At 63.5% G+C, this 57,224-nt stretch carries 53 protein-coding genes, 2 tRNA genes and 1 pseudogene (1 of these 56 running past the window's edge); 27 read left to right on the forward strand and 29 right to left on the reverse strand.

Annotated features, from left to right (window positions below; all coding sequences use genetic code 11):
- Together HYR72_18585 and HYR72_18590 are read left to right on the forward strand one after the other, a co-directional pair.
- Positions 1–553: the final stretch of a nucleotide sugar dehydrogenase gene (locus tag HYR72_18585; GenBank protein ID MBI1816991.1), read on the forward strand. Its footprint begins 686 nt before the window's first position; only the last 553 of its 1,239 coding nucleotides appear in the window; its start codon lies beyond the left edge, outside the window; the stop codon is at positions 551–553.
- 4 nt (positions 554–557) lie between these two features.
- Complete coding sequence (locus HYR72_18590) at positions 558–1,274, forward strand: glycosyltransferase family 2 protein (protein ID MBI1816992.1); 717 nt, start codon at positions 558–560, stop codon at positions 1,272–1,274.
- Positions 1,275–1,278: 4 nt separating this feature from the next.
- Here the strand turns inward: HYR72_18590 and HYR72_18595 are convergent, their stop codons facing one another.
- A complete protein-coding gene (locus tag HYR72_18595; protein MBI1816993.1) occupies positions 1,279–3,084 on the reverse strand; it encodes a GAF domain-containing sensor histidine kinase in 1,806 nt (601 codons plus the stop codon).
- A gap of 145 nt (positions 3,085–3,229) precedes the next feature.
- On the opposite strand from HYR72_18595, the gene HYR72_18600 reads away from it, so the two are divergent.
- The 5 genes from HYR72_18600 (at position 3,230) to HYR72_18620 (ending at position 6,993) form a co-directional block, all read left to right on the forward strand.
- A complete protein-coding gene (locus HYR72_18600; GenBank protein MBI1816994.1) occupies positions 3,230–4,153 on the forward strand; it encodes a DsbA family protein in 924 nt (307 codons plus the stop codon).
- Positions 4,154–4,227: 74 nt separating this feature from the next.
- Entirely contained in the window at positions 4,228–4,806 is a 579-nt protein-coding gene (locus HYR72_18605; protein MBI1816995.1) for an RNA polymerase sigma factor, read from the forward strand.
- On the forward strand, positions 4,806–5,348 hold the full coding sequence (locus HYR72_18610) for a zf-HC2 domain-containing protein (protein ID MBI1816996.1): 543 nt from the start codon (positions 4,806–4,808) through the stop codon (positions 5,346–5,348). The genes HYR72_18605 and HYR72_18610 overlap by 1 nt, the downstream gene beginning before the upstream one ends.
- 3 nt (positions 5,349–5,351) lie before the next feature.
- On the forward strand, positions 5,352–5,732 hold the full coding sequence (locus HYR72_18615; GenBank protein ID MBI1816997.1) for a DUF3106 domain-containing protein: 381 nt from the start codon (positions 5,352–5,354) through the stop codon (positions 5,730–5,732).
- 28 nt (positions 5,733–5,760) lie between these two features.
- Positions 5,761–6,993 carry a DNA polymerase IV gene (locus HYR72_18620; protein MBI1816998.1) on the forward strand — a complete coding sequence of 411 codons (1,233 nt, stop codon included), beginning with the start codon at positions 5,761–5,763 and terminating at the stop codon, positions 6,991–6,993.
- 568 nt (positions 6,994–7,561) lie between these two features.
- Here HYR72_18620 and HYR72_18625 read toward each other — a convergent pair.
- The 3 genes from HYR72_18625 to HYR72_18635 form a co-directional block, all read right to left on the reverse strand.
- Positions 7,562–9,085: a sensor domain-containing diguanylate cyclase gene (locus HYR72_18625; GenBank protein MBI1816999.1), complete on the reverse strand. Its 1,524-nt coding sequence runs from the start codon at positions 9,083–9,085 to the stop codon at positions 7,562–7,564.
- A 143-nt stretch (positions 9,086–9,228) separates the two neighbouring features.
- Positions 9,229–10,440, reverse strand: a complete 1,212-nt coding sequence (locus HYR72_18630; protein ID MBI1817000.1) for a CoA transferase — start codon at positions 10,438–10,440, stop codon at positions 9,229–9,231.
- 12 nt (positions 10,441–10,452) lie between these two features.
- Positions 10,453–10,932, reverse strand: coding sequence for an SRPBCC family protein (locus tag HYR72_18635; protein ID MBI1817001.1), 480 nt, complete (start codon positions 10,930–10,932; stop codon positions 10,453–10,455).
- A 397-nt stretch (positions 10,933–11,329) separates the two neighbouring features.
- On the opposite strand from HYR72_18635, the gene HYR72_18640 reads away from it, so the two are divergent.
- Genes HYR72_18640 through HYR72_18650 form a run of 3 tightly spaced genes read left to right on the forward strand, consistent with a single transcriptional unit; the run spans position 11,330 to position 13,687 of the window.
- A complete protein-coding gene (locus HYR72_18640) occupies positions 11,330–12,205 on the forward strand; it encodes a sensor histidine kinase (GenBank protein ID MBI1817002.1) in 876 nt (291 codons plus the stop codon).
- A 4-nt stretch (positions 12,206–12,209) separates the two neighbouring features.
- A complete protein-coding gene (locus tag HYR72_18645; protein ID MBI1817003.1) occupies positions 12,210–12,917 on the forward strand; it encodes a response regulator transcription factor in 708 nt (235 codons plus the stop codon).
- Positions 12,918–12,967: 50 nt separating this feature from the next.
- Positions 12,968–13,687: an SDR family NAD(P)-dependent oxidoreductase gene (locus HYR72_18650; protein ID MBI1817004.1), complete on the forward strand. Its 720-nt coding sequence runs from the start codon at positions 12,968–12,970 to the stop codon at positions 13,685–13,687.
- Positions 13,688–13,851: 164 nt separating this feature from the next.
- Here HYR72_18650 and HYR72_18655 read toward each other — a convergent pair whose 3' ends face one another.
- Positions 13,852–15,060 (reverse strand): CoA transferase, encoded by a 1,209-nt coding sequence (locus HYR72_18655; GenBank protein ID MBI1817005.1) that lies wholly within the window; start codon positions 15,058–15,060, stop codon positions 13,852–13,854.
- Between the two features lie 152 nt (positions 15,061–15,212).
- Here HYR72_18655 and HYR72_18660 point away from each other — a divergent pair, with 152 nt between their 5' ends.
- Positions 15,213–16,292 carry a GNAT family N-acetyltransferase gene (locus tag HYR72_18660; GenBank protein MBI1817006.1) on the forward strand — a complete coding sequence of 360 codons (1,080 nt, stop codon included), beginning with the start codon at positions 15,213–15,215 and terminating at the stop codon, positions 16,290–16,292.
- A 31-nt stretch (positions 16,293–16,323) separates the two neighbouring features.
- Here HYR72_18660 and HYR72_18665 read toward each other — a convergent pair whose 3' ends face one another.
- From HYR72_18665 to HYR72_18695, 7 genes are all read right to left on the reverse strand, one after another.
- Entirely contained in the window at positions 16,324–17,472 is a 1,149-nt protein-coding gene (locus HYR72_18665) for a beta-lactamase family protein (GenBank protein MBI1817007.1), read from the reverse strand.
- A gap of 26 nt (positions 17,473–17,498) precedes the next feature.
- Positions 17,499–17,759, reverse strand: a complete 261-nt coding sequence (locus tag HYR72_18670) for a MoaD/ThiS family protein (protein MBI1817008.1) — start codon at positions 17,757–17,759, stop codon at positions 17,499–17,501.
- Positions 17,756–18,937: a glycosyl hydrolase gene (locus HYR72_18675; protein MBI1817009.1), complete on the reverse strand. Its 1,182-nt coding sequence runs from the start codon at positions 18,935–18,937 to the stop codon at positions 17,756–17,758. The genes HYR72_18670 and HYR72_18675 overlap by 4 nt, the downstream gene beginning before the upstream one ends.
- Positions 18,938–19,011: 74 nt before the next feature.
- Positions 19,012–20,040: an RNA polymerase sigma factor gene (locus tag HYR72_18680; protein MBI1817010.1), complete on the reverse strand. Its 1,029-nt coding sequence runs from the start codon at positions 20,038–20,040 to the stop codon at positions 19,012–19,014.
- A gap of 60 nt (positions 20,041–20,100) precedes the next feature.
- Positions 20,101–20,835, reverse strand: a complete 735-nt coding sequence (locus HYR72_18685; protein MBI1817011.1) for an SRPBCC domain-containing protein — start codon at positions 20,833–20,835, stop codon at positions 20,101–20,103.
- Between the two features lie 314 nt (positions 20,836–21,149).
- On the reverse strand, positions 21,150–22,721 hold the full coding sequence (locus tag HYR72_18690; protein ID MBI1817012.1) for an aldo/keto reductase: 1,572 nt from the start codon (positions 22,719–22,721) through the stop codon (positions 21,150–21,152).
- A gap of 99 nt (positions 22,722–22,820) precedes the next feature.
- A complete protein-coding gene (locus HYR72_18695) occupies positions 22,821–24,182 on the reverse strand; it encodes a hypothetical protein (GenBank protein ID MBI1817013.1) in 1,362 nt (453 codons plus the stop codon).
- 996 nt (positions 24,183–25,178) lie between these two features.
- On the opposite strand from HYR72_18695, the pseudogene HYR72_18700 reads away from it, so the two are divergent.
- From HYR72_18700 to HYR72_18710, 3 genes and pseudogenes are all read left to right on the forward strand, one after another.
- Positions 25,179–27,578 (forward strand): annotated as a pseudogene (locus HYR72_18700) (thrombospondin type 3 repeat-containing protein).
- Positions 27,579–27,827: 249 nt separating this feature from the next.
- A complete protein-coding gene (locus HYR72_18705) occupies positions 27,828–29,765 on the forward strand; it encodes a thrombospondin type 3 repeat-containing protein (GenBank protein MBI1817014.1) in 1,938 nt (645 codons plus the stop codon).
- Between the two features lie 18 nt (positions 29,766–29,783).
- Positions 29,784–30,248: a hypothetical protein gene (locus HYR72_18710; GenBank protein ID MBI1817015.1), complete on the forward strand. Its 465-nt coding sequence runs from the start codon at positions 29,784–29,786 to the stop codon at positions 30,246–30,248.
- Positions 30,249–30,335: 87 nt separating this feature from the next.
- On the opposite strand, the gene HYR72_18715 is transcribed toward HYR72_18710, so the two are convergent.
- From HYR72_18715 to HYR72_18735, 5 genes are read right to left on the reverse strand one after another with little or no spacing between them, the layout of a single operon-like run.
- Positions 30,336–30,773, reverse strand: a complete 438-nt coding sequence (locus HYR72_18715) for a cytochrome c (protein ID MBI1817016.1) — start codon at positions 30,771–30,773, stop codon at positions 30,336–30,338.
- Between the two features lie 14 nt (positions 30,774–30,787).
- Positions 30,788–31,324, reverse strand: a complete 537-nt coding sequence (locus HYR72_18720; GenBank protein MBI1817017.1) for a methylamine dehydrogenase (amicyanin) light chain — start codon at positions 31,322–31,324, stop codon at positions 30,788–30,790.
- Between the two features lie 17 nt (positions 31,325–31,341).
- Entirely contained in the window at positions 31,342–31,953 is a 612-nt protein-coding gene (gene mauD, locus HYR72_18725) for a methylamine dehydrogenase accessory protein MauD (GenBank protein MBI1817018.1), read from the reverse strand.
- A 2-nt stretch (positions 31,954–31,955) separates the two neighbouring features.
- Positions 31,956–32,543, reverse strand: coding sequence for a methylamine utilization protein MauE (locus HYR72_18730; GenBank protein MBI1817019.1), 588 nt, complete (start codon positions 32,541–32,543; stop codon positions 31,956–31,958).
- Entirely contained in the window at positions 32,540–33,781 is a 1,242-nt protein-coding gene (locus HYR72_18735; protein MBI1817020.1) for a hypothetical protein, read from the reverse strand. Before HYR72_18735 ends, HYR72_18730 begins: the two co-directional genes overlap by 4 nt.
- A 38-nt stretch (positions 33,782–33,819) precedes the next feature.
- Here HYR72_18735 and HYR72_18740 point away from each other — a divergent pair, with 38 nt between their 5' ends.
- Positions 33,820–34,806 (forward strand): alpha/beta hydrolase, encoded by a 987-nt coding sequence (locus HYR72_18740; GenBank protein MBI1817021.1) that lies wholly within the window; start codon positions 33,820–33,822, stop codon positions 34,804–34,806.
- Between the two features lie 174 nt (positions 34,807–34,980).
- On the opposite strand, the gene HYR72_18745 is transcribed toward HYR72_18740, so the two are convergent.
- The 8 genes from HYR72_18745 to HYR72_18780 all read right to left on the reverse strand — a co-directional run bounded on the left by HYR72_18745 (position 34,981) and on the right by HYR72_18780 (position 40,576).
- Complete coding sequence (locus HYR72_18745) at positions 34,981–35,448, reverse strand: VOC family protein (protein ID MBI1817022.1); 468 nt, start codon at positions 35,446–35,448, stop codon at positions 34,981–34,983.
- A 228-nt stretch (positions 35,449–35,676) separates the two neighbouring features.
- Positions 35,677–36,126 (reverse strand): VOC family protein, encoded by a 450-nt coding sequence (locus tag HYR72_18750; GenBank protein MBI1817023.1) that lies wholly within the window; start codon positions 36,124–36,126, stop codon positions 35,677–35,679.
- 71 nt (positions 36,127–36,197) lie between these two features.
- Positions 36,198–38,078 (reverse strand): VOC family protein, encoded by a 1,881-nt coding sequence (locus HYR72_18755; GenBank protein MBI1817024.1) that lies wholly within the window; start codon positions 38,076–38,078, stop codon positions 36,198–36,200.
- Complete coding sequence (locus tag HYR72_18760; GenBank protein ID MBI1817025.1) at positions 38,071–38,631, reverse strand: sigma-70 family RNA polymerase sigma factor; 561 nt, start codon at positions 38,629–38,631, stop codon at positions 38,071–38,073. The genes HYR72_18755 and HYR72_18760 overlap by 8 nt, the downstream gene beginning before the upstream one ends.
- 275 nt (positions 38,632–38,906) lie before the next feature.
- Positions 38,907–39,275 carry a VOC family protein gene (locus HYR72_18765; protein ID MBI1817026.1) on the reverse strand — a complete coding sequence of 123 codons (369 nt, stop codon included), beginning with the start codon at positions 39,273–39,275 and terminating at the stop codon, positions 38,907–38,909.
- A 42-nt stretch (positions 39,276–39,317) separates the two neighbouring features.
- Positions 39,318–39,629 carry a DUF2442 domain-containing protein gene (locus tag HYR72_18770; GenBank protein MBI1817027.1) on the reverse strand — a complete coding sequence of 104 codons (312 nt, stop codon included), beginning with the start codon at positions 39,627–39,629 and terminating at the stop codon, positions 39,318–39,320.
- A complete protein-coding gene (locus HYR72_18775; protein MBI1817028.1) occupies positions 39,604–39,846 on the reverse strand; it encodes a DUF4160 domain-containing protein in 243 nt (80 codons plus the stop codon). Before HYR72_18775 ends, HYR72_18770 begins: the two co-directional genes overlap by 26 nt.
- 49 nt (positions 39,847–39,895) lie before the next feature.
- Complete coding sequence (locus HYR72_18780; protein ID MBI1817029.1) at positions 39,896–40,576, reverse strand: hypothetical protein; 681 nt, start codon at positions 40,574–40,576, stop codon at positions 39,896–39,898.
- Between the two features lie 1,153 nt (positions 40,577–41,729).
- Between HYR72_18780 and HYR72_18785 the strand changes: the two genes are divergently transcribed.
- The 12 genes from HYR72_18785 to HYR72_18840 all read left to right on the forward strand — a co-directional run bounded on the left by HYR72_18785 (position 41,730) and on the right by HYR72_18840 (position 53,272).
- Positions 41,730–41,801, forward strand: a tRNA-Val gene (locus tag HYR72_18785).
- Between the two features lie 129 nt (positions 41,802–41,930).
- Complete coding sequence (gene thrS / locus HYR72_18790; GenBank protein ID MBI1817030.1) at positions 41,931–43,880, forward strand: threonine--tRNA ligase; 1,950 nt, start codon at positions 41,931–41,933, stop codon at positions 43,878–43,880.
- A gap of 1 nt (position 43,881) precedes the next feature.
- Complete coding sequence (gene rpmI, locus HYR72_18795; protein MBI1817031.1) at positions 43,882–44,079, forward strand: 50S ribosomal protein L35; 198 nt, start codon at positions 43,882–43,884, stop codon at positions 44,077–44,079.
- Positions 44,080–44,148: 69 nt separating this feature from the next.
- Entirely contained in the window at positions 44,149–44,508 is a 360-nt protein-coding gene (gene rplT / locus HYR72_18800) for a 50S ribosomal protein L20 (GenBank protein ID MBI1817032.1), read from the forward strand.
- Positions 44,509–44,585: 77 nt separating this feature from the next.
- Positions 44,586–45,608: a phenylalanine--tRNA ligase subunit alpha gene (pheS, locus tag HYR72_18805; protein ID MBI1817033.1), complete on the forward strand. Its 1,023-nt coding sequence runs from the start codon at positions 44,586–44,588 to the stop codon at positions 45,606–45,608.
- A 9-nt stretch (positions 45,609–45,617) separates the two neighbouring features.
- The gene (locus tag HYR72_18810) at positions 45,618–48,023 is read left to right on the forward strand and encodes a phenylalanine--tRNA ligase subunit beta (GenBank protein ID MBI1817034.1); all 2,406 of its coding nucleotides are present in this window, start codon (positions 45,618–45,620) and stop codon (positions 48,021–48,023) included.
- Between the two features lie 39 nt (positions 48,024–48,062).
- Positions 48,063–48,341, forward strand: coding sequence for an integration host factor subunit alpha (locus tag HYR72_18815; protein ID MBI1817035.1), 279 nt, complete (start codon positions 48,063–48,065; stop codon positions 48,339–48,341).
- Between the two features lie 7 nt (positions 48,342–48,348).
- On the forward strand, positions 48,349–48,726 hold the full coding sequence (locus tag HYR72_18820) for a MerR family transcriptional regulator (GenBank protein ID MBI1817036.1): 378 nt from the start codon (positions 48,349–48,351) through the stop codon (positions 48,724–48,726).
- 125 nt (positions 48,727–48,851) lie between these two features.
- Positions 48,852–49,127, forward strand: a complete 276-nt coding sequence (locus HYR72_18825; protein ID MBI1817037.1) for a hypothetical protein — start codon at positions 48,852–48,854, stop codon at positions 49,125–49,127.
- Positions 49,128–49,164: 37 nt separating this feature from the next.
- Positions 49,165–49,238, forward strand: a tRNA-Pro gene (locus HYR72_18830).
- A 150-nt stretch (positions 49,239–49,388) separates the two neighbouring features.
- A complete protein-coding gene (locus tag HYR72_18835; GenBank protein MBI1817038.1) occupies positions 49,389–52,442 on the forward strand; it encodes a hypothetical protein in 3,054 nt (1,017 codons plus the stop codon).
- Positions 52,442–53,272 carry a diaminopimelate epimerase gene (locus HYR72_18840; protein MBI1817039.1) on the forward strand — a complete coding sequence of 277 codons (831 nt, stop codon included), beginning with the start codon at positions 52,442–52,444 and terminating at the stop codon, positions 53,270–53,272. Before HYR72_18835 ends, HYR72_18840 begins: the two co-directional genes overlap by 1 nt.
- A gap of 162 nt (positions 53,273–53,434) precedes the next feature.
- Here HYR72_18840 and HYR72_18845 read toward each other — a convergent pair whose 3' ends face one another.
- The 4 genes from HYR72_18845 to HYR72_18860 form a co-directional block, all read right to left on the reverse strand.
- Positions 53,435–53,878 carry a PaaI family thioesterase gene (locus HYR72_18845; GenBank protein MBI1817040.1) on the reverse strand — a complete coding sequence of 148 codons (444 nt, stop codon included), beginning with the start codon at positions 53,876–53,878 and terminating at the stop codon, positions 53,435–53,437.
- Positions 53,879–54,004: 126 nt separating this feature from the next.
- Positions 54,005–55,699: an amidohydrolase family protein gene (locus HYR72_18850; protein MBI1817041.1), complete on the reverse strand. Its 1,695-nt coding sequence runs from the start codon at positions 55,697–55,699 to the stop codon at positions 54,005–54,007.
- Positions 55,700–55,744: 45 nt separating this feature from the next.
- Positions 55,745–56,137, reverse strand: a complete 393-nt coding sequence (locus tag HYR72_18855) for a GxxExxY protein (protein ID MBI1817042.1) — start codon at positions 56,135–56,137, stop codon at positions 55,745–55,747.
- A complete protein-coding gene (locus HYR72_18860; GenBank protein MBI1817043.1) occupies positions 56,130–57,221 on the reverse strand; it encodes an amidohydrolase family protein in 1,092 nt (363 codons plus the stop codon). The genes HYR72_18855 and HYR72_18860 overlap by 8 nt, the downstream gene beginning before the upstream one ends.
- Between the last annotated feature and the right edge of the window lie 3 nt (positions 57,222–57,224).

Consider the following 57,224-nt stretch of genomic DNA (forward strand, 5'->3'; position numbering starts at 1 on the left):
GCAGCACAACGCGAACATCTACGACATCGTCGATTTGGTGAACCGTGATTACAAGCGCGCCGGGCTCAAACTCCCAGGTCTCACCGGTGGCCCGTGTCTGTACAAGGACGGGTTCTTCCTGGTCGACCGCGTGCCGTTCGCCGATCTGATCTCGACGGCGTGGAAGATCAACGAGACTGTTCCGGGCTTCCTCATCGAGCGCATCAAGCGCGAACGCGATCTGCCGGGGCTGACCGCCGTGATTCTCGGCCTCGCCTTCAAACGCAACATCGACGACAACCGCAACTCGTTGGCTTACAAGGCCCGCAAGATCTTCGCCGCCGAAGGCTGCCGCACGGTGCTGCACGATCCGCATCTGGCGCCGGGTGACGTCGAGGCGGTGATCCGTGCCGGCGACATCGTGTTCGTCGCGATGAACCACGACGTCTACCGCGATCTCGGCCGCGCGCGCTTTCGCGCCTTGCTCAAGGACGACGCGATCGTGTGCGACATCTGGAACCTCTTCGGGCGCGGTGACATCATCTACGCCAAGCGAGATCTGCCGCTTGAATGAGTCGCTGGTCCCCGACCTCGCTATTCTGATTCCCGTCTACAACGAGGGCGCGAACATCCGCGCCACGTTGGAGCATCTCTACTCGCAGGTGACGATCCCGAAGCGCGTCTGCATCGTCTATGACTTCGACGAAGACGATACGGTTCCTGTCGTGCGTGAGCTTCAGGCGCGACTCCCGGGACTGGAACTGGTGCGCAACCAGCTTGGCCGCGGCGCCCTCAATGCCATCCGCACTGGTCTGCGACAAGTCGAGCGCGGCGTCGCCGTGGTCATGATGGCCGATCAGTCCGATGATCTGACAGTGCTGCCGCAGATGTATGAGAAGGCTCGTGCCGGCGCGATGGTGGTGTGTGCGTCGCGCTACAGCCGCGGCGGTCGCCAAGTCGGCGGTCCGTGGCTCAAAGGGCGGCTGTCGTGGTTTGCCGGGTGGAGCTTGCACGTGTTTGCAGGGGTGCCAACCCGCGACGTGACAAACTCCTTCAAGGCGTATCGCAAGGAACTTTTCGACGCGGTGACCATCGAGAGCGACGGCGGGTTCGAGATCGGATTAGAACTCACCGTGAAAGCGTTCGCGCTCGGCTACCGCATCGAAGAGGTCCCGTGCGTCTCCAACGCCGACCGCCCGGCGGGGACGTCGCGCTTTCGCTTGTGGAAGTGGTTGCCGAAGTATCTCCGCTGGTACCGCTATGCGCTGACACACCGGCCTGGCCGGGCGCGCTGAGCGCCTAGGCGGCGCGGCGCTCGGAGTCGGACAGCGGTAGACGCACGCGGAACGTGCTCCCGCTCCCCGCGCCGCTCTGGACGTCGATGTGGCCGCCGAGCTGTTCGACGTAACGCCGGACGATGTACAGACCTAGGCCGACACCGCTCGTGGGCCGGCCGTTCACGCTGGCTCCCTGCTGGAACATCTCGAAGATTTGCGGCACTTCGGATGCGGCGATGCCAATGCCGGTGTCGGCGACGGCCACTTCCAGTTCGTGCGGCTCGGCCTGATGATGGATCGAGACCGTGACGTGCCCCTGATCGGTGAATTTCAACGCGTTGTTGACCAGGTTCTTGATGATGATCTTGAGCTTGCCGCGATCGCTGCGGACCATTGGTGGGCCACCGTTGAGACTCCAGCGCAGCTCGACGCCCGGCTTGCGCGGCAGGCGCGTGACCTCGGCGGCCAGATCCTCGACCAGCACGTTAAGTTGCACATCCTCGATCCGCACCGGCGACTGACCGGCCTCGAGCCGGTTGACGTTCAACGTGGCGTTGATCAGCTCCAACAGATCGGACGAACTCGCTTGACTGCGTTCCACCGTCCGCCGCTGCTCGGCACTGAGCGGACCGAACGCTTCGTCGAGCAGGAGTTCGTTGTATCCAAGGATGACGTTGAGCGGCGTGCGCAGCTCGTGCGACATCGTGGCGACGAAATCGGACTTCATGCGATCGGCCTGGCGCAGATCGCTGACGAGGCGCACGTTGTCGAGCGCAATCGCGGCTTGGTGAGCGATGCCCCGCAATAACCGCGGCGCGTTGGGAGCGAACGCGTCGGGCCGCCGCCCAGTGATGAGCACCCCGATCAAACGGTCGCCACGACTGAGCCTGGTCAGCAGCATCACGGCTGTGCGATAGCGTTGCAGGAACACTGCTGTCACTTGGTCCAGGTCGTCGTCCGCAGTGACGCAGACGGTGTCTTCGCGCAGGGCTCGCTCGATGAGTGGAAACGCGCCCGGCACATATTCGATACTCGCCAACGCGCCGGTTTGTGCGTTGGGCGGATCGGTCCCGGCCAAGCGGAAGACGCGCCGCCGCTCGTCCCACAGCAGGATGATGGTCCAACTGGCGCCCAGCGTTGTCGTGGTGCTGCGCGCGATACGTTCGATCACCGCGCTGGTGTCGAGGGAGGTATTGAGATCATCGGCAATCTGTAGCAGCGCCCGGGTAACGGTGGCCTCATCGTCCTTGAGTGAGGCTTCGCGGAAGATCGCCCAGCGGTGCAAGTCGAGGTAATGCGCGCCGATCACCGAGGTGAACGCGCCGATCGCGAAGACGAACAGCACGTATGGCCACGGAACCGCGGCGGTCGGAATGATCGCCAGCGCGCCGATGAAACCGATGACGGCGGCGACGGCGACCGTCAGTTGGCCCCAGACCCCCCAGGGAAACAGCAGCGGCAGCCCGCTCATCACGCACACCAAGCCGACCGCGCTCATCTCGGGAGCGCCACGGACGATGACCACGTAGGTATTCAGTGCCAACGCCACGTTTGAACTCAGCGCGACGCAGGCGCGGGTGACCAGGCCGTAACGCAGCAGGCGCTCGCGCAGGAGGAACACGGCACTTCCTCCCAGCAACTCCGGTGCAAACACCACGACAAACCAGGGCCACCGGTCCCGGTAGTAGATCACTTCGAAGACCGCCGCGATCCCCACGACGCCCAAGAAGATGGCGGCTGCCAGCCCAAAATGGCGCGCGGTCAATTCATCAGCATCGCGTCGATATGCTGCGTGGATCGTCGCCGAGGTTGCCGTGCTGTCGAGCATGATTCAGCGGCGAGTGTACCAGTCGAGTTGCGCGCACACCAACTCGCGATGTACTGCGCCCGCGGCGCGTTGACACCCCTGAGGGCCTGCGACAAGATGCCCCGCCGGTTGAGGCGGTCGGAGTTGTGCGGAAAGGGAGCAAGGCATGCGCGGAAGTTGCGGCGGTCGGGCGGGCGGTGTGCGGGTCATCGCGCTGACTGCGGCGCTGACCGCGATGCTGTGCGCGGGGTGTCCATCGCAGCGGCACGGTAACGGGTCGGGCTTGGGCAGCGCTGGCGTGACGGATCGCGCCGCGACCGAGGCGCGAGTGATCGAATACTTCCGCAAGACTGCCGCGGTGCCTGCGGGTGCAACCTTGGAAATCACCGACTGGAGTGCAGCCGGGGTTCCGGGATGGAGCAAGGCCAATCTCCAGGTCAACTCCGGCTTCCGATCGGAAGACCTGCCGTTCGTTGTCAGCGACGACGGGCGCTACTTGGTGCGCGGCGAGCCGGTCGATCTGACCGTCGATCCCGCCCTCGCCATACGCAGCCAGATTGATCTCAAAGGGCAGCCAGTGCGTGGTCCGGCCGACGCGCCGGTCACCATCGTCGAGTTCTCCGATTTCCAATGCCCATTCTGCGCCAAGTCTGCGCAAACCGTCGAGCACGATTTGTTCGCAGCCTTCCCCGGCAAGCTGCGCTTGGTCCACAAGAACTTCCCGCTTCCGCAGATTCATCCGTGGGCGCAGAACGCCGCGATCGCCGCCGAGTGTGCGCTGCAGCAGAGCAACGACGGCTATTGGCGCTTTTACGAAATGTTGTTCGAGCAGCAGAAAACCATCACGCCGGCAAACCTGCGCGAGAAGGTGTTGGACGGATCCGCGGCGGCGGGGCTCGACCGCACCAAGCTGACGCAATGTTACGATAACAAGGCGACCGCCGCCCAGGTACAGGCCGACATCAGCGAGGGCCACGCGCTCGGCGTGACTTCGACCCCCACGTTCTTTGTGAACGGCCGCCGGCTGGCCGGGGCCGTCCCCCTCGATAACTTCCGTGCGGCGGTTGAACAGGAACTCAGCTCGCGCTGAGTCGGGCCTGCGCCCGACGCCGGAGTTTCGCGCAACTTCTGGGCCAGTCGCGAGTTTGTAGAAAGGCGCGCAGCGTGACCCCGACAGACGACCCCGATGTGCAGCTCATGTTGGCGGTGCAGCGCGATGATCGCGGGGCGTTCGAAGCGCTGTTTCGCAAGTACAGCCGCCAACTCGTCGGCTTTGCCCGGCAGTTTGTCGGCAGCCACGCGCGCGCGGAGGAATTGGTGCAAGATATCTTCTTGAAGATCTACCACACTCGTCGGCGCTACGTCCCGCGTGCGCGCTTTGCGACGTGGCTGTATCGGATCGCCACCAACCAGTGTCTGAGCGAAGTGCGGCGCGGTGAGTATCACGGCCGCATGATCTCGCTCGATCCGCCCGACGACGAGGACGAGGCGCCGCTCCAGTTCGCCGATCCCGAGGCGCGCAGCAGCGAAGATCTCCTGTTGGGAAAAGAGGCCGCCGCTAAGATTCGTGGCGTGCTCGAATCGCTACCGCCACAACAGCGGGCCGCACTCCTGCTGGCTCGTGCCGAGGGGTTTTCGTACGACGAGGTCGCCGAGACCCTTGGCTGCTCTGTGTCTGCCGTGAAGAGCTTGGTCCACCGCGCGACCGTGACCCTGCGCGACCGCATCGGAGAGCCCCAGTGATGTCGATCTTCGGAAATGTGCGCTGTGCCGCCGTCCGACGCGACCTGATCGCGTGGATCGACGGCGCGCTCGGTGCGCGACATGCCCGGCGCATCGCGCACCATCTGGAGACCTGCGCCGCGTGTGCGGCAGAAGCGGAGTCAGTGCGCGTGAGTGTGCGCGCGCAAGCGACCGCGCTGCGCGCTACGGTTGCGGCCGAGTCCGTCGATCTCGATCAGCTCTGGCGGCGGCTGGGCCCACGGTTGGTCGATGTCGAGCCGGACTCGATTGGATGGCGCGCGGCGCTGCGTCCGCTGCTGCGGCCAGCGTTGGCGATCGGGGTCGCCGCAATTGCTTTGTTGGTCGGCGTCTCCTCGATCGACGGACCCGATACCGTGCTGATCACGGTCGGGGTGAAGACCCCGCCGGCCGCGCTGCAAACCAAGCCCGAGCTCTTCAAGGACTACGCGATCATTCAACAACTCGACGTCCTGGAGCGCTTCGACACGGCCGACGTCGAACCGATCATGGACGCGGTGACCCCGGCGGAGAACGAGGGGTAGACCATGCGTCTGCGCGATGGGTTCATCGCCATCTTGGTCGCCTGCGTGATCGCCGGCAGCACCGTTGCGCAACAACCCCAGCGTAGCGAACCTCCAAAGGTCACCGAACATCCGAGAGGCCCCGGAGATGCGAAAGGCGGAAATGCGAAAGGATGGAACGAGCTCGGGCCGCGCGAGCGCTATCGCGCCTTGAAGAACTACCACCACCATCAGCAACTTCCGCAAGAGCATCGCGAGACGGTCGAGCGCAACTACGAGCGCTGGCAAGCGATGCCGGAGCATGAACGCAATCGCATTCGCAAGAACTACGAAAAGTTCCGCCGACTCCCGCCCGCGCAACGTGAGCGGCTTCGCCAACAGCCGCCGCCCCCGCCCGCGAAGTAGCGCGGGCGACCGTGCGCGCGAGTGACGCATGGTGCCAGTCATTCTCCACGCCGACATGGACGCCTTCTACGCGTCGGTGGAGCAGCGCGATCGCCCGGAGCTGCGCGGCAAGCCGGTAATAGTCGGCGGCACTGGTGTGCGTGGCGTTGTCAACGCCGCGTCGTATGAAGCGCGCGTCTTCGGTGTGCACTCGGCGATGCCGACGGTCGAGGCGCGCCGTCTGTGTGCGGACGCGGTTTTCCTGCCCGGACGCATGAATCACTACGTCGCCGTCTCGCGCGAGATTCAAGCGATCTTCGAAGAGTTCACACCACAGGTCGAGCCGCTGTCGCTCGACGAAGCATTTCTTGACGTCACCGCTTCACTGCGCTTGCTCGGGTCGCCCGTCGAGATTGCGCGTGCGCTGAAGGCCCGGGTGAAGGAGCGCACGCATCTGGTCGTGTCGGTCGGCATTGGTCCGACCAAGATGATCGCCAAGATCGCCAGCGGTCTGTCGAAGCCGGATGGTCTCGTGGAAGTGCGCCCGGAGCAGGCGAAGTCGTTTCTCGCGCCGCTGTCCGTCGATCAGTTGTGGGGTGTCGGACCGGTGACTTGCGACCGGCTGCGTCGCGCCGGCCTGACGACGGTCGGCCAACTGGCCGCGGCTGATCCGGTGGTGCTCCAGCGCGTGCTTGGGGATCACGGCGTCGCGTTGTGGGAACTCGCCAACGGCCGTGACGCCCGCAGCGTCGACCCCGACCGCGAGCGCAAATCGTACGGCGAAGAGAACACCTTCGAGCGCGACATGCGCGACGGCGACGAGGTCCGCCGCAGCATCATCGCGCATGCGGAAGCCATCGCGCAGCGGCTGCGCCACGACGGGTGCGCGGGTCTGACGGTGACCCTGAAGGTGAAGCTGGCGCAGCGACTCGCGCCGGGCCGCTATCCGCTACTCACACGCCGTACAACGCTGGCCGCGCCGACCGACGACGGCAAGCTGATCAGCGACACGGCGCTGCGGCTGTGGCGAGAGTGGGCGCTGCGCCCGCGCATCCGATTGGTGGGCGTGTCCATGAGCGGCATCAAGCCGGCGTCGTCGCTGCAGCTCTCGCTGTTTGACAACGCGTCGACTTCCACGCACAAGCGCCGGGCTTTGAATCGCGCCGTCGACGCGATCGCTGCCCGCTTCGGGGACGAAACCATCTCGCGCGGCCTGGCGCGTGCGCCGAAGGCCGCCCCCACGCTGTCAATCAAGGAACGGCGGCCGAAGCCGGTGGGCTGACTCGACCGAGAATCGATAGTGAAGGACACTTGGCCCGGCGATGGTCACGGAGGGTTGCGCTCGACAACCACCACAGGGAAGGCATCAGAAGTCGCGTTAAAGATTCGATCAGTGCATGCCGGTCCCGGTAAGTCGGAAATGTAGAATGCAGAGACGACCAAGTGGGCGGTTCCGGCCGCTCGTGCGATTGCTGCAATCGCAAACCGTCCGGTTCTATCGTTGAGTTCTACAGAGGTCGGGCCTTGCGCCTCAAGCACGGGAGCCAGTCCTTCGACCCGCGCATTCAAATAACTGGATACGATCGTCTGAATGGTAATCGTTACGAAGTCTCCGACCTCGGGGCGTTGGGGCTTGATGGAAAAGTTGAAGAACGGCGTCGGAACGCTAAAGCACGTCGGTGTCGGCGATGCGGTCGGCGAGGCCGTCGGCGTCGGGGTCGATGTTGGGCGAAGGCTGGTGCTGCTATCGCCGCAACCGAGCACTGTTGCGGCGGTCACCAACGCACACATACATCCTCTTCGTGCGGAGAGAACGGCGCCTACCAAGAATTGCCCTCGGCGGGACTGCATCACCGCACGGCGGGCGCGACGGCGATGGCGTTCTTGCTGGTGTGCTTGACGCTGTACATGGCGGTGTCGGCGGCGCGGAACAGGGCATCGCCGCTGATCGCGTGCTCGGGATAGGTCGCCACGCCGACGCTGGCGGTCACCGTGGAAATATCGATGCCGTTGCCGTCGAGCGTGCTGACGGCCGCGATCGCTTCGCGGATGCCGGTGGCGATGCGAGTCGCCGTGTCGGTATCGGTGGCAGGCAGCAGCACGACGAATTCGTCGCCGCCGAAGCGAGCGGCGACATCGCCGGGGCGGATCATGTGGCCGATGATGCGGCCGATCGCCGCGATGGTGCGGCTGCCCACAAGGTGGCCGTGCGTATCCACGACGATCTTGAAGTTGTCGAGATCGAGCACGAGCAGGGAGACCGGCTCGCCGCTCGCGCGCGCGTGCTCCGTCATATCGGTCAACGCGCGGTTGAAATGGCGCGTGTTGCCCAAGCCGGTGAGGTCGTCGGTGATCGCAGCAACATGGGCTTGGCGGTACAACGACGCATTCTCGATCGCGATCGCGGCGTGGTCGGCGAGCGTTTGCACCAAGCGCTGCTCCTCCGCGCTGAACCCGGCCCCCTCGACCTTGTTGATGACCTCGATGACGCCGAGTAGCGTCTCTTTGGAAATCACCGGTACGCAGAGCAGGCTGCGCGTCTTCAAGTGCGACTTGTTCTCGAAGCCACGGTAGTGGCGTGGGTCGCGTGCGACATCGTCCACTCGGGCCGGTTCGCGATGCTGCACCACCCAGCCGGCAATGCCTTGATCGGCACGCATGCGCACCCCGTCGATGATCCCCGCTTGCAGCGTGCGCGAGGCGGTGAAGACGAGGTCGCGGCCGGCGCCGTCACGCATCAAGATCGAGCAGGCTTCGCTCGGCACTGCGGCGCTGACGCGGGCGAGAATCTGGTGAGTAATCGACGGATCGCTCGCTAGCACGTCGGCACTCATGGTGGCACCGACATCGTTTGCGATCGCTTCGATGCTGGCCTGATCCGTATCGGTAAAGGCGCCGCCGGTAGCAGAGTTGACGACTTCGATGACGCCGACGACGTTGGCACCTTGCGTAACCGGCACCGCCAGCACCGCTTCGGTCGAAAACTGCGCGGCCTGGTCGATGCCGGGATAGAAGCGCGGGTCGTGCGGTGCCCGATCGACGCGCGCGCTATGACCCGAACGAGCCACCCAGGTCGCGATCCCCTTGTTTGCCGGAACCCGCAGCCCGACGATCGCATTCTCCCGCAATGTTTCGGTGGCGGCGAACACCAGCTCGTTGCGCTCGCTGTCGTACAGCAACAACGACAGCGCTTCGGCCTGGGTGACCAGCTTGATGCGGTGCAAAATGATGCGCAGAATCTCCGAGAGGTCCAGCGTCGAGGTCAGCGCCTTGATCAGTTCGTTGAGCGCCGAGAGCTCAGCGAGTTGCCGTTCCAAAACCCGCGCGGGCGACTCGTCCGACATCGAGGCGGCCTTACCATAGGCCCACAGCACGCGCTACCTTCTTTGTGAGGCGTGATTCGTGAGTCGTGACCCGTGAGATCGTAAGGCGTGAATGGTGACTCGTGAGTGGCGGTCTCGATCATTGGACGATTCACGCTTCACGAGTCACGCGTCACGGATCACGACTCACGCTTTCAGATGACATTCGCGTTCTTCAATCGCGCGATGTCGTCCCAACTGTAGCCGAGCAGATCGGTGAGGATCTCCTCGGTGTGTTGGCCGAACTCCGGTGCGGGGGTGCGGATCGTGCCGGGAGTCTCGCTCAACCGCACTGGCACCCCGACGACCTGCGTGGGGCCGAAACTAGGATGATCGAAGTCTTGGACGTAGTGGTTGATGAGCACTTGCGGATCGTTGGGCAAGTCGTCGACGCTGTTGACGACCGTATAGATGAAGTCACCGCCGCTGCTGAGTGCTTGCAGCCAGTGCGCGCGCGGCTGGCTGGCGAAGATCGCATCGAGGAGTGCGATGCACTCGCCGGCGTTGCCGGCGCGCACGCGCATGTTCTCGAAGCGCGGATCGCTACCCAACTCGGGACGACCTAGCGCCCGGCAGAGGTCGACCCAGTAGCGGTCGGGTTGAATCATGCCGAGGGCGATCCATTGATTGTCGGCGCACCGGTAGTGATTCCACAGCGGATTGACGGTGAGCGCGCGCGATTGCCGTGGAATCGCAAACCCCATCATCAGACGGGCGGCGACGCTGAGGCCCTGCAACCACGTCATGCTGCCGAGGTGCGACGCGTCGACGTCTTGCGCGATACCGTAGCGGTCACGCGCGATGATCGCGGCGAGCACCCCGTAGGCGAGCATGATCGCGCCCATCTGATCGGCGATGCCGCCGGCGATGGCCAGCGGTGGCATATCGGGCTCGCCGGCCGCCAGCATGATCCCCGAACGCGCCTGCGCCATATAGTCGAACGAGGGCTCGCCGCTCTCCGGACCGTCCGGTCCATAGCCCGACGCGCTGGCGTAGATCAGTTTCGGATTGTGTTTACGAAGGGTCGCGGCATCGAGTCCGAGCCGAGCCGCGACACCCTGGCGAAAGTTCTGCACGAAGACATCCGACTTCGCCGCCAGTTGATGGATGATCGCGCGACCTTCGGGTTGCTTAAGATCGAGCGCAAGACTCTTCTTGTTGCGGTTGTTTGCCTCGAAATAAAAGTTCGGTCGATCCTTGAGATCGACGCCGCTCAGCTTGAGCATGCCGCGACCGGGATCGCCGCCGACGCGTTCTTCGATCTTGATCACGTCGGCGCCCAGGTCGCCAAGCATGACCGAGGCGACCGGACCTTGTTGCCAAATGGTCCAATCGATGACGCGAACTCCTTCCAAGGGCAGGGGCATGGTGACTCTCTCTCAGCCGCGTTTCTTCGCTGGCTTTTTCTTTGCGGTGGCGATGCGCGCTTCAGCGGCTTGTTTGAACTCATCCACCGACTGCTGCAGTGCGGTGCGCTCCATGGCTCGACGGACGAGGCCTGGTAACCAGAAGCCGATCACGACCACCTGGCGACACGTGACCCGCGTCTTGTTCGCCGCGAGCTTCTCGAACGTGTACTTTCCTTCGATGGATTCAACATCGCCATCCACGCTCCGCCACGTGAGACGGCCGGGCGGGTCGTATTCGTATTCGAGCACGTAGCGGATGGTCTTCAGGGTGATGTCGACGTGGAATTCGACGCGGTGCGCGAGACCATCGGGATGGCGATCGAGGACGCGAATCTCGCGCACGGAAGATGACCACGACGGGTATCGTTCGAAGTCGATGATTGTCGCAAAGCAGTCCTTCACCGACGCGGCAACTTCAGTCGTGTACTCGTGCGCACCATGCTGCGACATGTGGCGCAAACTAGTCCCGATGGGCGGGCGTTTGCAACGACCCGCGAGCGCGGGTGTCTGAGTCCGTAGGGTGGGCATTGCCCACCATGCATCGACGGGAATCTGACGGGACGGTGGGCAATGCCCACCCTACATCAGCAGCGACACTCAGTTTGAAGTCTTTCCAGCGCCCTAGTCATTGCGAGCCCCGAAAAGGGGCGGAGCAATCTCGATGATCGAGGTATCGCCGTCGGGAGTAGGGCTGCACTCCACGCAACGAGATTGCTTCGTCACTCCGATCCTCGCAATGACGACTCCCCCGCGTACGAATTGGGACACTGCATCAGCGGTGCTGCGCCGGACCCTTGACTCATAGCGGCGCTGTGGTCACAGTCGCTACGTGCGGTTTCCGCGACTGATGTTTTTGTCGTCGATGTTTCTGCTCACGCCGGCGGTGGCGTTGATCGTGGTCGGCGTGCTGGTGCTGGTGTTCAGTCGCGCGGTGGTTGATGTCACGCTCGGCGTGCTCATCTTGTCGTTCTGCGCGTTGCTGCTGGCGGGTACGACCTGGCTGGTTGTGTCGTTCAAGCGCGCGTCCGACCTGTCGCAGTTGCAGCTCGATTTTCTTTCGAAGGTGTCGCACGACTTCAAGACGCCGATGACCAGCATTCGCATGTTCGCCGACACGTTGGCGGACGGGCGATTGACCTCCGAGGCGCAGCGCGTCCGTTGCGTCACGCTGCTGCGCCAAGAGGCGGGTCGCCTCAATGCCCTGATCGATCGCCTGCTCGACTTCGGCCGCATGGAAGCGGGCAAAATGGTCTATCATCGGCAACCGGAGTCGGTGAGTGCGGTGATCGAGGCTGCGGTACAAGCCTTCGAACCGCTGCGCATGCAGGAGAACATCGAGTTCAAAACCGAGGTGCCGGCCGACCTGCCGATGATTCTGGCCGATCGCGACGCTGTCAGTGGCGCGCTCCTCAACCTGTTGCACAACGCCTACAAGTACACCGGCGAATCGAAGCGGATTCGTTTGGAGTGTCATCGCGAAGACGGTCGCGTCGCGCTCTCGGTGATCGACAACGGCCCGGGTGTGCCGCGGCGTGAGCATCGGCGGATCTTCGATGGCTTCTATCGCATCGACGATCGGCTCAATCGTCAGGTCGGCGGCAGCGGACTGGGTCTCGCCATCGTGCGCCATGTGGCGCAAGCCCACGGCGGCCGCGTGCGAGTGACCAACCGCAGCGACGGCGGGGCGGAGTTCTCGATCCTCTTGCCGGCGCTGAAGGCGTGACCGCATGGCGCATGAACGCGTACTGGTGATCGAAGACGACCCGGCGATCGTAGCCGGGCTAGAGATGAACCTGGCGCTCGATGGCTACGAGGTGCTCTCTGCGCGCGACGGTGAGAGCGGGCTGAAACGGGCGCGCGAAGGCAATCCCGATGTCATCATCCTCGACATCATGTTGCCGAAGCGCAACGGCCTAGAGGTGTTGCGACGCATTCGCGAAGAGAACGCCGAGGTGCCGGTGCTGATCGTCAGCGCGCGCGGCGACGAGACCGACAAGGTCATCGGTCTCGAGCTGGGTGCCGACGATTACCTGAGCAAGCCTTTCAGCATCAGCGAGCTGCGCGCCCGCATCAACGCCAGCTTGCGACGCAAGCGGCGCGAGAGCGTGGAGCGTATCAGCGACGCCTTCGGCGATGTCCGCATCGATTTTGATCGCCACGAAGTGACCCGCGCGGGCAAGCTCGTACCGATGACCGCGCGCGAGTTCCAGGTGCTGGCGTACTTCCTGCGCCATCCCGATCGGGTGATCACGCGCGACATGTTGCTGCATGCGGTGTGGAAGCTGGAGTTCACTACGATGCGGACGGTGGATAATTTTATTGCCCGCCTTCGAGCGAAGCTCGAACCCGATGCGGAGAATCCTCGCTACCTGCTCACCGTGCGCGGCGTCGGCTATCGCCTTGACACGGGCAGCGGGAACGGTGGTGGTGGATGATGAAACGACAATCTTCTGGAGATCACTCGGACTCGGATTGGTAGGGAGCCATGGACCAAACGGACACACGTGTCGCAGTTGTCGTGGGAGTCGGCGCCGGGTTGGGCGCGGCGTTGGTCAGCCGATTCGCGCAGGGCTATCGCGTCGCGCTCGTGGCCCGGAGCAAAGACGTCACTGGCCCGCTGGCTGATGAGATCCGATCCGCCGGGGGCGTTGCGCTGCCGGTTCAGAGCGACGCGACCGTCGCAGAACAAGTGTCGTCCGCGCACGAGCGGATACGCAACGAACTCGGCTCTGTCGACGTGCTCATCTACAACGGCGGCCGGCGGCCATTCGGAACGTTGGTGGACACCACGCCCGAGGTGTTCGAGGAAACCTGGCGCGTGCATGCGTTGGGTGCGTTCCTGTGGGCGCGTCAGGTCGCGCCCGAGATGCTGGCGCGCCGTAGCGGAGCGATCTTGATCACGGGGGCGACGGCAGGCGTCAAGCCGGGGGCATCGTCGGCCGCATTTGCGCCGGCCAAATTTGCCGTGCGCGGTCTCGTGCAAGTGATGGCGCGCGATCTTCATCCGCAGGGCGTTCACGTCGCCTACGTCAACGTCGACGGTGCGATCGACATGCCGGTGGTCAGGGAGTTTCTGCCGCACCTCAAGGACGAAGATCTCCTCAAGCCGTCCGCCATCGCCGACGCCTTTTGGTATCTGGCGCACCAGGATCCGAGCGCGTGGAGCTTCGAACTCGATGTGCGGCCGTTCAAGGAGCGATTCTAGGCTGATTCCGAAGAAAAGAACTCAACGCAAAGTCGCCAAGGCGCAGAGCCGCAAAATGAATGAGCGCGACGAAAACGACTCCCGGAGAGGTTGGCTCGCTTCGTAGAACGCTCGCTTTGCGGCTTAGCGCCCTTGCGACCTTGCGTTTGGTTCCGTTCTTGGCGCTACGAAATGACGCCAGCGTCTTTCAGCTTGCCCATCTCCTCCCAATCGTAGCCGAGGTCGAGCAGCACTTCTTCGGTGTGCGCGCCGACGTCACTGGCGGCGGCGCGCACTGTCGGCGGCTCACCGTTGAATTGCACGGGGCTCGCCGCGACGCGGAACGGTCCGAAGTTGGGATGTTCGAAGTTCATGATGTAACCGTTCGCCTTCACTTGGCGATCTTCGACCACTTCGGCCGGTGATTGCACCGGCGCCCAAATACACTCCGATGCGTCGAGGATCTCGGCCCACTCGGCCCGCGTCTTGGTCGCGAACATCGCCTTCAGCAGTTCGACCAGCACCGAACCGTTGAGCTGACGCTGCGGCGGCGGATTGAAGCGCGGGTCGTCGAGCAGGTCGTCGCGATGCACCGTCTTACAGAAGATCGGCCAGAAGCGATCGCCCTGCAGCATCATCAGCACGATGCCTTTGCCGTCGCTGCTCCAGTAGGTGTTGACCAGCGGATTGGGTGCGCCCATCAAACCGGATTGCGGCAGCTCGAAGCCGTAGGCCATCGACGCGACGATGTCGGGCGACATGATCCACACCGCGTTGCCGAGCAGCGAGACGTCGACTTCGATCCCTTGTCCGCTGCGCTCGCGATGGAAGAGCGCGCCGGCAATGCCGCCGGCGATGAACATGCCGCCGATGAAGTCGCCGAACGCGGGGCGCTGTCCGACCAGCGGCTGGCCCGGAGTGGACAGGCGATCCGCAACTCCACCGCGCGCCCAGAACGATGCGGCGTCGTAGCCGCCGCGATTGGCGTCGGGGCCCTTCTGTCCCTGACCGTGCCCCTTGGCGTAGATCAGACGCGGGTTGATCGGCTTGAGGTCTTCGTAGGTGATCTTCAAGCGCGTGCGCGCTTCGCCGAGGTAGTTGGTGAGAAAGACGTCGGCCTTCGCGACCATCTTGTAGAGGATCTCGCGTCCGGCATCGGTGGCGAGGTCGATGCCGACGCTGCGCTTGTTGCGGCCGAGTTGTTCGGTGAAGAAGTTCACGCCCTTGGCGCCGGGCACGATACCGGAGGTGATGAGGCCGCGAATCGGATCGCCGCGCACGGGATGCTCGACCTTGACGACATCGGCGCCCCAGTCGCCGAGCACCGTGGCCGCCGATGGGACGAAGCCCCAGTCGGCTACTTCAATCAAACGGACCCCTTCGAGAATATGCATGCTTCAACCTGCCGCAATGAGATGCGGTCTAATGGACCGGGCTGCGCGCGCGTGTCAAGCGCCGTGGCAAGCGCGCGGTGCACCGTGCTAGAGACCGTGGGCCGCGGTGCGATGAGCGACGAGCCCCGTGCGAGTTGCGAGAGCACTGACCGATGGACGACCAACTCAAATTTCTTCTTTACCGCAAGGACGACCGCGATGCGGTCTTTGCGTTCCTGCACTCGGTCTACCCGCCCGACTATGCGGAGCGCGTCATCCGCCAATGGGATTGGAAGTATGACGCGAACCCATTCAAGCAGACACCGGAGCCGCACGTCACGTTGCTCAAGGATGGCGCGCGCGTTGTCGGCTTGTACGGGACGTTCCCGCTGCCTTTCTACATCGAGGGTCACGAGCGGTGGGGGAGTCTGGGTGGCGATTGGATCGTCCATCCCGAGTACCGCGATCGCAGGCTGTCACGCCGGCTGTGGGAAGCCTACAACCAGCCGCAGATCACGCTGCATTTCTCGTGGCAGAACGAGGCGTCGGTTCGCCGACGCGGTCGCCATGAGGACGTGAACCGCGTGCAACTTGCCCCACTCGTGAAGCCGATCGACTTCGGACACTTCGCGCACCAACTCAGTGGACGCGCGTGGACGCGTGGTCCGGTGAATGTGGCGGCGGCTGGGTTGCGGGCGATCGCGCGGCCGCTGCGTCGCCGCGTGGCCGTTGACGGCGTGACGATCAGTCGCATCGAACGATTCGATGAGCGCTTCGACGCGCTGGCGTGGCGCGCACGCGGCGACTACCCGGTGATGGTGGCACGTGGCGAACGCTACTTGAACTGGCGCTTCGTCGAGCGGCCCGGCGCCCGTTACACCGTGCTCGCTGCGACCAGCCGCAACGAGTTGCTCGGCTACGTGGTCCTACGATCGGCCGAGAAGGGGGACGAGCGCTGGGGATACTTGGTGGACTTTCTCGTCGCGGATCACTCCGCGCCGATCATTGCGCAGTTGATGGACGCCGGCGTCGAACATCTGCGCCGCGACGGTGTGAAAGCGATCAGTTGCCGTGCCGCCGTACCACCCTATCGGCAAGAACTGTATCGTTGCGGCTTCTACGTCGTGCAGTGGGGCCCGCGTGGCTACCTTTCCGCGTGGCCCAAGGAAGGCGATCCCGACTACGCTGCTTTCCGCGACGTCCGAAAATGGTTCATCACCATGGGCGACGGCGATCTGGAACTGGATTTCTAACTGAGTGCGCAAGCGCGCGCGGACGATGCAACTACAGCGATGCGTACAGCGCGGCTATCGGTCCAGCCGCGCGCGTGTCGCCGGTCGTGCCCGGCGACATCTTGTTCATGACGTACGCCCAGCTCACTCGTGCGTCCATGTCGGCAAAGCCCAATGAGCCGCCCCAACCGCCGTGGCCGAAGGTGCGTGGATTGGGGCTGAGCGGAAGATCCGCGCTCGCTAGCATGAATCCCAAGCCCCACCGAAGCGGAAACCCGAGGACGAGATCGCGGCCATAGCACTGCTCTTCGATCGCCCGCTCGATGGTTTCCGTGCGCAGCAGACGCACGCCGTCGAGCGTGCCGCCGCAGGCGAGCGCGGCCAACACCTTCGCGACTGAGCGGGCGTTGCCGTGACCGTTGGCCGCCGGAATCTCGGCGGCGCGCCAGGCGCGCGTGTTCGCCAACTCGGGAGACAGACGCGGGTTGCCCATGACCTTGCCCAGCATCGACTCGGGGTCGACCGCCGCCGCGGTGCCCGCAGCCGCTGTCTCTTCCGCGGAGGGCGGAATCATTTCCGCCACCCGCGCGTCCTCCGCGGCAGCCAAGCCGATGTGAAAGTCCGCGCCGAGCGGTACCGCGACTTCGTCGCGAAAAAATGCTCCGGGGGTCTTGCCGCTGATGCGCCGGATGACTTCCCCGACGAGATAACCGAAGGTCATCGCGTGATAGCCGCTGGCACTGCCAGGCTCCCACCATGGCGTTTCGTCGGCGAGCGCCTGTACCATCCGCGGCCACTCGTACAACGTCTCCGAAGACAGTGGCTGTCGAATCGCAGCGAGACCGGCGGTGTGGCTCAACAGATAGCGGATCGGCATCGCCGCCTTGCCCGCGTTCGCAAACTCGGGCCAATAGCGAGCGACGGGTGCGTCGAGGTCGAGCAAGCCACGATCGACGAGCACGTGCGCACACAGCGCGGTCATCGCCTTCGTGGTCGAGAAGACGTTGACGATGGTGTCGCGCTTCCACGGCCGCGTGCATGCCGCGTCCGCGTGGCCGGCCCACAAGTCCACTACCAACTTACCGTCGAGCGTAGCGGCAAACGAGGCGCCGACTTCTCGCCCGGCGTCGAAGTTGGCAGCAAAGGCATCGCGCACCGCCGCAAAGCGGGGATCGCAGTTGCCTTGAATGGAAACGTTCATTTTCAACTCAAAGCGTGAGAGCTCGCTCAGCCGCCGCTCAACGCTTGCAGGATCTGGACCTCATCGCTCGCTTGCAGGAGAGTGTCGAGGTCGAAGACCTGATCGCCGTTGACGAAGATGCGGATGTGCTGACGAACGCGATCTTGCTCATCGATCATGCGGAAGCGAATGCCGGGATGGCGGCGGTCGAGATCGACGAGCAACGCGTTCAGCGTTGATCCCTCGGCTTCGACTTCGGCTCGTTCGTCCGTGTACGAGCGTAGCGGTGTTGGAATCAATACTTTCATGCACCGATCTCGGCGGCTTCGACGGCATAGATGTGCGGCAAGTGGTGGGCGATGCGGGTCCACTTCGCGCCCTCGTTGGTGCTGGCCCACAACTCGCCGGTGGTCGTTCCGAAGTAGACGCCGACTGGCTGATGCGCGTCCGCGGTCATCGCCTGACGCAACACCGTGAGCCACGCGTCGCGTTTCGGCAGCCCGACGTCGAGTCGCTTCCAGGTTTTGCCGGCGTTGCGGGTGACGTACGCCGAGGGTCTACCGTCGGGACTCACACGCGGCCACACCGTCGTCCCGTCCATCGGAAACACCCAGGCGGTGTCGGGATCGCGTGGATGCAGAACCACCGGGAACCCGATGTCGCCGACCTTCTTCGGCATGTTGTCGCCGATGCGTTCCCATTGCCGCGCCGGACGTTGTAGGCGATAGATGCCGCAGTGGTTCTGCTGGTAGAGCACGTCGGGCGCCAGCGGATGCAACTGCACGCAGTGGGGATCCTGTCCGAACTCGGGGAAAGGATTGGGCAGAAAATCGGCGCGACAGCCTGCGTTGAGCGGCGCCCAGTTGGCGCCCTTGTCTACGCTCTCGAACACGCCGCCGCCATCGCCGTTGCTCGACATTCCGATGTACATATGGGCGGGATCGCGCGGATCGATGAGAATCGAGTGCAGCTTCGACCCATCCGGCGTGCCGCCAGCGCCGGGCCCTGCGCCGGTCCACCGTGGGTAGAGCGGATGGTCGTTGAATCCCGCCACCGGCTGCCAGGTGTCGCCGGCATCTTCGGAGCGGAACAATCCTTCCGGCGATGTGCCGGCGTACCACACCTTCGGTTCGCTTGCGTGCCCAGGGGTGAGCCAGAAGACATGATCGACGGCGCGTCCTGTCTGACCTTCGGCGGCCTTGGCAAACGCGGGTGGCTTCGATGCTTCCTTCCAGGTTTTGCCGCGATCGCTGGAGCGAAAAATCGTCGGGCCGAGGTGCCCCGTTTTGCTGGCGATCAACATGGTGCGGTGATCGCGTGGATCGAGCAGCACGTGATGCACGATGTGGCCGAGGAAGAGCGGCTTGCCGATCCGCCACGCGCGTCGCGCGCGGTCTGATCTTGCGAGGAACGCGCCCTTCTTGGTCGCGATCAGCAGCGTCAATGGCCCGGTTGCAGGCTTCGGGGCTTCAGCATTGGTAGGCATTCGCATCCTCCGCGTTCGCATCCTCTGACGAAACTCCTTGCCGCCGCCTTGATAGTGACTTACCCCGCCGGCGGTCAAGTAGGTTCTGGGGACGGCGTACGCTCGTAATACTTGCCGGGCTTGGGCGTCGGTGCGCGATAGATCCCGGTGCGCACACGTATGCCGAGAATCTCGCCGACTGCGCGAATGGTCTCAGGACAGAAGCCGTAAGCACGAAGGCGAGCGATATGCCCGTCCTGTTCCTCGAATCGGAAAACGGCCTCGAGCGCCTCGCGGCCGCGACGCGTGGCGAACACCAGCATGATCGGCTCACCATCGAACTCGATGCGCTCGAGACGCGCAGAGTCGCGCTGGAACTCCGGCGGCCATTCGGCGTGACCGTGGACCACCGCATCGAAGAAGCCCGGAGTACCCTCGGATGGATCGAGTCCGATGTGAAACGAGTTGCCGACATTCTCCGTCGAGCCGCCTTCGAGCATGAGCGCGACCAAGCCCTTCACGTCCTTGGCGTTGTAGCGCTCGATGAAGCGATCGAGGAGTTCGGGAGACGGCGCCGGCCGGCGCGCTGCAGCCGCGCTCTCGTGTTCACGCAGCCGGTCTCGGCCGCGGTGCAGCGCGGCCTTGACGGCGCCCGTCGTGGTGGCGAGCAGCGCGGCGATCTGGTCGAGGCTCATGTCGAAGACCTCCTTGAGCACCACCGCGGCGCGCTCCTGTGGCGGGAGCCGCTGCAGGAGTCGGGAGCCCGCGTCCCGCACGTCGCTCGACATCTCGGGATTCGCGCCCGGCGCCGCGATGTCCTCGGGGTTTGCGTCGGGCGCTCGCGCCTCCGTCTTGCGGCGGCGCAGCGTATCGATCCAAACGTTCGTCGCGGTGCGCAGCAGGTACGCACGAGGATCGCGGATCTCCGGCGAGGTGACGCCCCATTGCCCGAAGGCGCGCAGCAAGGTGTCTTGCACCAGATCCTCGGCGTCCCAGACGTCTCCGGTGAGGCGGCGGCAATAGCCGTGGAGGGCTGGCCGCAGCGGTACGAGCATGTCGACGTAGCGGTGCCAGGCCGTGCGCAGGTCGGCGCGAAGCGTTTCAGGAAGCTCGCTGGTGTCCATGCGTCCTCCACTCAGATTGGAGACGATATGACAGATCGCTCGCCGATGCGGAACGTCCGCCTACGCGGCCGCGAGAGCGGGCTTCGGGTACGCGCCCGGATGCCCCACATAGTGGCCACTGCCGTAGTTCCACGCCGACAGGGGTGCGCGTCCACGCCGGATCTCGTCGCCGCGTAGGTACTCCACTTCGATCTTCTCACCCGGTGCGTGCTCGCGTACGAAGAACGCAACGTCGGAGACACGCAACACCGGCGCCCTGTTTAGCCAGAGGAGCAGATCGCCGGGCTGCATGCCGGCCTCCGCCGCACAGCCCCCGGGCACGACGTGCGTGATGCGGACGCCGGCGCCAGACTGAAGCGTCGTTGCCCCGAGGCCGCTGCGGAACGAGAAGTGCCGCGCGCCGCGCGTCCCCGTCTCCAAGTACAAGATCAGATCGCCGATCATCTCGTCCCAACCACCGGCGGTGCTCTCCGCGTAGTGGTGCCAGGCCTCCGAGTCGCCGAAGCCGCTGCGCACGATGGTGATCCGTGTCCCCGCGGACACTTCCTCGAAGGTGACAGTGGTCTCATACCCGCCGTCGAGCCTGGATTGGCTCTGCGACCACGACAGCCGGCGGTGTTGCTCGACGTCGGTCACGTTCATCTCCCAAGGCTCGAACGTTTCGAGCGAGGCCGGGTCATCCATGTGATCGCGGCCTCCCATCCATGCTTCCCGCTCCTGCGTGTCTGTAAACGCTGCCCACGCCGTTGCCACCGGCACCGCTACTACGAACGTCCGCTGGTATTCTGCTGTCATTGTTCTCTCCTTTCTAGTGGAGAATGACGGACGAGGAGGTCGCGAGGATACGTGCCTGGTCGGATTTTCTTCGAGGGCTTGATTCGCTGCGCGAACCGTCGGCTCATCGCGACTTTGAGGAGGACGTCTTGCAGCATTGAAAAAGTGCGGCGCCCTTCGAGACGGCGCTGCGCGCCTCCTCAGGGCGAACGGGAAAGTGTTGTGGCACAAAGGAGGAACCGCTCATGCTGAGGAGCGCCGACAGGCGCGTCTCGAAGCATGCGGGGTTCTTCAATGGGCTGCTGGCGAAGGGTCGCTCGACACTCGCGACCGGTTTACGCCGGCAGGCTCAGCACGCGGTGCGCGTCGAGCATTTTTTCTTGAATCGGCACACCGATCGGACAGGTGTTGGCGCACGGCGCGCCACAGCCGACGCAGGCGGCGGCGCTGCGCTCCAACTTCGCGTAGAGTCGCATGCCTTCCTTCTCCCAACCGTAGTCCTTGAAGTACATGCGGTAGCGCAGGATGTCGTTGATGGGCAGGTCATAGGTGCACGAGTCCAAGCACGCGCCGCAGTGCGGTTGGCAGTAGTCGCCCGCTGTCAGCTCGTCATAGCGGTGCAAGAGCGCGACGTCGGTCGGGTGCAGCGCCGTACCCGAGGCGTAGATGTATTCCTCGATGTGTTGCGGTTTGGAGAACGACACCACCAGGCACGAGACGTTCGGATTCGACAGCACCCAGCGAAACGCGGCTTGCGAATAGGCGCTGGCTTCGTCGCGGAAGTTGGCGAGATTAACGTGCTTGGCGCCTTTGAGTGTTTTCATCGCGACGATACCGACGTCGTGCGCTTTGGCTTTCTCGAGGATGTGGCCGAAGCTCGGCCACATGCCGAAGTGGTACGCGAGCATCATCACATCAAAGCGGCCCGAGTCGATCGCCGCGTTGGCCACGGCTTCCAAGTTCGGCGTGTGAGTGCTGACGCCAAGGAAGCGCACCTTGCCCTGTTCCTTCAATCGATCGAAGGCCTCGTGGATATTGGGCGCCAGCAAGCGCTCGACGCGGTCGCACGAGTGAATGTGAATCAGATCGACGTGATCGGTCTGCAGACGGCTCAGGCTCGCCTCGACCGCCTCGATGATCTTCGGCACCGGCGTATCATTGGGAAGATGGCCGTCGGCAACGCAGAACTTGGTGGCGAGGAACAGCTTGTCGCGGCGACCTTTCATGGCTTCGCCGAGAACGCGCTCCGAGGCGGTGTCCGAGTAATCCGGCGCGGTATCGAAGTAGGTGATGCCGTGATCGAGCGCGGCGCGCGCAACTTCGACGTCGTTGATGTTGCCCGAGCCGAGCGAAATGTCCGACACCATCGCATTGGTGCGCCCCAAGCGGCGATAGCTCGTGATGTGCGCGCCGTGCCACTCGGGACGCGGATGCGGCGCGGTCTTCTCCACTTCAGTGAGGAAGAAATCGTTCGCCACCGGCAGCCAGCCCCGGTTGCGTGCCACCGCGGTTAAGACTCCGGCGACCGCGGCGCCGAGCGCCGTCCCGCCGGCGCCGAGCGCGCGCAGGAAGCTGCGACGAGTCGAACCGGCGCTGGCGTCGGTCGAACGCTCCCGCGTCAGTGGCGCGAGCAGCCACGCCGGTGCGACCGCATCGCATTGCTCGCACACCGAACGGCGTACGCGCGTGAAGCTCGCTACCACCGCGACGAGGAGTACCGCCAGCGGTGTCCAGAGTTTCCACAGCCGCAAGATGCTGCGTTGACCGCCCTCGACGAGATCGTGCAAGAGGTCGCCGCCGAGTGTGTACGCTAGCAGCAGGCCGAGACCGTAACAGCCAAGGAGCACCGGCCAACGGACGCCGACCAGTCGCTCCGACTGTCTGCCGCAACACTGCGAACAAGCCATTCGCCCGCCTCCCTGATTCTTTCAGTCCCGACCCCGTTGATTTTTCTGCCCCCCGTTTGATGCACCGCTTCGTAGGGGCGCCGCTTGCCACGCCCTCCGTCACGGTGGGAAGGTGCGAGTCGGCGTCGGAGTCGGCGGACAGCCGTTGCACTGCGTGGGCATCAGGGTCGGTGTGAGCGAAGGGCACACCGGGACTATTATCGGAGTTGGTGTTTCAGCCGTACAGCCGGTCAGCGCGTTGTGCACGCCCCTAACCAATTCGTCGATGGTTACAGCGTCGTCGCGATTCGCGTCAAAAGCCACGCACGTTGCGACCGGCTGTTCGCCAAGGGCCATGGTTACCCCTTCTACGAGTTCATCGACCGTTACCGTTCCCAACCCATCGCAATCGCCGACGCACGCGATCGGCTTGCCGGCGCAGCCGCTGGGCACCGAGGCTATCGCCAGCACTCCGTTCGAGAACACGGGGGCGTGGGACTGCGAGAACGACACGGGGGCACCGAATCCGTATTGGACGATCCACAGGAAGTTCGGACGAGGCAGGTCGCGGTCGAAATAGTCATGGGTCACCGCGAAGGTCTGACCGTCCGGCGAGACGGCCATGAAGAGCGGGTGCATCTCAGGTGCGCCGAAGGAGGTCGGGTCGGCGAGACGGATCGGATACACCGAAGTAGTGTAGTACAGCTCCGTGTTGGTACGCGTATCGATTGCGCCAATGCTCTCGTCGACATAGTTGACCACGTATACGTAACGCCCGTCGGGGCTGATCGCCAGGTTCACAGTGCCGCAATTCTTGTCGATATCGCCAACCCGTCTACAGTGGGTGATCTCGATGCGATCCGTCACCGTGTTGGTCGCGGTGTCGATGACGGACACCGTGTTCCCCGGATCGAGGGTGTAAGCGCGCTTGCCGTCTGGCGCCACCACCACGGAGTACGCAACCGCCCCGTACGGAAACCCGGAAACCTCAGCGGTGATGGTGAAAGTCGCAGTGTCGACAACGGTGACACCGAACGGTGGGCGCGCCACGTAGAGGAACTTCCCGTCCGGCGTGATGTCCATCAGGGGTTCGCCATTGTTCGCATGCAGATTAACTGGCGGCATCGTAACCGTGCGACTCATCGTGTCGACTACGAGCAACGTGTTGCCAACGAAAACGTACAAGCGTGATCCGTCTGGGCTCAGGACGAACTGCTGCGCACTACCCAACAAGGGGCACGGCCACGGAACACTCGCCACAACGGTGTTGGTCCGTAGGTCCACAACAAGGACGGCGTAGCCGGCGACGTATGCTAGCAGTCTGGCACGATCGATGGCGATGCTGCGGCCAACTGCGGCAGGGATTGTCGCAACCACGGACGCGCTGTCGGCACCAATGACGCTGATTCCCTTTTCTCCACCAACGTAGATGCAGTCATTGGCTTCTGCCGGTTCGTTTACCAACGCGACGACTGCGAGCACGACCGATATGCTCGCGCACGCCAAAGATCGAGCGCATTTGATTCGCGCGGTAACGAATGCCACGGACCATTACCTATACCTGTTCAAACCCAACGTCCACTCTCTTCTGTATTCACCGAGTTCCTTGCCCGGAGAAAATGGGGGTCTTAGACGAGCCATTGCAATTCCAACATCAAATGTACTAAGGCCCACGCGACTGCTCTACAGCGGTTTGACCACAACACGAGAGCAAGGAGGCGAATGAAACTCCTGAGGCGTGGATGCTTGGTGGCGGCAGTGGCGTTTATGTCGTGCAACATTTTCTACGTCGCTGATGCACGAGCGCAGTCGTCGCCCGCGCTCGACCTTTCTCGCTACCCGTCGTGGTTCAAGCTCACTGGCCCGCCCGCGACGATGTCCGCCGGTGGTGGTGCGGCCAGCACGACGACGGGCGTCACTGTTGGACCTGGCTGGCAAGGCATCGATCCGGCGCTCTTCGATCCTGCCATGGTGGAGAGCCGCGAGTTCAAGAAGTGGTGGCCGCAGTTCTATCCTCGCGCGTATCCGCTTGGGTACATCTTGGACGGTGCCGACGCCAACGCGTGGGCGCAAGTCAAAAGTCTCGACCTGACGCAGATCGCCGACGCGCTCGCGGCTCCGCAGTGGATCAACATCGGTCCGGCACCGATAAACAATCTGAACCCGAACGCATTCAACGGCTACATGGGGCTTACAAATAGCGGGCAAGCGTCAGCGATTGCAGTTCGCCCGAGCCACGAGGGCGAGTGGCTGGTCGGCAGCAGTTATGGAGGCATTTGGAGGAAGACCCCCGATAGCGGTGAGTCATGGCGGAACGTAACCGATGCGCTGCAGGACGCGGGCGCGCAGCAGATTAGTGCGCTGACGTACGCGACGGCTAACATCGTCTACGCGGGCAGTGGTCACGGCGAACCTGGAGGGATCGGACTGCTCAAGTCCATTGACGCTGGTGATCACTGGAGCCGTATTGCACCAACCATGTTTCAGAATGACAGCTTTCGAAGCATCATCACGGACCCATCAAACCCGTACGTCCTCGTGGTCACGACCAAGAGCGGCCTCTGGAAGGGGGCGTCCATTGATGCGGGGGACTCGTGGACATGGACGCAGGTCTTGGCAACCGATTTGGTCATCCGCCTCGAAGCCGATCCGACGAACTTTGCGCGTCAGTACGCTGGGACAAATGTGGGTGGCCACCTGTTTCGCTCCACACCTGACGTCGCCGCGGGTTCCTGGCAGGAGCTCAACGGGCCGTGGCAGCAACCACCGTCGACGTGCGCTAACGGCGCAGTGTGCGGCACCAACCCGGGCTGCAAGAACGTGCCGGACTGCAGCGGACAACGTTCGTGCTCCGGCAGCTTGCGTGCATGCTCCAGTGATGATCAATGTCCGGCTGGAGAAGCGTGCGGCCCCGACGTCTGCCAGCCACGCCTGACGAACCTTGGCCGAGTCGAGGTAGCACTCTCGCCCACCAATCCCGACACGGGCTACGTGACGGTAGGGGGCGGCGCATGCCAGCCGGCGAACCACGAGGTTGCGGAACTCATGGCGGGGCTCTATCGGACGGACAACGCGTGGGACCCAGCGCCGCATTGGACCCGCATCACCGATTCGACGAACAACTCGAAGCTCGCCGACATTGGAAACGACACCAGCAATCTCCTGATCGTCGACAACGCGAATAAGAATATCGTCTACAGCGGCGGCGGCAATCTATGGAAGGCAACGGTGACCATGCAGCCCGGCGCCGCAACCAGCCCCGCGACCTGGGTAGACATAACCCGACAGCCAGGGTCGGGCGCCTGCGTGACTAGCCACAACTGTCTTCATGTCGACCAGAAAACGGCCACTTGGGCAACCGAGCAGTCGGGCACGGTAAACCGTCTGCTTGTGGTGAACGACGGCGGCGTGTCGAGCACCACCGACCGCGGCACCACATGGAATTACCATAACGACGCGCTCGCGACGATCCAGTTCGCTGAAGAAGGTGCAGTGCACTTGAGCGGATCGGGCGTCATCGCGATGGGTGGCGCGGGTGACGAGGGCGTCTCGATTCAACCCGCGGCCAGCGCACCAGCGTGGACGCAGGTGTACGGCGGCGACGGCAGCACGTGCCTCTTCGCTCAATCGAATCCCGGCGTACGATACGCCTTCGAGGAAAACAGCTACAAAGGCATTCTCCGCAGTGAGTCCGGGAACAAATGCAACGGCTTTGGCACCGTTGGCATCCAAAACTTCAAGACGCCTGCAGTGCGCGTGTGCCCGTGGGAGGAGGACGCAGTCATCATCGGCGGCGACGTGCTGCGGCGCGCAACCAACTTCTGGTCGGCGCCCAACTGCGCAATAGGTTGGGAGCAGCGATGTCCCGCCTTGCTCGATGTCAATTTTCAATCCGCTTCAGCGGTCGCTTTTGGCAATACGTGCGGAACGTACGCAGCGGGGAACCGAAGCAGCCAAGTGATTGTGACAACCGATGATGGGGTGACCTGTGCTCCGCTGGAGCGAAGACATTGCACTAACAACGCCACGCAAGTGTGCGCGGCCGACGGCGATTGCCCGATGGGCACCTGTCAGGACTACGCGCAACAGATTCCGGACCAAGAGATTACCGGGCTGGCGATCAATCCGGCCGATCCGAACGTCGTGTACGTCGCGCTCGGCGAGGCAGGCGCGGGCGGGATCTACAAGACGACAAACGCGCTCGCTTCGGCATCGCAAGATGTGAACTGGGTCGATATAACGCCAAAGGGAGCGGACGGAAACCCCATCCGCACAACATACTACGCGGTAGCCGTAGATCCGAGTGCCGCACCGATCGTCTATGCGGCGAGTCAACAGGGTGTGTTCCAGAGCAACAACGCCGGCAACACCTGGACCCACGCGGATTTCACTCACGGCATGCCATACGTGATAGTGAGGGACATCGAGGTTGCCTCGAATCACTTTGCCGTCGCATTCACGCAGGGCCGCAGCGCGTTTCAGCTCGATTGCGGACCGACGGACAGCGATGGCGATGGCTTCGGCGATGGCTGTGACAACTGCTCGACCACACCGAACCCGGATCAACTCGACACCGACGGCGATGGTCTCGGCGACGCGTGTGATACTTGCACCGATACCGATCGCGACGGTCGTGGCGACCCTGGGTTCCCGCTCAACACGTGTCCGGTGGACAACTGCCCAACCGCTCCCAACGCGGACCAGCGCGATACGGACCACGACGACATCGGCGACGTCTGCGACACCTGCACGGACACTGACCATGACGGATTGGGCAACCCCGGCTTCTCAACCAACACGTGCCCGCCCGACAATTGCCCGAATACGCCCAATGTGAATCAGCTCGACACCGACGGCGATGGCTTCGGTGATGTGTGCGACATCTGCCCGCGCATTGCCAACCCGGATCAGGCGAACGTGTGCCCGGGCGATGTCTGCACGAATGCGGTGACCGTGATCGGGGATCCATTCGAGGAGTCTCACAACACCCTGAAGTATTCGACCGTGTCGGACCCAGTGCTGCCCACATCATGCACCCCCTGTGGCAGCTACTCGGCCAGCACCTGGTACTCCTTCACGGCGCCGCGAACGGGGAATGTGACCGCGAACACGTTTCTCTCCGGCCCCATGACTCCGCTGTTGGCGGTGTTCAACGGGAGCTGCGGCGCGCTAGCGTTCAGCGCCTGTGCGACCAAGAACGCGGGTTTCCAGAATTTGCAGGCGCAGCTCAGCTTCGGCGTGACGCAGGGGCAAACATACTTGATCATGGCGGCCAACTCTTGTTCGGGAACCGGGTTCCTGCACTTTGCGCTGGGTTACGATCAGGACAAGGATGGTGTCTTCGACTCCCTCGACAACTGTCCCAGCAAGGCCAACCTCGATCAGGCGAACAGCGACCCCGACTTGCTTGGTGATGTCTGCGACAATTGCCCGACAACGGACAACCCCGACCAGGCGGATCAGGACTGCGACGGGGTGGGCACCGCCTGCGACACCGTCGTCGACCTGCCGTGCGTGGGCGATTGCGACGGCCTGTGTACGGTAGACGTCGATGAAGTCATCAGAGTGAGAAGCATTGCGGTCGACGGCGGGCTCAGCGTACCTCTATCCTCATGCGTCGTCGCCGACGCCAACAACGACGGCGTAGTCACAGTTGAAGAGCTGGTCCAAACTGTGAACAACGCGCTGCTCGGTGGGTCGACCGGTTGCCCCTACCGCGTGCGGCCGAGCGGCCTGAGCGGCGCCAGCCACTTCGCGCAGGCAACCTCCAGCTCTACGCTTTCGGTTCAACTCGGGTCTGGGTCGGCTTCACGTGGCGGCTCCCTCACGATTCCGGTCAGCCTCACTGGCGGCAACGGTGCCACATCAGCAGCACAAGTCGATCTGCTCTTCGACGCCGCTGCGTTCAGCAGTCCGACCTGCATCATTGCCGCGCGTTTGGCGTCGACGCATTCGGCGGCCAGGGGCCTGCCGTCCGTACCACCCGCACCGGCCGGGATGACTCGCCTGCGCGTCCTCGTCGCCGACATGAACAATTCCTCGACCTTCAGCGACGGCGACATCGCCACCTGCACGTTCCAGATCAACGCGTCAGCACCGCCGGGCGTCTACTCGCTCGCGGGCGAGGGTCAGGTGGTGAGCGATGCGCTCGGCAACGCGCTCCCGTCCACCGTGACCAATGGTTCGATCATCGTTCTCGGCGCGACCTTCACGCCTACCCGCACATTCACCAAGACCGCCACGCCGACGAAGACCGCGACGATCACCAAGACACCCACGGTGACGCCGACGCCGACGATCACGCTTACCGTCACGCCCACACTTGCGCTGACGATCGGCAAGAACCACTCTGCCGTCGGCGCCGGCTTGCAGGCGGGTGAGTTCTGGGTAGGCGCCAGCTTCAATCCCGGGGGTACGCAAACCATCACGCTCAGCGCGCTCTCGCCGAATTGCCTGGTATCGTCAGCGCACGACACGCCCGGCACCAGTTCCATCACTCTTAGGATTCCCGCGGTGAATCCACCGTTGTGGAACTGGCCGCCGTTGGCCTCCGACTATTTCTGGGTGCAAGGAGTCGAAGGCACCAGCGGCACGTGCCAGCTCCAGGCCACCGCCGCCGGTTACCTGGTCGCGACGGCGACGGTGGACATCGTCACACCCGGAATTGCAATCCAGCTTCTCGACAGCGCCATCGCCACCACGGCGCCGAACGCCGCCTTCCAATTGTACGTGGGCATTCCCTACGCGAGTGGGTCGGATTTCTACATTGCCACGACGCAGGAAGCCCGCGCCGGTGGCCCTGGGATTACCGTCACCGTGACCAACAGCAACGCACTCGCCGCCCAGTTGTGGTCGCCGATCTCTCCCTCACCCGCACAGCAGGTCAGCGTTCTGATCCCATCGGGCAACTTTTGGAACAGCGGCGGTGGTCTGCAATTCGACCCGCTCGCCGCCGGCACCACCACCGTTCACGCCGCCGGTCCCAACTTGATCTCAACCGTCGAGGCAAGCGTGACCGTAAACGTCACCGCGCCCACGCCCAGCGGCGGCGGGGGCGGGTGCTAGGCGCAGAGGAGGTTCGCGATGAATCGACACTACGTGACGATAGCCATGGCCGCCGGCGCCGCGCTGCTCGCCGGCATCGCGGCGGCGCAACTGAGCGAGAGCATCAGCGTGCCGGCGCGCGAGAGCGACGCGGCCGGTGCGTGGGAACTCAACGCGGACAGCGACGCGCGACCGCAGCGCGCGGTTCGCCCGCTGCGCGCGCGCACGGGAAGCAAGGGCTGGCGCGCGCACATCGTGCGCGGGGAAGACAACATGGTGACCGGCGAGCTGGCCGCACAGATCGGCGACGCGGCGATCGTCACCCACGGCGCGATCCGTGGCCGCGCGCAAGGCGCCACGGTGTGGGGCGAGATCTTCGACGACGACGGTAAGCAGGTCGCCACCTTCGAAGCGACTCGCACACCCGACGGCATCCTCGGCCGCTTCACCACCCGCGACGACGAGACCGGTACCTTCGCTTGGGATCAGTCCAAGATGCAGTGACGGGCAGCCAGGGACGGCTGCCCCCACCGGAACTGCGAAGAGAGATTCTTCGCCGGCGGCTCAGAATGACACGGGTTGGGAGTCTCTTCAGTGTGATGGCGCGCCGTTGTCGAGCGCCTCGATCGCTTGCACGAGTTGGCGGCGGACTCCGGCTACGTCGGTGAGCGGCGGCCGGCGCACGCGCGCGACCTCGGCCTCGCTGTAGGGCGAGAACGCGGGCGGCATTTGCTCGGGGCTGAATTGCCGCAGCATCCAATTGAGCAACCCGGCGATGCGCGCGTCGTTGAGTTCCGACTGCGAGGTGCCCGGCACGCGGACAAGATACTCTCTGCCGCCGGGTACGCGCAGGAACGTTGCCATCTGTCCGCGCAAGTTTGGCACTGCGCCAGTGGCACCGCCGCCATCGGCTCCGTGGCAGCCTTGGCAGTTCAGAATGTAGTCGAGGCGTGGATCAGCCAGACTCAGCGTCGGAATCAGTAGCAGCGCGGCCGCGGCAGCGAGAACGATGCGTCGGGGTTGCGTCACGCGCGCGGTGCACCTCACGACTCGGTCGCGACCCCGAGGACGATCGCAGTCGAACAGTTGTAGACCACGCTCTTGGTTCCAAAGCACCAATTCACATCGTTGGCGCGGTGCGTGAAGTAAATCGGCTTGTCGCCTTCGTTGCGATGGCAGAAACAGAGACCGCAAACGTGTTTCCCGCAGCAATCGTTGTACGAGATGATGTAGTCCTTGTCGTCGAGTGGATTGCGACAGGTCCCGATCCAGGTGACCGGCGACATCTCGGTGCCGGGTGGACAAGTCCGCTGCGTCCCGCCGCAACAGCTACACAGAAAGCCGTCGATGGCGCAGTGGCGCCAGTAGTCACAACTCGACGGGTCACCCGCGGGGAGCGAGGGATCGGGCTCACCCGGGGCCGGCGCCCGCGACTCGCCCTGGGCGCGCGCGACCGGTAGCAGCGGTAACGACGCGCCGCCGACGAGCACCGCCGCCGCGCGCGCGAGGAATCCGCGGCGCGAGCTGTGGCGCGCCACCTCACGGGCGGCGGTTGTGAACCAGCGATCAATCCGATTCATCGTGGGCTCCTCTGAAACTAGGCCACGCGGCGGTTGCGCTCGCGTTGGATGTACTCCTGCACCGAGGCGACGCCGCGTTCCTTGGCTTCAAACAGACTCTCCAAATGCTCGCGGGTGTTGACCAAGCCTTTGGCGCGGATCACGCCGGCGGCGTCGATCAGCACCGCGTACGGCAACTTGCTGACATGATACGTCACGCCAAGTTCGGTGGAGAGCAGGTACGGGTACTGGTCGATGCGGTGTTCGCGCACGAACGCGTCGTGCTCGGCGCGCGTACCGTCGCTCGCTAGGACTAGCCGCAGCCACGTGCGCTCGCTAGAGACGACCGCGGTTGCAATGGCGAGCAGCGTCTTGCAGACAGGGCAGGTGGGCGACACGAACAGAAGCAAGGTGCTGAGTCCGTCGCTCGCGGCGCCGCCGACGCGGCGAAGCGTGCCGGACCAGTCGGCGATTTCGAAGACAGGCGCCGGCTCACCCACCTGTGGACCACCACCGCTCATCAGCGCGCCGGCGGGAGCGACGCGCTCGTGCAGGACGCCGATCTGCCGCATCAACGCGAAGACGATGGCGGCCAGCGCAATGACCGCGATCCACAGCACGATGTTGGAGATGATCAGCGCGTCGAACATGCTCAGCTCTCCATCGCCTCGGTGAGGAGCGAGTGATCGGCCGAGCGTAGCCGGCCCGCATTGGCGAGCGCCGTCTCGGCTGCGCTGTACAGCAAAGCCAGCATCGCGACTGCGGCGAACACAGTAACCGCATCGAGCCACACCAATGATCGCGGCGTCGCCGGCAACACCGCGATCAACGCGGCGGCTATGAGCAGTATGTTCCGTCCGACCAGTCCCGGTCCGAGTGGCACGTGCCGCGCCGGCCCGGCGCAGCCGCAATCGATGTCGCGCCGGCCGCGCCGCAGGTTGATGGCGATGGCGAAGGTATACATCGCCAGCAGCGCCGCGACCGCGAGCGCGGGGACGAACCCGCCGAGAAGAAGCAGGCTCAATCCGGTGACGAGTTCAAAGCCGATGACCAACCGCGACACCTCGGTGAGCCAACGATCCGACACCAGATCGTAGCCCGCGAGCGCAGCCTTGAATGCACGGAAGCCACGCAGCTTGTGGCTCGCCGCTGAGAGCAGCAGGAGCGCCAAGCCCGTGTGCAGGGCGATGCGCAGCACGGGGTCCAGCGACCACCACGCGGTAATCATCGACGCCTTCACTTTCCACTCCACGGTGCCAGGAGGATGTCCGTGGTCCAACCGACGGGCGTAACATGCCGGACAAATTGGCCGCTCATCGCGTCGTACACCCCGACCGCGCCGCTGAACTGCGACGCCGTGAACAGCAACGGCTGGGTGTCGGAGGTGACTTGGATGTGGGTGACAAACGCGGGCGTGAAGGTGTCGATCAACCAGTCGGACATCCGATTGAACGGCCACGCCCAGCGGCGCCCGAATTCGATGGGAAAGCCGTAGACCGTCAGCCCCGGGCTGCGCAGCTTGATACGCTGCGTCCGCGCGTGTTTCTGAATGTCGTAGACCCAGACCTCGTCGCCCGGGTCCTTGTGCGTGTCCTTCCCGCCGCGGTGAACGAGCGAGTACAGCCGGCCGGTGCCGACATGCACGGCGAGGTGCTGCAGCCCGCCGACTCGCCACGTCGCCTTTTGATCCTCGTCGCTGAGCAACGACCATGGCTCCGGAAAACGGGGCTGCGCCGCCGACACATCGACCGGGTACGCCTTGCCTTCGAACGACACGAAGATCCACTGGTCGTGAAAGCGCACCGCTTTTTCGGTCACCGGATCTTTGGTTGGATCGAAAAACGGCTGGCTCCGCTCCTTGCTCACTTCGTGACCGTTGTCGTCGATGGTGATCGTGAGCGCCGAACCATCGGCACAAAGCGAGAAGAAGCGCCGTGTGCCGGCGGTGTAGATCAGGCTGCAGCCGGGGATGTCGATCTCGCCGGCGAGCGTTCGCTTCTCGACATCGACGACGCTGAGGGACGTGCGCGGCGTCCAATTGAACACCAGCGCGAAGCGTTCGTCGTCGGAGAGTGCGGAGTGGCCGAGCGACACCGCGTCGATGGCGCGCATGGGTGGTAGGCGAACCTCGTCGATCGGCGAGAGCGTCGTCGCGTCGTAGATCTCGAACACGTCTGTGCGTTCGCCGCGCGTGCGGCGGGCGTAGTAGGTCGCGGGCAGGTAGACTTCAGCGCGCTTGGTGGAGAACAGCGGAGAGATGGTCCCGTAGCCGCCATTGATGAGGCCGAGGAAGCGACCGCTGTCGAGGTCCACGAGCGCGATTCGTTCGAGGATCAAGTCGCCAACCCACACCCAATGCGCGCTGAACGGTTGCGTCAGCTTCTCGCTGCGCCCCGGCGATTCGGTCGGAACGTCGGCCCGTGCCACCAGTGACGCGGTCAGGACGAGTAGTGCCAGACTCCAGGTTCGCAGTTTCACTCGATGCTCCGTCGTCGACGCTGAGGAATGCGCAAACAGTGAGCGGCGACTACCACGGAGCGACCAATCGCTGCAACCGTCTTGCGCGGGTGCCCGGTCGTCTCGACTCGCCGAGAGTGCTACACACCAGCACCATGCCGGAATACAGCGAGCGATTTTTCCGCAGCGGCACGCTGCGCATTCACTTCCGCGATTGGGGCAACGCCGACGCACCGCCGCTGATCATCGTGCACGGGATGCGCGATCACTCGCATTCGTTCGACGATCTCGCGCGCGGCCTGTTGGATCAGTACCACGTCCTCGCCCTCGATCTGCGCGGGCACGGCGATAGCGAGACGACGCCGTACTACAGCTTCGGGCACTTCGTGCTCGATCTGCACAACATGGTGCGCGCGCTGCGTTTGGAGCGGCCGGTGTTGATCGGCCATTCGATGGGCGGGGAGGTGGTCGGCCATTTCAGCGGGTGCTTTCCCGACGTGCCGTCGCGCCTCGTCATCATCGAGGGTCTCGGTCCGCCGCCGTCCGACATGGAGGAAGAAGTCCGCTGGACGATCGACGGCTTTGCGCGCACCGACCGCGCCTTTGCCGGCCATCCTGGTCTCAAGGACTTGGATGCCGCATATCGCCGGCTGCGCGAACGCAACCCGCGGCTGCTCGAGGCCAAGGCGCGCGAGTTGGCGCTGCTGGGCACGCGAGCGCGCGAAGACGGGACGCTGGAGTGGAAATTCGACTCGATGCTGACCACGATGTCGCTGACCGGGCCGTACAACCTCGCGTACCACATGGCGCTATGGCAGCGCATCACCGCTCCGGCGCTACTCATCCACGGGGCAGAGTCGGGTGAGTTCTGGCGCGAGAAACCGGGCGCGATCTACCTTGAGCCGGACGATCTGCAACGTCGACTCGGCTGCTTTCACGATGCGCGCTTCGTAGAGATCGCGGGCGCCGGACATATGGTCCACTTCGACCGTCCGCGCGAGTTAGTCACCGCCATTCGCCAGTTCGTCTTGGGCGACAAGGCGTGAGCTCGGAATTCTTGATCGAGGGCCTTGCGCAAGGAGCGCCCCTCGATACGAAGCCTTCGGCTTCTACTCGGGGAAACGGATCTCTCTTCGAAGTCTTCAAGAATCCGTTTGCCCGAGTAGTGAGCGAAGCGAACGTATCGAGTGCCGTCCTGTACAGATGCGGCGCGGGGGAGCCTATTGCTTCATGAGCGCGGCGTAGCGTTTTCCCAGTTCCTCGGGTGACACGTCTTCCTTGTGGGTGGCGATCATCCAGCGATGGCCAAAGGGGTCCGCCAACGTGCCGGAGCGGTCGCCGTAGAACTGATCCTCCAATGGGCGCACGAGTGTCGCGCCCGCGGCGACGGCTTGCTTGGTCAGCGCATCCACGTCGGGTACGTAGAGATGAATCATCACCGGCGAGCCGCCGAACGACAGTGGACTGCGGACGTCCATCTCGGGGTATTCGTCGGAGAGCATGATCGGGGCGTCGCCGATTTTGATCTCCGCGTGCCCGATCCGGCCGCTGGGTTCGGCTAGCCGCATCGTTTCAATTGCGCCAAATGCCTTCTTGTAGAACTCGATGGCGCCCGCGGCGTCCTTGCAACACAAGTACGGGGTCGCACGCTGAAGGCCGTCCGGAATCGGTTTCGCTGTCGTGGCCATAGGTCATCTCCTCCTTTTTTCTGACACGGACGAATCAACGTTCTTGGTGCGCTTCACCGACGCTATGCCCACAGCCGCCGAGCCACGCAAGTCATGCGCGCGCTCCCTCGATCACACACACGCGCGCCGGCGTCGGAACCACTTGAGTCAGCCGGAAACCCGAGGTTGCGAAGAGATCGCGGAACTCCGCCTCTGACATGGGGCCGGAGCCTCGCTCTAACCCACCTCTCAGAGCGCGGGCCCTGCACTTCTCCTCGCCGGATCGAGAGGACTCATGAGGCCGACATGGTTACCGTCAGGATCCTCGATCACGGCGTAGCGGGCGCCCCAGAATGTGTCGTACGGCGGTTGACGGCCGGTGTAACCTGTAGCAACGAGATCAGCGTAGCGATCGTCGACGGCCTCCCGCGATGATACGGAGAATCCTATGATGGTCCTCGTTCCGGTGGCGGCCTGCTCCGGCCAGCCTCGGTTGAAGCTCTTCGCCAGTGCGACGCTGTCGAAGTGGAGGTGGAACCCGTTTGGCAAATCCAGGTTGACGTGGTGGGCGCCGCTGGCGGTGCGCCAGACTGCGCTGTCCGGGATCTCCAGGCCGAGGCGTCGATAGAAGGCCAGCGTGGCATCCATGTCGCGAACGACGAGGTCCAACAGGCCGAGCACCGGTTGTTGGTTGGTCATCGCAAGGGTTTCCTTTCTCGGTCGTCAGTCGCTTCGCTTTGCACTGAGATTCGCACAGCCGGCCAACCCGTTTAGTGCTGTCCGTCCTTTTTCTGCGCGGCGATGAACCACGAGTTGCCGAGGGCGTCCTTGACGTGCGCCATGCGGTCGCCCCACGGTTTGTCCTGCGGCGCTTCCATCGACGTCAGGCCGGCTTTGAGGGCGCGCCGATACACTACGTCGGCATCGTCAACCTGCAAATAGAAAGCGGCAGACGTGGGTTCGAATCCGGGGATCGTTTCGCCCATCATCACCATCGAGTCGCCGATGCGCAGGTCGGCGTGGTCGTGCGGCGGGTCGCCGCCGCGATCGAAGGTGATCACCTCGGCACCGAACGCCTCCTTCAAGAAGTCGATCGCCGTGCTCACGTCGCGCACCTGAAGAAATGGCGTGACGCTGCGAAACTCCGGGGGGCTCGCCGCGACCGCGATCGGCGCGGACGGAGCAGCGCTCTCCAGGGCGGTGACTTTCTGGATGGGGGTGTTGATCCACCACTGATTACCGCCCGGATCCTGCACGCCAGCGTTGCGGAAACCCCACGGCTGGTTCGCCGGCTCGCTCAGCGAGAGCGCGCCGGCAGCGAGCGCTCGTCGGTACGCGGCGTCGGTCTCGTTCACGTACAAGTGGAAGACCGACGGCATCGGCTGATAGGGGCCGTGCGCCTCGCCCATCTCGACGATGGATTCGCCGATCCGAATCTTGGCGTGATGAACCGTGCCGTCGGGACCTTGCGCGCGGAAGACCTCCTCCGCCTCGAAGGCGCGCTTCAGGAAGTCGATCAGGTCAGGCGCCCCGTGCGGATGCAGATATGGCGTGGCGACGTGCAAGCCCTGCGGGATGTGGGTCGCGCCCGCGCGGGCGTGGGCTCCCATGTAAGTGGCGATGTACCAATGATTGCCGAACGGGTCGCGCACGCCCGCGCTGCGTTCGCCATAGTCCTGATCCGCTGGTTCTTCCATCGATGTGGAGCCCGCGCGCAGCGCGCGCAGGTACACCGCATCGGTATCGGGAACGTAGAGATGAATGGCGGTCGGCATCGGCTCGATTTCCGCCGAGTCGCCGGTCGAGATCAGCGAATCGCCGATCCTGACCTCGGCGTGCGCGATCGTGCCGTCCGGCCGCAGATCGCGCGAGGTCTCTTCCGCTCCGAATGCCTGTTGGAGGAAGTCGATCAGTCTGGCCGCGCCGCGCACCGGAAAGTATGGCTCGACGGTGTACGAGGGCTTGGCTTGCTCGGCGCCGGCTTCCGCGGCTGGCGGTTGTTGCGTCGACGCTTGCATTCGTCTCTGCATTTCTTCAGGCGAGACGTCTTCGGTGTGCGTCGAGACAATCCAAATGTGGCCAAACGGATCCGCCAATCGACCGCAGCGGTCGCCGTAGAACTGATCGGCGATGGGGAAGATCATTTTCGCACCGCCGGCGATTGCTCGGTCGGCGAGCGCATCGACGTCGTCGACGTAGAGCGACATGATTACTGGCGAGCCACCGAGCGACTGCGGGCTGTAGTTGCCCCACTCCTCGACTTCGTCCGCGATCGCGATCCGCGAATCGCCGACCTGGATTTCCGCGTGCAGGATCGTTCCATTGGGGTCGGCGTGGCGGGTTAGTTCCATCGCTCCGAACGCCTGCTTGTAGAATTCGATCGCGCGGGCCGCGTCCCGGATGACCAAACACGGCGTCGCGGTGTGATAGCCCTCGGGGACCGGCTTCACTTTGCCGGGTGTTGATCCGCTGGTCTGGAGATCGTTCTTGAGACGCGCTTTGAAATCCTCGCGCGGCAGATCACGCAGATCGGCGGCGATGCGCAACAACGCGGCCAGACTCGCATCGACGCGCGGCAGCGGGCTATCGGGGGCAGCCATGGTCGCCTCCAGGGCCTCGTCGAGTTGTTCGCTCAGGCTTCGCTTAGCCATTGTCTTTACCTATGCGCGCGCGCAGATTCTGCAGCGCGCGAAACTGCAACTGCTTGACGGCGCCTTCGCTACGCCCGAGCTCGCGCGCGATTTCGCCAATCTTCTTCTCCGCAGCGAAACGCATGACGATGACGCGGCGCTGCTCCGCCGGGAGTAGGTCAACCAGCCGGAAGAGCCGCGCGCGGTGTTCGATCTCTTCGAGGCCGACTGGCTCTGGACCATCATCGAGCGGTGCGATCGTGCGCGCCTTGGCCGCACGCTGTGCTCGATCGGCGATGGCGTTTGAAGCGATGCGGAACAACCAGGCGGCGAATGGCACGCCGCGCCACTCGAAGTGTCCGAGATTGGCGAGCGCCCGATGGAAGACGTCGGAGGTCAGGTCCTGGGCTTCGTCGCGGTCGCCGACGCGGCGCGCGATGAAGGCGTACACGCGTTCGAAGTTGTTCTCGTAAAGTTCCGCGAACCGGCTGGGGTCATTTTGCGCGGCCTCGATCGCGACCCGTTCAGCCGATTCTGGTGCGCGAACCTTCAATGCAACGTCTCCCGCAGCCATGGTCTTCTACCGTTACAACCAGCCAAGGTGCAAAAGGGTTACGGTGGTGAGCTCACTTTGTCGGTCTGAGATAAGAAAATGGCTTCACCGCGGAGAACGCGAGGGCGCAGGGCCCGTGCGAGAGTAAGAATTCGCCCTTCATTGCAAATCCCATCGGGGATGAGGTTGGATCGCTGGGGCGGTGATGCGCGGTGGTGTGATGGGTCGAACCTCTCTGCGGTCTTGGCGATCTCGGCGGTGAGTTCGTCTTGTGACCTCAGGGCCAATTCGGAGGGTTAGCCAGCGCTCCGCTTGCGGCAGACTGCCTCGATGTTGTGCCCGTCGGGATCAAGCACGAACGCGGCGTAGTAATCGGGATCGTAGTGCGGCCGGATTCCAGGGGGACCGTTGGCTTGCGCTCCGAGCGATGTGGCAGCTTCGAAAAATCCGTCAACCGCAACCCGGCTGCCGGCGGTGAACGCGAGATGCAAACTTGGAAACGGTGTCAGCGTTGCGACGATGCCAAACCGCCACGTGTCCGTTCCGAACCCGACGGCGTCGCCATCCTGCATGAGAAATTGAAACCCCAGCGGTGCTAGCACGCGCTCGTAGAAGCGGCGGCTGCGCGCAAGATCGCTGACCGGAAGATTGAAGTGATCGATCATGGGAGTCACTAGGTGCTGGCCAAACGCTCAGGCGTTCAGCCCTCAGCCGCGGCGCGCTTTTCGCCGTCCGCTGGATACCTTTGATAGGCGTGGTGCCGACGATCGCGGTGCCGGTGCTCCGCGTAGCAAGCCCTCGGTGCTGAGATCCTCGTCGAGGTCCGGCCAATGGATGCCGTACCCGGCTGCGCAAGGTTGCCAGTTGGCTCGTTGCTTCGATGTGCCAGCAGCCAACCTGGGATACCACAGCAGCGGCACAGAGATAGTACGGCCATCCATCAAGTCGACCGTCAGCGTGTCTGCGGAAACTCGGACATCTCGGACTCTCTCATCAGCGCTGAGCGCGAGGATACCCATGCCATGCCTCCAGCAGTTTGTCGCAAATGTTCTCGATCAAGGTCTTCACCTTCCGCAGTTCGTTGGGCGGGAAGCCAAAGTTCCGCGCCAAGGCGAGCGGCTGCAACCAGAACTTGGCGGAGCAGTCATCGCGGTCCACATGCACGTGCGCCGGTTCGTTCGGCTCATGGCTGAAGAAATACACGCGATACGGCCCGTTTCTCAAGAGCGTCGGCATGACAGGGGATACGCCTAAGGCCGCATCGGGCTTGACTCGACTTCTACTTCTAAGGCCAAGGACGATCCCTCAGCGCCGCGAGGGCATCGAACTCTACCCGATCAATCACCATCGCGACGTCGTGAATCGATCTGTCAAGCGGCATGCTCGCGAACGCTTTCGCTGCTGAAGTCATCGCCGCTATGATGACCACGGGATCGGACGGGCTTCCCCACAGCTGCGCGACATTGTGCGAAAGCTTGCCGAACAGAGACTCCTTCTCAAATGGTTTGTCCTTCAGCATAAGAACCCGACACTCAGAGTAATCAACTTCGGCATCATTGACCTTCTTGAGGAAATCGTGCGCGATTCGCTTCTTCAACTCGGCAGGCCAATGCCTGCAGAAGGTGTCTACCGCCGTTTGGGACAACTGAGGGCCCATATAGCCTTGAAGCTTCGATATCTGTGTTTCAGTCAACCCCTGCTTTGCGGCGGTCCTGAACGTGACATGAATGAAGAAGTAGAGGAGCTCGTAGAAGACCAGCATTTGCTGTTCGGTCGGTTGCCCCTCGATCGAAAACTGCAATGAGCTAGCAAAATCCTGATAGGAATCCCACGCCGCTCTCACGATCGCGAGAGACAAGTCGCCCAAGGGGCCGTAAACTTCTGAGGTTTCCGCCTTGGCTTTCTTCAGAAGGTCCCTTGCGTTGCGTTCTTCCGGAGTGCCGAAAATTCTACCCAACATGCTCATGGGAGTTCGCTCCTGTGTGAAGTTCCCCCGCTTTGGTGGACAGCATAACTATGCCACACGTCGTTTGGTCGTGGAACGCAATTCGAACGCGATGAGGTTGGGATAGCCGATTGCGTCGAGGATCTCGTTCAGCTTGTCTGTAGAACGCGTGCCCCGGCGGCCGCGCCACCCACATGCTTATTGATCACCCTCGCGTCGTCCCATCGCCATCCGCGGTCCCCCCAGCCCAGGCGCGCCCTGGTGGGATTCCTATATCAGTTCTCGCCGCACCTATGCGGACTTTTTCATCGGGCTGCTAACGCAGGCGGTCAGGCACGCGGCGGTCCTTTCGCCGCGTCCGTTGGAAAGACTGAGATCGGTGGCGACGACTCTCTGTTAGTCACGCGGCAGCCAACCCTTGGCATTTCGCTTTGGAACGGGCAAGCCCCTTTCCTTCAGATGAGCGAGCAAAGCGCCTTCGCAGTGCGGCGCCCAACCATCCCAGTTGCCGCGCCAGCAAGGATCGCAGCAGAAGATGTCGCCATAAAGTTCCAATTTGTGGCCTTCGTAAAGACCTGGCCCGTGCTGGTATGGTTTTCCACAGACGGCGCACTTGAACATGAACTCCATGACGTACCTCAACGCTCAACTTTGAACTAGCAACGAATCCGACAACCCACGCCAGAATTCGTGGGTCAACGCCGGTGCACTCATGGGTGCCTCTTACTCCAGAGTTCGCTACCAACTCAAGGAACTGTGGAACGCGCACTCATGTACAATCGGGCCCGTTGACCCGCCGCTCGGCGAGCCAACGCAGCAACGTCCAGACCGCCATCACGGGCGATCCGCCGGGCTGACCACGCCGTGACCACCGCGAGCTATTGAGCACGTGCGTGTAAATCATCGTCGTGGCGATGATGGGCGAGTCGTGGGCAGTCCGACCGCTCGTGCCGCTTCTGCCCTTCGCGCTGATGCGCGACGGTCCGCGCAAGCGGACCCTACTGACTGAGCGGATGCGCGACGTTGTCGCCAGCGCGAGAGCGCCATGTGGATCGCGCGCGTGGAAACCACTTGCTTGACCAGGCGGGGGGTTATTGGTACCCACTACCGGCTAACTGCTCTGGCGTTTTGGTGGTCCGATAACTGCCGACTGCGAGCGGGAGGAGTGTGATACAGGCACGTAGCTCAGTGGGAGAGCGCTTCCTTGACACGGAAGAGGTCGGCGGTTCAATCCCGCCCGTGCCTATTCTGACGGTGCGCCGTCGGCGCGGGTAACGCGCGATATCACCGCGACACTTCCGGACTCGTCATCAGCCGTGCGGGGCTTGCCCTGCCGCACCTACTCTCAAATTGATCGCCTGCATTCCCCATCACGATGGCTGACATCACGATCACATACCCCGACGGCGAACGTCGCGAACTCGCCAGCGGCATCACTGCCGCCGACGCGTTGCGGGTGCACAAGCTGCTGACGAAGGACAACCGCGTCGTCGCGGCCAAAGCCGGCGATACGATCATCGATCTCTCGCGCCTGCTAACGGAAGACTGCACGCTCACGCCGGTCGACAACGAATCGCCCGACGGCCTCGAAGTGCTGCGGCATTCCTGCGCACATTTGATGGCGCAAGCGGTGAAGCGTTTGTGGCCCGACACGCAGGTCACGATCGGCCCGGTGATCGACAACGGCTTCTTCTACGACTTCAAGAAGGAAGGCGGCTTCACGCCCGAAGATCTGCCGAAGATCGAAGCTACGATGAAGGAGATCGTCAAGGCCGACTTTCGGGTCACGCGCGAAGAGCTTCCTAAAGCCGAGGCCATCGCGATGTTCCGCGGTATGGGCGAAGCGTACAAGGTCGAGATCATCGAAGGCATCGAAGGCGATCACGTGTCGCTCTATCGCCAGGGCGAGTTCGTCGATCTGTGTCGCGGCCCGCATGTGCCCTCCACCTCGCGGCTTAAGGCCTTCAAGCTCACCAGCCTCGCCGGCGCGTACTGGCGCGGCGACGAACACAACGAGATGCTGCAACGCATCTACGGCACCGCGTGGGCGAACGGCAAGGACCTCGAGGCGTATCTCAAGCGCATCGAAGAGGCGAAGCAACGCGATCATCGCCGTCTTGGCCCCGCGCTCGATCTCTTCACGTTGCATCCGATCGCACCCGGGTCGCCGTTCTTCCATCCCAAAGGCGCGACGGTTTACAACCTGCTGGTGGAGTACATCCGCAGCCTCTACGGTCGCTACGGTTACACCGAAGTGATCACGCCGCTGATCTACAAGACCGAGCTGTACAAGACCTCGGGGCACTACGACCTCTTTCGCAGCGATATGTTTCTTATGGCGGTCGACGAAGAGGAGTACGGCGTCAAGCCGATGAACTGCCCGGGGCATTGCTACCTCTATAACACGCAGAAGCATTCGTACCGCGATCTGCCGGTACGCTTCGCCGACTTCAGCCGGCTGCATCGCTTCGAGCCGTCGGGCACGTTGTCCGGCCTCACGCGCGTGCGCTCAATGGCGCAGGACGATGCGCACATCTACTGCACGCCGGAGCAACTCGACGACGAGCTCGACCGTTTTGTCTCCATGACGCGCGAAGTCTACGACGCCTTCGGCTTCGACCGCGTCGAGGTGTCGCTGCAAACCCGTCCGGAGAAATTCCTCGGCCGCGTCGAGTTGTGGGACTCCGCCGAAGCCGCATTGCGGCGCGTGGTCGACAAGCTGGGCTATCCGCTCACCGTGCTGGCCGGGGAGGGCGCCTTCTACGGCCCGAAGATCGGCTTCGACTTCCGCGACGTGTTGGAGCGGTCGTGGACGTTGGCGACGGTGCAGATCGACTGCGCTATGCCGGAGCGCTTCGGTCTGACCTACGTGACGGCGGACAATGCCGAAGCGACGCCGGTGATGTTGCACCGCGCCGTGCTCGGCTCGCTCGAACGCTTCATTGCAATCCTGCTCGAACAGACCGCCGGCAAGCTTCCGCTGTGGCTGGCGCCGGTTCAGGCGCGCGTGCTGACGCTCACCGAGCGCCAGGAATCATATGGCCGCGAGGTCGTCGCGCAGCTTAAGCAAGCCGGCGTCCGTGTCGAACTGGACGAGCGCAACGAGAAGCTCGGCCTCAAGATTCGCGAAGCGCAGTTGGAGAAGCTGCCGTACATGCTCGTGGTCGGCTACAAGGAAGCCGAGAGCCAGACGGTTGCGCCACGGGCGCGAAGCGGGGAGAATCTGCCGCCCATGACTGTCGACGCGTTCATTGCCAAGCTCACTGCCGAAGCCAAGATCGGCGCCACTGCAGAGTCCACTCACAACCAACAGACAGGAAGCTGATATGCCAAAGATCAAGACCAGTCGGGGAACGGCGAAACGTTTCAAAGTGACGGGGACAGGCAAGGTGCGCCGCCGCAAGGCGTTCCTGCGCCACCAATTGACGTGCAAGACGGCCAAACAGAAGCGCCAACTGCGCCACGGCGGCATCGTCCACCCCTCCAACGAGCGCGCGATCAAGCGGTTGATTCCGTACATGTAGCTTGTGTGGCAAGGGCGCGGATGCTAAACGCCGACGCGCACTAGTCGCACGAGTAAGGAGAACCGGAGCATGCCCCGAGTAAAGCGCGGGACCAAAGGGAAGGCCCGTCACAAGAAGATCCTCAAGCTGGCGAAAGGCAACGTCGGTGGCCGGCGCAAGCAGTATCGCCAAGCGCGCGAGACGGTCGAGCGCGGCCTCGTCTACGCCTACCGCGATCGCAAGGTGAAGAAGCGCGAGTTCCGCAGCCTGTGGGTGATGCGTATTAACGCGGCCGCGCGCCAACTCGGGTTGTCGTACAGTCGGTTAATGAATGGCTTGAAGAAAGGCGGCATCACGATCGATCGCAAGATGCTGGCCGATCTCGCCGCGCGCGATCTCGCGGGTTTTGCGGAAGTCGCCAACCTCGCGAAGTCGCACCTCGCCGCCTAGGCGGCCTCACGTAGTTCCAACATTGCACAACAAACCATGAGGTCCGCGCGGGCCTCGTGGTTTGTCGTTTGTGGGGAATGAAAGAGACGCTCGAACAGATCCGCAGCGCAGCACTCGCCGCGTTGGCCATCGCGAAGACCGATGCCGAGATCGAGCTATTGCGTGTCCAGTACCTCGGTCGCAAGGGTGAACTCACCCTGGTCGTGCGCCAGATGCGCGACGTAGCGCCCGAGGACCGCCCTGCGATGGGCGTGGTGCTCAACGCGATCAAGGACGAACTCGAAACCCGCATCACACAGACGCTCGTCGATTTGCGGGCGGCCGAACGCGCGCGCCGCGCGTCCGAGGAGCGCGTCGACATCACCTTGCCCGGCCGCCGTCGCTTGCCCGGCAGCCTCCACCCGCTGACGCAAGTGATGGAGGAACTGATCGCGGTGTTCGGCGGGCTGGGCTTCTCCGTGGTCGAAGGACCCGATGTCGAGGACGACTACCACAACTTCGAGGCGCTCAACATTCCGCACGACCATCCGGCGCGCGACATGCAAGACACGCTGTTCGTCAGCGACGAGTTAGTGTTGCGCACGCACACGTCGCCCGTGCAGATCCGTGTCATGGAGGCGCAGCCCCCGCCGCTGCGGGTGATCGTGCCGGGCGCCGCCTATCGCCACGACTACGACATGACGCACTCGCCGATGTTTCATCAGATCGAAGGCCTGATGGTCGACAAGCGCGTCACCTTCGCCGATCTCAAAGGCGTGCTGACGCTGGCGCTGCAGCGCCTGTTCGGCAGCGCGACGCGCGTGCGCTTCCGGCCGTCGTTCTTTCAATTCACCGAACCGAGCGCGGAAGTCGACATCGAGTGTTTCCAATGCGGCGGTCGCGATACGACATGCCGGCTCTGTAAAGCCACCGGCTGGCTCGAAATCCTGGGCTGCGGTTTGGTCGATCCGAACGTGTTTCGCTTCGTCGGCTACGATCCCGAGCAAGTGTCGGGCTTCGCCTTCGGCATCGGCATCGAACGGGTGGCGATGTTGAAGTACGAGATCACCGACATCCGACTACTCTACGGCAGCGACCTGCGCTTCCTGCGCCAGTTCTGAGCGACAGCGATGAAAGTTCCGTTGAGTTGGTTACGCGAGTTCGTCGACATCACGGTGTCGGCGGCAGAGTTGGCGGAGCGGCTGACGCTCGCCGGCATTGAAGTCGAGCGCATCGAAGAGCGCGGTCGCGAGTTGGACGGCGTGGTGGTTGGCGAAGTGGTTTCATTCGAGCGTCATCCGCAGGCGGATCGGCTGAGTCTGTGCCGCGTGCGCGGCATCGGGAACGAGTTGCATCAGGTCGTGTGCGGCGCGTCGAACGTGCAAGCGGGATTGCGCGTGCCCTATGCAACGCCAGGAACGAAACTGCCCGACGGCCGACGGATAGAGGTTGCGGAAGTGCGCGGTGTACGATCCGCGGGGATGCTGTGCTCCGAGGTCGAACTCGGTCTCGGTGAAGACGCGAGCGGCTTGCTGGTGCTCGCGACCGACGCCGAGCCGGGCGTGCCGTTGGCGCGCCATCTCGGGATTGAGGAGACCATTCTCGAAGTGGCGCCGACGCCGAATCGCGGCGATTGCCTGAGCATCCTCGGGTTGGCGCGCGAAATCGCCGCGCTCTACGAGGTGAAGTTGCGCCAGCCGGCGTTCCGGCTGCGCGAGCGCGGCGAACCCGCGGTAGCGCGCATTGCGGTGCGGATCGATGATCCGGCGGGGTGCGCACGCTACGCGGCGCGCTACATCGCCGACGTGCAGATCGGGCCGTCGCCGCCGTGGTTGCAGCGCCGGTTGATCGCGGCCGATCTGCGGCCGATCAACAACATCGTCGATGTCACCAACTACGTGATGCTGGAGCGCGGGCAACCGCTGCACGCGTTCGACTACGATAGCCTACCGCGTCGCGAGATCGTCGTGCGCCGCGCCGGCCGCGATCGCCGCATGCGCACGCTCGATGACCGCGAGCGCGAACTTGACTCGAACGATCTCCTGATCAGCACCGGTGCGGACGCGGTGGCGATCGCGGGCGTGATGGGTGGTGCGAACTCCGAAGTCACGGCGCAGACGCGAAACATTTTGCTCGAAAGTGCGCGCTTCGATCCCGCGTCGGTGCGGCGGACGGCCAAGCGCATGGGATTGCGCAGCGAGGCGTCGTATCGGTTCGAGCGCGGCGTCGATGTCGAAGGAGTCGTTCCGGCGATCGACCGCGCGGCAGCGCTGATCGCGGAGCTGGCCCACGGCCAGATCGCGCCGGGCGTTGTCGAAGCCTGTCCCGCCCCGCGACCGCGCACGACGATCGACCTGCGCGTGCCGCGCATCGAGTTCATGTTGGGCGTGCCGGTGTCGCGCGCCGAGGCTACCAGCGCGCTGCGGCGTCTCGGCGCGGCCGTGAAGGGGAAGTCGGCGCAGGTGTTGGCGGTTGCGGTGCCTTCGTACCGTCACGATCTCGAACGCGAGATCGATCTCATCGAAGAAGTGATCCGAGTCCTGGGATACGATCGCATACCGGTGGCGTTGCCGACGGTCGAGTTGCTCGGCGGTGGACGACCGGTAGTGAGCGAGTGGGAGGCGGAACTGCGCCGCATGTTGGCGGCGCAGGGTTTCAACGAGATGGTGATGTGGAGCTTCACCTCGACGCGACTGAATCAACTGTTCCGTGGCGTCGGTGTGCCGGCCGCCGAGCCGGTGCGCGTGCTCAATCCCATCATCACCGACGAGCCCGAGCTGCGATTCAGCTTGTGCCCGAGTTTGGTGCTCGCCGCGCGGACGAATCACAACGTCGGCGAAATCGATGTCGCCGCCTTTGCCGTCGGCAAGGCATTTTGGATGACCGACAAACCGGCGGAAGGGCACCGGCTCGCGGCAGTAATGTCCGGCAAGCTCCCTAGCGCCGGTCTCGGCGGGCCGCGCACCGCGGTCGAGTTCGTCGATGCCAAGGGTGCGTTGGAGAGCGTGCTGGGGCGATTGCGCATTCTCGATCGCGTGCGCTGGGAGCGTCCTGGCGAAGGGCAGCGCGCGTTTCATCCCGGCAAGTCAGCGCTGGCGATGATCGACGCGGTGCCGATCGCGATCGTCGGCGCGCTGCACCCCGAGACCGAAGCTGAGTTGGGACTGGATCAGCCATGTTGGCTTTTTGAACTTGACTTGGACCAAGCCCTTGAGTATCTTCCGCCCCGCTCTGTTTTCGCGGATTTGCCACGATTTCCAGCGGTTGTGCGTGATGTGGCGGTGGTGGCCGAGGCCGACTTCGCATCCGAGCGGGTTGTTCGCTTCGTGCACCAGTGGAACCCTCAGATGGTGGAGCGGGTTGTGCTGTTCGACGAATACACAGGACCACCGATCCCAGAAGGCGAGAAAAGTTTGGCGTATTCGATCGCCTATCGAGTCGCCGACCGCACGCTGACCGACGACGAGGTCAATCGCCTCCATCAACAACTGATCGCGGACCTAAGCGCCGCGTTGCCCATCGAGTTCCGCCGCTAACGGGTAGCTGGCACGCTGCCGGGAGGACGCGCCGTGACGATGACGAAGGGCGATATCGTGGAGCGCATTTACGAACGCGTCGGCTTTTCGAAGAAGGAAGCCAGCGACGTCGTCGAGTCGATCTTCGAGCTGATCAAGGGTCGCCTCGAACGCGGCGAGAAGGTCAAGATCTCCGGCTTCGGCAACTTCGTCGTCCATCACAAGCGCCCCCGCAAAGGCCGCAATCCGCAAACCGGCGATGAGATCATCATCACCGAGCGCAAGGTGCTCACCTTCAAGGCCAGCCCGGTCTTGAAGAAGTCGATGAATCCCGACTGAGGGAGTTGTGCCCACCGCCAAGGCGCAAGTTCCCGACAAGCTTTACTACAAGATCGGCGAGGTCGCCGGCATCGTCGGCGTGAAGCCGTACGTCTTGCGTTACTGGGAGACCGAGTTCAGCGTTCTCAAGCCGACCAAGACCCGCGCCAAGCATCGCCTCTATCGTCGGCGCGATGTGGAGACGTTGCTCGAAATCAAGCGCCTGCTGCACCAGGAGCGCTTCACTATTGAAGGGGCGAAGAAGCGGCTCAAGGCTCAGCCGGCGACTGAACCACGCCCAGAGCCGCGCCAGCAAATGGCGCTGCCGCTCGGCGAGCGCACGTATCGCAACGCGCTGATCAAGATCAAAAAGGACCTCGAGTCGCTCTACAAGCTGCTGAGCTGAGCGTGCGCGTCAGCTTTTTGGCGAGCTGTACCCAAAATCGTGCGGAAGGGTGCCCGTCAGGTCGGCGTCCGCGTGGAATTGCTGGCATAGGCGTTGCTCTCTTCGTGTCGGTGAAGGGAGACCGAATGCTCGATGCCGTGGTGCGAGAACGTGGTGGTCCGGAAGTCGCCTTTGCGTTGTTGCGGTTTCTGACGATGGGGTACTGCCTGTGGGGCGTGGAGTGCGACGTGAGTCTGGCCGAGCTGCCGCGAGTCGTGCGTGCGGCGAGTGCGAATCTCGCGCGGGCGATCATCGAGCTGTGGGATCTGAACTTGGTGCTGCTCGATCAGCGGCGTCACACGATTCGCTTGAGTCCGCACGCGGTGGAGCAACTGATTGCGCGGCGGGCGCCGCTTTCTTGAATGCGTAGGAAGCGCGTGGTAGCTCTGCGCCACTAGACGGGGCGTGGCGCAGCCTGGTAGCGCACTCGCTTGGGGTGCGAGTGGTCGCCGGTTCAAATCCGGCCGCCCCGATTCTTTCTTCGCCATTTCAAGTCGAGAGTGTTTTTCGTCGCCGTCGCGGGGATGATGTAGAAACATGCGCTGAGCCCTAAGACCAAACGCCCATTTGCCTTGACAGAGTCCCGCGGCGAACCGTACACCGTCGCTCATCACGGAGGTCTGATGCGGCGGGAGATCGTCTTCGGTTGGTTGATGCTGTGGAGCGTGCTGGCGACCGCTGCCCGGGCGCAACGGCCGGCGTACCTGGTCAAGGACATCAATCCCACGCCGGCCTACCATTCGGATTCCAATCCCTACAACTTCGTGACGATTGATGGGATCTCCTACTTCTCTGCCGACGATGGCATTCACGGCCGCGAGCTGTGGCGGACCGACGGAACGAGTGCGGGTACGTACTTGGTCAAAGATGTTTGGCTTGGCGATGAAGGCTCCGAACCCCTGAGTTTGACGGACGTCGATGGGAGGCTCTTCTTCGTCGCCGCGAGCGGAGGCGATCACTGCGGACTCTGGCGCAGCGATGGTACGAACGACAGGACAACGTTGGTGCGCGAGTTTCGAGGCACGACCATTGGTTGCCGCGGACTCCACGGCTATCTGGGACCGCGGCAGTTCACGGCGGTAAACGGGACGCTCTTTTTCGTCGCCGACGATGATATCCATGGCTTCGAACTGTGGAAGAGCGATGGCACGCCCGAGGGCACGGTGATGCTGCGCGACATTCGTGAGGGCGAGGAAGGGTCGGATGCCGAGGGGCTGACAGCCGTCGATGGGCTGCTGTTCTTCTTTGCCGACGACGGCATTCACGGGCAAGAACTCTGGCGCAGTGATGGCACCAGCTCTGGGACGGTGATGGTCAAAGACATCCAACCCGGGCCGCTGGGTTCGACGGTGGTTGGATTTCCGACGATCGAAACCGCATCGATAGGCGGGACGTTCTTCTTCTTTGCGAACGGATCTCAGCTTTGGCGAAGCGATGGAAGCGAAATCGGGACGGTGGCCGTGAAGGATATTCCGCTGCCTCAGTTTCCTTCGGGGGCAACGTTTGCAGGACTCACTAATGTCAATGATCGGCTGTTCTTCCTTGGCGGTTTCGAATTGTGGACAAGCGATGGGACGGAAGCGGAAACTCGTATGGTGTCGAAGTTCCCAATTACGGGCGACTCCCTCCGGTTTCCGCCACAGAGCTTTGTGCCTTTCGGCGACCTGCTCGCATTTGCCGCCGTGGGGTCAAACGGTGGCCCCGCGCTCTGGATCAGTGACGGGACCGCGCCGGGCACGCGCCCAATCAAAGATCTCTCCTTCCGGGACAGCGTGTATGAAGGAAACGCGCTGGTCCCGGCTGGCGGGAGACTCTTCTTTGCCGCCGATGATGGACAGCACGGCTGCGAACTGTGGCAGAGCGATGGCACCGAGTCCGGCACGCGGTTGGTGAAGGACATCGAGCCTGGAACGGAACCGTGCTTCGACTACACTGGCCCGATCATCCGCGGCGCGCTGGGTGATGAGATCCTCTTCAGCGCAGATGATGGGACGCATGGGCGCGAACTCTTTCGCAGCGATGGAACCGAAGCCGGCACCGTGCTCGTCAAGGACATCAATCCGGTGCTCAACGCCACTGGCGATGCCTTTGGCAGTGCGTTTTCCTCCGCGGCGCCGTGGGTAGACAGCGTGAACGGAACCTTGTTGTTCACAGCGAATGACGGCAGCGGATCGAAGCTCTGGCGCACGGACGGCAGAGCGGCAGGTACGACGCTCATGCCCAACATTTCAATTGGAGAGCGAGCGCACATTCATGACGGCCTCCTGTTCGCTTCCTACGATCCAGCAATCGGAGTCGAACTCTGGCGCACCGATGGCACCGTTGGCGGTACGCGGCCACTGAAGGACCTGAATCCCGGTCCGATGGGATCGGACCCCGGCGACTTCATCGTGATCGATGGCCTCGTCTACTTCTTTGCGACGAATGCGCAAGGCCGTCGCCAGTTGTGCCGCAGCGACGGCAGTGCGGAAGGGACAACGTTCGTCGGTGACGGGACCACCGGCCTCCCGCCGCGCCGCGGCCCGATCGTCAATGTTGACGGTACGCTCTTCTTTGGCTGCGAGGAACTCTCGACCAGCATTGCCCTATGGAAGGTCGACACTCGCACCGGCGTGGCGAGCAAGGTGAGCAGTGTCAAACTCGGTCGTGGAGACTTGTCTCCACCAGAACTCCAAGTCGTCGGTGGCATGGTGTTCTTCTCCGCCTGCACAGCTCGCTCGGGATGTGAGCTGTGGCGGAGCGACGGCACCGAGGGCGGAACGGTGATGGTGAAGGACATCAACCCGGGTGCCGGCGATTCATTTCCATCGGAACTCACAGAATCGCAGGGGCGACTGCTCTTCCGCGCCTGCCGGCCGCAGCACGGATGCGAGATCTGGACGAGCGATGGGACTTCCGAAGGCACGCGTATGCTTCAAGAGCTCGTCTCGGGGGTCGCAAGCTCCTACGCCTTTAGGAATCCGTTCTCCATGGGCGACCGCCTCCTGTTCTCCGCGTGTATAGCCGATGCGGGATGTCGGATCTTGCGCATGGACGGAACCGAAGGCGGCCCGCAATTGGTCGCGAACGCCACTCTCGAAGAAGAAGTTCAGGCGGGCGACAAATTCTTCTTCTCGCAAGAAGAGGGCGCGGGCGGAGCGGCGCTGTGGGTCAGCGATGGCACGCAGGCAGGGACGCATCGGCTCAAGATCGTCGATCCACGGCCGCTTGAGTCGATTGAGAAACGAAGACTGGGCCTCACGGCCGTCGCGGGATACGTCATGTTCGACGGCTACGATCCCGAGCACGGATTCGAACCCTGGGTCAGCGACGGCACCGAGGGCGGTACGAAGATGGCTGCGGACATCGCCACTGGATCTCGCTCGTCCCTGTACGATCTCGCCTTGCAACAGCAATTCTTCGCCAGCGGCGGAAACGTCTACTTCCTTGCCAACGACCACCAGCACGGCATCGAGCTGTGGGCGATCCCGCTGGCGGCGCTGTCGTCATCGTGCACCGGCGACTGTGATGGCTTCGACGGCGTCACGGTCGACGAGCTCATCAAGGGCGTGAACATCGCGCTCGGCATCGCGCCGCTCAGTGCCTGCCCCGTCTTCGACATAACCCACGACGACAGCGTCACCGTCGACGAACTCGTCGCGGCGGTGAATGACGCGCTGAATAGTTGCGGCGGATGATGTCCGACTTCGTCCGATCGCACGGGCTCGGCAACGACTACCTCGTCGTTGATGCGACGACTCTCGGGTTCGAGCTGACACCGGAACGCGTGCGATTGATCTGCGATCGGCATACCGGTGTCGGTTCGGATGGCATTCTCGTAGTCGTTGACACTACCGAAGCCGACTTCGGTCTGCGCATCTTCAACCCGGACGGCTCGGAGGCGGAGAAGAGCGGCAACGGTCTACGCATCGCGGCGAGGTATCTCTACGACCACGGCTACACGAAGCGCACCGAGTTCGCCATTCACACGCTTGGCGGCATCGTGCAGGTGCAATTGCTGCTGGAGGATGGACGTGTCACCGCCGTGCGCGTCGAGATGGGTCTAGCGGTGATCGACCGCGCCCTCACGCAACTGACCGTCGACGGCCAAACCTTCCGCGTCGTCGCACTGTCCGTCGGCAACCCGCACTGCGTCATCATCGTCGATGATCTCGCACGGGTTGATCTGCTTCGACTCGGTCCGCTCATCGAGCGTCACGCGGCATTCCCAAACCGCACCAACGTGCAATTTGCACAGGTGCTCTCGCGCGCTGAGATTCGCGCGGTCATCTGGGAGCGCGGTGCTGGCCACACCCTCGCGTCCGGCTCAAGCTCGTGCGCGATTGCCGCGGCGTGCCGCGACCGCGGACTGGTTGACGATCGGGTCAGCGTGCACATGGAAGGCGGCGACCTCGTGATTGATGTCGATGCCAAGCTCAACCTGGTGATGACGGGGCCGGTGGAAGAACTCTGTAGCGGCACGCTCAGCGAGGACTTGCGACGTCGACTGCAACTGGCGGGTCGCTAGTGTCGATCAGGGAAAGAGTTTCAACGCAGAGACACAGAGACGCTGAGAAGGAGGAGAAGGCGATTCGGTAAGGCGAGTCGGAACCAGCTCGTTCAGCCGATTTGAAACCTTCCCGCTGATGCTTTCTTCCTCCTCTGCGCCTCTGCCTTGATCCTTTTTCTGTCACCCGTTGGCTTTCGGCGCCACGATCAAAACGGTGCCCTGCGCGATGCAGGCGAGCTGGCCTTCGTTGGTGACATCGATGCGGACAACAGCGGTGCGTTTGGTCATCGCCAACACGGTGGCCTCGGCGATGATCGCACCAGTCCGGACCGCCGCCAGGTAGTTCACTTTGAACTCGGTGGTCGCCGCCCAGTAGCCGCGCGGCATCAGCGGATACATCACGCAGCCGAGGACGTGGTCGACCAGCGCCGCCATCACGCCGCCGTGCAACGTGCCGAGTGGCGTGATGAGGTCGGGACGCACAGACACCGTTGCGGTGAGATGCCCTGCGGTCACCGCGGTGATCTGGGCGCCCAGAAATTGCGGAAGCCCAGTGATCGCGCTGTTGGCTTTGATCAGCCCGTCGGCAATGCGTTGATCGAAGTGTTCGAATTGTTGCGCCATCGCATGGTCCTTCCTTAATTCTCCCTCTCCCGGATGGGAGAGGGCTGGGGTGAGGGTGATCAAACACGCGCCTCGTCATCTCTTCGCCCTCACCCTGACCCTCTCCCATCCGGGAGAGGGAAGTCACTATCGTTCGCGCGCCGCGCCGTTGCGCAGCAACTTGCCGGGCAGCGATCCGTTTGGATCCACCGCATCGGTCCCGTTGCGGCGGATGATGCGTCCGTTGACGATCACTGCGTCGATGCCGGTGGCGTCGGCGACCAATCGATCGGCGCCAGCCGGCATGTCGCGCACGCGCCGCAGCTTACTGGCACCGACCGTCGTGGAATCGAACACCACTACATCGGCGGGCACACCAACCGCCAGGCGGCCGCGATCGCTGATACCGAACACCTCGGCGGGGCGCGAGGTGAGCATCTGCACCGCGCGCTCTAGCGTCAGGACTTTCTTCTCGCGCACCCAATGACCGAGCAGATGGGTCGAGAAGCAGGCATCGCACAACTGGCTCGCGTGCGCGCCGGCGTCGGACAATCCCAACACAGTACGCTCGTCGCTCAGCAGCTCCGCGACTTCGTCGTCGTTGTTGTTCATCACCGCCATGCGGAAGCGGGCCTTCAGATCGGTTTCGACCGCAAGATCGAGCATGCAATCGACCGCATCGATGCCCGCCGCACGGGCCACATCGGCGACCGTGCGGTCCTCCAGTTCGGGACGGTTCGGGCTGGACGAAATCTCCATCCGACTGCACGCGCCGGTAAACGGTCCGGCCATGCTCGAGGCAAAGGTGTCCTTCACCGTCTGGCGGAAGGCCGGGTCGCGATACAGCCGCATCTTCCCCGCGAAGTCGGCGGCCGAGATGGGTTTGAACGCCGGCAGACTCTCGAAGGCGAAGGGCTCTTTGAAGTCGAAGTCGAACATCAGCGGCCGGCAGCTCACCTGCGGAATGATCGGCAAGCCTTCGCGGACCAACTCGATCGAGCGATCGAGCAACATGCGATGCGAACCGGGTCCGAGCATGCCGGCGAGCAGGGCGGTCCACGTCACCGGCCGTTTGATCTCGCGCGCCAGTTCGGCGAATTCGCCGAAGAACAGGCCGGGTCCAACGGTGGCCTGCACGACGCCGCGGCCAGCGTCGGCGAGCGCGCCGGCAATGGTTTTGATTTCGTCGAACTCCGCCACACGGCTGGGCACCGGCCGACCGCCATAGCCGACATGCGAAGGTGCCTTCGAGGTGGCAAAGCCGACCGCGCCGGCGTCGATTCCAGCGCGGACGATCGCGCGCATCTGCGCGATCTCGTCAGCGGTCGCCGCGCGTTCGGTGGCGGCCTCGCCCATCACGTACAAGCGCACCGGCGTGTGGCCGATCAATACGCCGACGTTGATCGCCATGCCGCGCCGCTCGATCGCATCGAGGTACTGCGGGAAGGTCTCGAACGGCCACTCGCCGCCGATGCCGGCTTCGAGCGCTTCGAGGCTCATGCCCTCGACCTTCTCCAACGTCCGCAGAATTAGTCCGCGATGCGCCGGCCGCGTCGGCGCGACGCCGAAGCCGCAATTGCCCATCACCACCGTCGTGACCCCGTGCCACGGTGAGATCGTCAGCATGCGATCCCACAGCACCTGCGCATCGTAGTGGGTGTGGATGTCGACGAATCCGGGCGCAACGACGCGATCGCGCGCGTCGATCGTCTGCGCCGCGCCGCCGTCGACACGCCCGAGGGCAACAACCTTACCGCCGCGAACGCCGACATCGCCGACGAAACCGGGCGAGCCGGTGCCGTCGATGATCGTGCCGTTGGTGATTTTCAGATCGAGTTCCATTTCTTCTCCAATTCGAAACCGCCGATGCACGCCGATGGACGCCGATCAGAACTGATTCATGATTCGTTTCACTTCAACTCGCGGAGCACCGAAGTTGATCAGCAGGGCAACGTGCAGGGAGGTTGCCTTCAGATAGTTCAAGCATTGAGCCACATGAATGGCGTCCAAAACCTTTGCGACCTTCAACTCAACTACGACGATTCCCTCGACCAACAGATCTGCGACATACTCGCCCACGACGGCGCCGTCGTAGCGAACTTGAAGGGGCCACTGTTGGTCGACTTGGATCCCGTTCTTTCGCAAATCATGGGCGAGCGCGTTCTCGTATACCTTCTCCAAGAATCCAAATCCCAGCCCATTCGCGACCGCATAGGCACACCCGATGATCCGCTCGGTCAAGCCGTCCAGAGATCGGCGTTCATCGGCGGTTTCAGTCATTCAACCCGTACAGCTCCGCGACGTTGTCGTGCAGGATGAGGCGGCGATGCTCTTCGCTGAGCCGGGACGCGTGCTCCTTCAGCACGTCCTGCGACCACGGCCAGGTGGAATCGCTGTGCGGGAAATCGTTGGCCCACATCAGGCGGTGCGGATTGACCATGTCGAGCATGCGGAACGCGACCCAATCGTCTTGGAACGTGAGGTAGATGTTCTCGCGCATGTAGTCGCTGGGGAGCTTCTGGAGTTCCTTGCCGTGCAGCGAGTGTCGATGACGGGTGTAGTAGTGGTCCATGCGGTACATGTAATGCGGCACCCAGCCGGCATCGGCTTCGACGCAGATGATCTTCAGCTTCGGATGGCGATCGAACACTCCCCCATAGATGAGCATCGCGATGATGTCCTGATTGGCGCGAATGATCGTCACCGCGTGGTTGAGCACCGGGCCGCGCACGTCGCGCGCATTGCGAGTGGTGAGGATATGAAACGACAGCGGCAGGGCGAGATCGATCGCAGCGTCCCAAAACTCGCCGTAGATCTCACTGTCGTAGTCGGCTTGGCCGGGTTGTCCCGGCAGCATCACTCCCTTGAGGCCGAGGTCCTTGATGCGCCGCAGGTCGGCGACGCCGTCTTGCGGCGTGCGCATCGCGGTCTGGCCGATGCCGAGGAGGCGGTCGGGATGGGCGCTGCAATACTCGGCGATCCACAAGTTGTAGGCGTCGAAGCAGGCCTTCTTGTAGTCGAGGTCCTCGTGATTGCAGAGCGGCATGCCGATGGTGGGATAGAGAATCTCGGCATTGACGCCGTCGCGATCCTGATCGGCCAGGCGCGCGTGCGGATCCCAACCGCCGCGGTGCCAGTCTTCGAAACGGCCGACGAGCGAAATGTCCTCCGGCCGCTTGCCGGCCGCGGCGACCAGACCCATCGGGATCGGCCGCGACATGCCGGGGATCACGAACAGATCGCCGCCGTTATCGGCGCGCACCAGGTGCGGTGCGCGATCGCGAAACGCGGGATCGATGTGTTTGCTGTAGGTGTCCGGTGGTTCAGTAATGTGCGAGTCCGCGGAGATGATCGTGTGGGCCATGAG

Source organism: Deltaproteobacteria bacterium (assembly GCA_016178705.1).
Lineage (GTDB): Bacteria > Desulfobacterota > Binatia > HRBIN30 > JACQVA1 > JACOST01.

Coding starts and splice junctions, on each gene's coding strand:
- HYR72_18595 (MBI1816993.1), bottom strand. CDS start 3,084: ATGCTCGACAGCACGGCAACCTCGGCGACGATCCACGCAGCATATCGA.
- HYR72_18600 (MBI1816994.1), top strand. CDS start 3,230: ATGCGCGGAAGTTGCGGCGGTCGGGCGGGCGGTGTGCGGGTCATCGCG.
- HYR72_18610 (MBI1816996.1), top strand. CDS start 4,806: ATGTCGATCTTCGGAAATGTGCGCTGTGCCGCCGTCCGACGCGACCTG.
- HYR72_18615 (MBI1816997.1), top strand. CDS start 5,352: ATGCGTCTGCGCGATGGGTTCATCGCCATCTTGGTCGCCTGCGTGATC.
- HYR72_18620 (MBI1816998.1), top strand. CDS start 5,761: ATGGTGCCAGTCATTCTCCACGCCGACATGGACGCCTTCTACGCGTCG.
- HYR72_18630 (MBI1817000.1), bottom strand. CDS start 10,440: ATGCCCCTGCCCTTGGAAGGAGTTCGCGTCATCGATTGGACCATTTGG.
- HYR72_18635 (MBI1817001.1), bottom strand. CDS start 10,932: ATGTCGCAGCATGGTGCGCACGAGTACACGACTGAAGTTGCCGCGTCG.
- HYR72_18640 (MBI1817002.1), top strand. CDS start 11,330: ATGTTTTTGTCGTCGATGTTTCTGCTCACGCCGGCGGTGGCGTTGATC.
- HYR72_18645 (MBI1817003.1), top strand. CDS start 12,210: ATGGCGCATGAACGCGTACTGGTGATCGAAGACGACCCGGCGATCGTA.
- HYR72_18650 (MBI1817004.1), top strand. CDS start 12,968: ATGGACCAAACGGACACACGTGTCGCAGTTGTCGTGGGAGTCGGCGCC.
- HYR72_18655 (MBI1817005.1), bottom strand. CDS start 15,060: ATGCATATTCTCGAAGGGGTCCGTTTGATTGAAGTAGCCGACTGGGGC.
- HYR72_18660 (MBI1817006.1), top strand. CDS start 15,213: ATGGACGACCAACTCAAATTTCTTCTTTACCGCAAGGACGACCGCGAT.
- HYR72_18665 (MBI1817007.1), bottom strand. CDS start 17,472: ATGAACGTTTCCATTCAAGGCAACTGCGATCCCCGCTTTGCGGCGGTG.
- HYR72_18670 (MBI1817008.1), bottom strand. CDS start 17,759: ATGAAAGTATTGATTCCAACACCGCTACGCTCGTACACGGACGAACGA.
- HYR72_18675 (MBI1817009.1), bottom strand. CDS start 18,937: ATGCCTACCAATGCTGAAGCCCCGAAGCCTGCAACCGGGCCATTGACG.
- HYR72_18680 (MBI1817010.1), bottom strand. CDS start 20,040: ATGGACACCAGCGAGCTTCCTGAAACGCTTCGCGCCGACCTGCGCACG.
- HYR72_18685 (MBI1817011.1), bottom strand. CDS start 20,835: ATGACAGCAGAATACCAGCGGACGTTCGTAGTAGCGGTGCCGGTGGCA.
- HYR72_18690 (MBI1817012.1), bottom strand. CDS start 22,721: ATGGCTTGTTCGCAGTGTTGCGGCAGACAGTCGGAGCGACTGGTCGGC.
- HYR72_18705 (MBI1817014.1), top strand. CDS start 27,828: ATGACTCCGCTGTTGGCGGTGTTCAACGGGAGCTGCGGCGCGCTAGCG.
- HYR72_18710 (MBI1817015.1), top strand. CDS start 29,784: ATGAATCGACACTACGTGACGATAGCCATGGCCGCCGGCGCCGCGCTG.
- HYR72_18720 (MBI1817017.1), bottom strand. CDS start 31,324: ATGAATCGGATTGATCGCTGGTTCACAACCGCCGCCCGTGAGGTGGCG.
- mauD (MBI1817018.1), bottom strand. CDS start 31,953: ATGTTCGACGCGCTGATCATCTCCAACATCGTGCTGTGGATCGCGGTC.
- HYR72_18745 (MBI1817022.1), bottom strand. CDS start 35,448: ATGGCCACGACAGCGAAACCGATTCCGGACGGCCTTCAGCGTGCGACC.
- HYR72_18750 (MBI1817023.1), bottom strand. CDS start 36,126: ATGACCAACCAACAACCGGTGCTCGGCCTGTTGGACCTCGTCGTTCGC.
- HYR72_18755 (MBI1817024.1), bottom strand. CDS start 38,078: ATGGCTAAGCGAAGCCTGAGCGAACAACTCGACGAGGCCCTGGAGGCG.
- HYR72_18760 (MBI1817025.1), bottom strand. CDS start 38,631: ATGGCTGCGGGAGACGTTGCATTGAAGGTTCGCGCACCAGAATCGGCT.
- HYR72_18765 (MBI1817026.1), bottom strand. CDS start 39,275: ATGATCGATCACTTCAATCTTCCGGTCAGCGATCTTGCGCGCAGCCGC.
- HYR72_18770 (MBI1817027.1), bottom strand. CDS start 39,629: ATGGGTATCCTCGCGCTCAGCGCTGATGAGAGAGTCCGAGATGTCCGA.
- HYR72_18775 (MBI1817028.1), bottom strand. CDS start 39,846: ATGCCGACGCTCTTGAGAAACGGGCCGTATCGCGTGTATTTCTTCAGC.
- HYR72_18780 (MBI1817029.1), bottom strand. CDS start 40,576: ATGAGCATGTTGGGTAGAATTTTCGGCACTCCGGAAGAACGCAACGCA.
- thrS (MBI1817030.1), top strand. CDS start 41,931: ATGGCTGACATCACGATCACATACCCCGACGGCGAACGTCGCGAACTC.
- rpmI (MBI1817031.1), top strand. CDS start 43,882: ATGCCAAAGATCAAGACCAGTCGGGGAACGGCGAAACGTTTCAAAGTG.
- rplT (MBI1817032.1), top strand. CDS start 44,149: ATGCCCCGAGTAAAGCGCGGGACCAAAGGGAAGGCCCGTCACAAGAAG.
- pheS (MBI1817033.1), top strand. CDS start 44,586: ATGAAAGAGACGCTCGAACAGATCCGCAGCGCAGCACTCGCCGCGTTG.
- HYR72_18810 (MBI1817034.1), top strand. CDS start 45,618: ATGAAAGTTCCGTTGAGTTGGTTACGCGAGTTCGTCGACATCACGGTG.
- HYR72_18815 (MBI1817035.1), top strand. CDS start 48,063: ATGACGAAGGGCGATATCGTGGAGCGCATTTACGAACGCGTCGGCTTT.
- HYR72_18825 (MBI1817037.1), top strand. CDS start 48,852: ATGCTCGATGCCGTGGTGCGAGAACGTGGTGGTCCGGAAGTCGCCTTT.
- HYR72_18835 (MBI1817038.1), top strand. CDS start 49,389: ATGCGGCGGGAGATCGTCTTCGGTTGGTTGATGCTGTGGAGCGTGCTG.
- HYR72_18840 (MBI1817039.1), top strand. CDS start 52,442: ATGTCCGACTTCGTCCGATCGCACGGGCTCGGCAACGACTACCTCGTC.
- HYR72_18845 (MBI1817040.1), bottom strand. CDS start 53,878: ATGGCGCAACAATTCGAACACTTCGATCAACGCATTGCCGACGGGCTG.
- HYR72_18850 (MBI1817041.1), bottom strand. CDS start 55,699: ATGGAACTCGATCTGAAAATCACCAACGGCACGATCATCGACGGCACC.
- HYR72_18855 (MBI1817042.1), bottom strand. CDS start 56,137: ATGACTGAAACCGCCGATGAACGCCGATCTCTGGACGGCTTGACCGAG.
- HYR72_18860 (MBI1817043.1), bottom strand. CDS start 57,221: ATGGCCCACACGATCATCTCCGCGGACTCGCACATTACTGAACCACCG.